Origin of the sequence: Thalassospira sp. MCCC 1A03138 (genome assembly GCF_002115785.1) — a bacterium.
Taxonomy (GTDB): Bacteria; Pseudomonadota; Alphaproteobacteria; order Rhodospirillales; family Thalassospiraceae; genus Thalassospira.
The window spans coordinates 172,176-229,846 of record NZ_JFJY01000003.1 but is presented as its reverse complement, the minus strand read 5'-3'; the positions used below and the strand labels follow the sequence as shown (position 1 = coordinate 229,846).

Below are 57,671 nucleotides of genomic sequence, written 5' to 3'. Positions count from 1 at the left end.
GATTACGACTTTGCAAACGGGGCAGCCATGGCTGCCCCGTCCTGATTTCCGGAATTCTTTCCGACACGCTTCCACGAGGATCTTTTGCGCATGTTCAGTCCGTTCGAACGTCTGGTGGCTTTCCGCTACCTGCGTCCCCGTCGGCAAGAGGGCTTTGTTTCCGTCATCGCCATCTTTTCGCTGCTTGGCATCATGCTGGGCGTTGCGACCCTGATTATCGTCATGTCGGTCATGAACGGTTTCCGGGCCGAATTGCTTGGACGTATTCTGGGACTGAACGGGCATATATCGGTTTACGCGCAAAGCCCCGATGGCCTGCCCAATTATGATGCGATTGAAAAGAAGATCGCGGAAACCGGCAATGTGACCCTTGTGACCCCGGTGGTCGAAGGGCAGGTCCTGGCGTCCAATAACGGCCGGTCAACCGGGGCCATCGTGCGCGGTGTCCGTGCCGAAGACATCGCCAAGCGCAAGACGATTGCCGATAACATCGTTTTCGGGGCGCTTGATGATTTCAAGGGTGACGATAGCGTGATCATGGGCGCGCGTCTTGCCATGAAACTTGGCGTCGGGGTGGGGGATAATGTCAATCTGATCTCGCCCAAGGGCAATGTCACAGCGTTCGGATCCGTACCGCGTGTTCGGGCCTATAAGGTGGTCGGACTGTTTGATATCGGCATGTACGAATATGACAGCGGTTTTATCTTCATGCCTCTTCAGGCCGCACAGGTTTATTTCCGTCTGCCTGAAAAAATCAGCCATTTTGAAGTGATGCTTGAAGACCCGTCGCGGCTGTCATCAAGCATGAATGACCTGCTGTCGAACCTGTCGGGGGAACAGCTTCGGCTGGTGAATTGGCAGCAGTCAAATTCCGGATTTTTCAATGCATTACAGGTCGAACGTAATGTGATGTTCCTGATCCTGACGCTGATTATTCTGGTGGCGGCATTCAACATCATTTCGGGCATGGTGATGCTGGTGAAGGACAAGGGACGCGATATCGCGATCCTGCGGACCATGGGGGCGACCCGGTCGTCGATTATGCGGGTGTTCTTCCTGGCCGGGGCATCGATCGGGGTTGTCGGCACGTTAAGTGGCCTGATCCTTGGTGTTGTATTCTGCCTGAATATCGAAAATATCCGCCAGTTCATCCAGAGCCTGACGGGGACCGACCTGTTTAATGCGGAAATCTATTTCCTGTCGCAGCTTCCGGCCGATATGGATGTCAGCGAAGTGGTTCTGGTCTGTGTGATGTCCCTGACCCTGTCGTTCCTGGCGACGGTTTATCCGGCGTGGCGTGCATCGCGCCTCGATCCGGTGGAGGCCCTTCGTTATGAGTGACATGATCAAGACAACCGCGAAGGAACGGTCGCAGAAAGTCGTGTTGCGGCTTGAAAAAGTTGATCGGGTGTTCAATCAGGGCCCCGATCAGCTTGAAATCCTGAAATCCGTCGATCTGGAAATCCATCAGGGCGAGATCGTGGCCCTTGTCGGGCCGTCGGGGGCGGGTAAATCGACGCTGCTTCAGATTGCCGGCCTGCTTGAAAAGCCTGATCGTGGCATGGTTTCGATTGGCGGGAAACGCAGCACGGATCTTTCCGATCTGGCGCGCACCGAAATGCGCCGCAAGCATATCGGGTTCGTCTATCAGTACCATCATCTGCTGCCGGAATTTTCGGCGATTGAAAATGTCGTCATTCCGCAGATGATCAATGGCCTGAAGCGGTCGGATGCGACCGAACGCGGGCTTGAACTGCTGCGCTGTCTTGGGCTTGAAAAACGGGCCGAACATCGCCCGGCACGGCTTTCGGGCGGGGAACAGCAGCGCGTGGCGATTGCGCGTGCGCTTGCCAATGTACCCGATGTGCTGTTTGCAGACGAGCCGACCGGCAACCTTGACCCGCATACCGCCGAAACCGTGTTCGGGATGCTGATGACGCTGGTTCGGGAAACCGGTCTGGCGTCGCTGATTGCGACCCATAACCCGGAACTGGCGCGCCAGATGGACCGGGTTGTGACCCTGCGTGACGGACATCTGGTCGAACTTGATCCCGATACTCTTTCGTAATCCGTCGAAATTCTTTAAGTTGGCAGAGCACCGCGCCCCGGAGTGATCCGGGGTGGCTGGTTTCCTGCCTTTGCCATTCATCGTCCGGGATTTTCTGCAATGGAAAACGGTTTCGTCCATCTTCGTGTTCACACCAACTATTCGCTTGCCGAAGGTGCCATCACGACGAAGGAACTGGCAAAGCTGTGCGAGGCAGATGGCCAGCCCGCAGTTGCGATGACCGATACCAACAACATGTTCGGCGCGCTCGATTTTTCGGGGGTGATGAGCGGGTCGGGTATCCAGCCGATTCTTGGCGTGCAGATCGGGGTGGAACGGTTTGGCGATCAGCCGGTGATCGGCAAGATTTCACGTGAACCGGACCCGGACAATCTGGTCCTGATTGCGAAGAATGACCGGGGATATTTCAACCTTCTGAAGATCGTTTCGCGCGCGCATATGACCAGTGAAGCGGGCAGTGAGCCCAAGGCGCTTTATGATCATATCGAAAAATACAGTTCCGACATCATCTGCCTGACCGGCGGGCCGACCGGGCCGCTGGCGCGGTTGATTGCCGAGGAACAGCATGAGGCAGCGACCGAATGCCTGAACAAGCTTTCGGGGATATTTGGCAACCGGCTTTATATCGAATTGCAGCGACATGGCGAGCCGATCGAGGAAAAGGTCGAGCCGGGGCTGATCCGGCTGGCCTATGAACATAATATCCCGATGGTCGCGACCAATGACTGCTTTTTCCCCAAGGCGGAAATGTATGAAGCCCATGATGTGTTCATCTGCATCGGGCAGGGCGCGGTTGTGGGGCAGGAAGACCGGTGGCGTTTAACGCCCGAACACCGGTTTAAAACCGCTGCCGAGATGCGTGAGCTTTTTGCCGACATTCCCGAGGCCTGCGACAATACGCTGGCGATTGCCAAGCGGTGTTCGTGGCATGTCGAAAAGATCGACCCGATCCTGCCGCCGTTTGATTGCGGCGAAGGCCGCACCGAGGTCGATGAGCTGCGCCATATGTCCGAGGAGGGCCTTAAGGGCCGCCTTGCGAAATATGTCTTTACCGATGACATGACGGACGCACAGAAGGAAGAAATCGCCAAGCCTTATTGGGAGCGCCTTGAATACGAGCTTGGTATCATCAATCAGATGGGGTTTCCGGGTTACTTCCTGATCGTTGCGGACTTTATCCAGTGGGCGAAGGATCATGAAATCCCGGTGGGGCCGGGGCGTGGTTCTGGGGCGGGGTCGCTTGTTGCCTATGCGCTTCTGATTACCGATCTTGATCCGTTGCATTTCTCGTTGCTGTTTGAACGCTTCCTGAACCCGGAACGTGTTTCCATGCCCGACTTTGACGTCGATTTCTGTCAGGATCGTCGCGGCGAGGTGATTGAATATGTTCAGCGCAAATACGGACATGACCGTGTGGCGCAGATCATTACATTCGGTAAGTTGCAGGCAAAGGCCGCAGTGCGCGACGTTGGCCGTGTGTTGAGCATCCCGTATGGCTATGTCGATAAAATCTGCAAGATGATTCCGGGTGATCCGGCCAAGCCGATCCCGCTTAAGGAAGCCATCGACATGGAGCCGGACCTGCGCCGGATTGCGCGCGAAGATCCGGATATTGACCGGCTGCTTTCCATCGCGATGCAGATCGAGGGGCTTTATCGTAACTCGTCAACCCACGCCGCCGGGGTGGTGATCGGCGACCGTGACCTTGACGAACTTGTGCCGCTTTATCGTGATCCGCGGTCCGATATGCCGGTGACCCAGTTCAACATGAAATATGTTGAAAATGCCGGTCTGGTGAAGTTCGACTTCCTTGGACTTAAGACTTTGACGGTGATTATCGAGGCCGTCAATCTGATGCGTCTTCGTAAAGATGTCCCGCAAGACTTTGATATCAGTGCCATTCCCCTTGATGATCGGGTGGCGTTCAAGCTGCTTTCGGCGGCCGAGACGGTTGGTGTGTTCCAGCTTGAATCCCAGGGCATGCAGGACGTTTTGCGCGGCCTGAAGCCCGATACGATCGAAGATATTATCGCTGTCGTGGCGCTTTATCGTCCGGGGCCGATGGACAATATCCCGCATTACATCGCACGTAAGCATGGTCTGGAAGAACCGGATTACATGCATCCGATGTTGCAGCCGATCCTCGAAGAAACCTATGGCATCATGATCTATCAGGAACAGGTCATGCAGCTTGCCCAGACAATGTCGGGCTATTCGCTTGGCGGTGCTGACCTTTTGCGTCGTGCGATGGGTAAAAAGATCGCCGAGGAAATGGAATTGCAGCGGTCGCTGTTTGTTGATGGGGCGGAAAAGAACGGGGTGCCGCGCGGGCAGGCGTCCGACATCTTTGATCAGGTCGCCAAGTTCGCATCCTATGGCTTTAACAAATCGCACGCGGCGGCCTATGCGCTGGTGGCGTATCAGACAGCGTATCTGAAGGCGAATTATCCGGTCGAATTCATGGCCGCGCTGATGACACTTGATATGCACAACACCGAAAAACTGGCGATTTTCAAGCAGGAGGTCGAACGCCTTGGCATCGAAATCCTGCCACCCTGCATCAATAATTCGCAAGTGGCGTTTTCGGTCGAAAATTATGATGGGGTTCGCAAGATCCGTTATGCGCTGGCAGCGGTGCGTAACGTTGGTGATGCGGCGATGGAAAGCCTTGTTGCGGAGCGTGAGGCCAATGGCCAGTTCCGGGACCTGACCGATTTTGCATCACGCATCGATAGCCGCGCGGTCAATAAACGGTTGCTTGAAAACCTTGTGCGGGCAGGCGCGCTTGATTGCCTGACGACAAACCGCAAGGTCATGTTCGAGCATGTCGACCGGGTGATGGCGGTCGCCCAGCGCGAAATGCAGGCGCGCAACAATGACCAGATTTCGATGTTTGGCGAGGATACCGGATTTGGCAAGGATGCCATCCGGTTGCCCGATGAACGCGACTGGGTGCCGATGGAAAAACTGACCGAGGAATTTTCGGCGATTGGTTTTTACCTGTCGGCGCATCCGCTTGATACCTTTGGCAAAAGCATCCAGCGGATCGGTATTGCGCCGATCAAGGAGCTTCCGGCCCGTATGCGCGCCCAGAACAAGGGATCGATCAAGCTTGCCGGGACGCTGATCAATGCGCGTGAAATGATTTCGAAGAAAAACGGATCGAAATTCGCGTTTGTGATGTTTTCCGATCCGACCGGCAGTTTCGAGGTCGCATTCTGGGCCGAGGCATGGGCGGCCTATAAGGAAATCATTAATGCCGGGCGGCCAGTATTGCTTGTGGTGGCGGCCGAAATGCGCGAAGGGCAGCTTCGCATTCAGGGGCAGAAGGTCGAAGACCTTGAACATGCCGTTTCAGGTGCGGCAGAGGGCATTCGCATTCGCCTGAACCGGCCCGATCCGGTAGTGGAAATCCGAGAACTGCTTGAAAAAGCAGGGAAAGGGCGCGGTCTCGTCAGTCTTTCGACGGTCTGTGCTGATGGCCGTATTGCCGAGGTCGAGCTTGAAGATACCTATAAGGTCGGACCGTCGCTTATCGGGGCGGTCGGGGCCATTCCGGGGGTCGAACTGGCTGAGGAAATCTGATTGGTGCGAGCGCGCGAAAATCGTGAAGCCGTTACGGGTTCACTTTCGCGCGGTTTGAGCGTACTTTAAGGCTTGCATTCTTTGCAGTAGGGGGCTAAAACCCGCCCCGAACATCGCACGCGGGAGCGTGGCGAATAATGCGTTATGCAGAAGTTCGTCCATCCGGTGTTTCACGCAAGATGGCGTGAAATTCCCTTCCGCGGAGGTATTAACCGGAAAAGGGTAGGAATTATCATGGCTTTGCCAACCTTTACCATGCGTCAGCTGATGGAAGCTGGCGTCCACTTTGGTCACCACACCCGCCGTTGGAACCCGAAGATGAAGCAGTTCATCTTTGGCGCACGCAACGACATTCACATCCTGAACCTTCAGGAAACCGTTCCGATGCTGCATCGTGCGATGCAGGCCGTTCGTGACGTCACCGCTGGTGGTGGTCGCGTTCTGTTCGTCGGTACCAAGCGTCAGGCTTCGCCGGTCATCGCAGAAGCTGCAAAGCGTTGCGGTCAGTACTATGTGAACCATCGCTGGCTCGGCGGTATGCTGACCAACTGGAACACCGTTTCCAACTCGATCAAACGCCTGAAAGAACAGGAAGAAATCCTGTCTGCCGGTGCTGAAGGTCTGACCAAAAAAGAAATCCTGAACCTGACCCGTTCGCGCGACAAGCTTGAACGCGCGCTTGGCGGGATCAAGGACATGGGTGGTCTTCCCGACATCATCGTCGTGGTCGATACCAACAAGGAAGCGCTTGCTGTTCACGAAGCCAAGAACCTGAACATTCCGGTTGTTGCTATTCTGGACACCAACTCGGATCCGGCAAACGTTGCATACCCGATCCCGGGTAACGACGATGCGATCCGTGCGATCCAGCTGTATTGCGACCTGTTCGTTGGCGCAGTTCTGGACGGCATCCAGCAGGAAATGACTGCTTCTGGCGCGGACCTCGGTGAATCCGAAGAAGTCCCGGCTGAAGCCGCTGCTGTTGAAGAAGCCGCACAGGAAGCAGCTTCCGCATAAGTTTCACTTTGTACCTGATGAAACGGCGGCTAGCATGCCGCCGTTTCTTTAGGTGTTCACTGATCGCGTAATAGGGGCTTTAAAAATGGCTATTACCGCTGCTCTGGTTAAAGAGCTTCGCGAAACCACCGGCGCTGGCATGATGGATTGCAAAAAGGCGCTGTCCGAAACCGAAGGTAATCTTGAAGCTGCCGTTGACTGGCTTCGTACCAAAGGTCTTGCTGCTGCTGCCAAGAAAGCAGGCCGTGTTGCTGCTGAAGGTCTGGTTGGTGTTGCTGTTAACGGTACTTCCGGTGCCGTTGTCGAACTCAACTCCGAAACCGACTTTGTTTCGCGTAACGAAGACTTCCAGAAATTCGTCGCAGAAATCGCAAACCAGGCCGTTTCGGCCAATGGTGATATCGATGCGCTGAAAGCAACCCCGTTCCCGGGTACGTCGCGCAACGTCGAAGAACAGGTTACCCACATGATCGCCACCATCGGCGAAAACATGAACCTGCGTCGTTCGGCTGGTATCTCTGTCGAGAAGGGCGCTGTTGCTTCCTACATCCATTCCGCGATTGCGCCGAACCTCGGCAAAATTGGCGTTCTGGTTGCACTTGAATCCGAAGCTGATGCGAGCGTTCTTGAAGGCCTTGGCAAACAGATCGCAATGCATATTGCAGCAACCAACCCGGCTTCGGCCACGGTTGACGATCTGGATCCGGAACTGGTCGAGCGCGAGAAATCCGTTCTGACCGAACAGGCCAAAGAATCGGGCCGCCCGATTGAAATCATCGAAAAGATGATCGAAGGTCGTATCCGTAAATATTACGAGCAGGTCGTTCTGGTTGAACAGACCTTCGTGATTGACGGCGAAAGCAAAGTCAAAGACGTGATTGCAAATGCTGCTAAAGACGCTGGCAAGCCGATCACCCTTAAGGGCTTTGTGCGCTTCGAACTCGGTGAAGGCATCGAGCGCGAAGAAAAAGACTTTGCTGCAGAAGTTGCTGAGCAGCTTAAGAAATAAACATCTGATCGAAATGGTGCGTCGAGTGCCATTTCGTGTATGATCCCAGACCGGCGAGGTCGGCAGCGCATAATCGCCCTGTTACTCGCCGGTCTTTTTATATCTGAATTTTGCTGAACCGGGTTTCGGGACAGTTTGAAATATCGGCAGTAAGAGGCAATCCAACATGGCAGAAAACGGCCAACTGAAATTTCGTCGTGTCCTTCTGAAACTTTCGGGTGAGGGGCTTCTGGGAAAACAGCAATACGGGATTGATCCCGAGACGGTTGACCGGATCGCAAGCGAAATCAAAGCCGTTCATGACATGGGTGCCGAGGTTTGCATGGTGATTGGCGGGGGGAACATCTTCCGCGGGGTCAAGGGTGCCTCCCAGGGCATGGAACGTGCCACGGCGGACTATATGGGGATGCTGGCAACCATCATGAACGCACTGGCCGTTCAGAACGCGCTTGAGCGGCATGGGGTCCAGACCCGTGTGCAGTCGGCCATTCCGATGTCATCGGTTTGTGAGCCCTATATCCGCCGTCGTGCGGTGCGCCACATGGAAAAGGGCCGGGTGGTGATTTTTGCGGCCGGGACCGGCAACCCGTTCTTTACCACCGATACGGCAGCAGCACTTCGCGCGGTCGAAATGGGCTGTGACGCGTTGCTTAAGGGGACGCAGGTTGACGGCGTTTACACCGCCGATCCGAAGATCGACCCGACCGCGGAACGTTATGATTCCCTGACCTATATGGACGTTCTTGCCAAAGATTTGCGTGTCATGGATGCATCGGCTATTTCATTGGCACGCGAAAATGATATTCCGGTTATTGTATTTTCTTTGCATAATCCCGGCGCCTTTGCCGATGTGGTTTCTGCAAAAGGTAAGTTTACGATTATTTCGAATGGAGACTAAAGGTGTCTGACGTTGCTGGCCTAAAAAAGGACCTTGCCCGCCGTATGGAAGGGGCTGTTGAAGTTTTGCACAAGGAATTTACCGGACTTCGGACCGGGCGCGCCAGTGCAAGTCTTCTAGAACCGGTCATGGTTGAAGCCTACGGCGTGCCGACCCCGCTTAACCAGGTTGCGTCTGTCAGTGTTCCGGAATCGCGGATGCTTTCGGTACAGGTCTGGGACAAGAGCATGGTTAAATCGGTCGAAAAAGCGATCCGTGACTCGGGCCTTGGCCTGAACCCGGCGGCCGACGGGACGCTTGTTCGGGTGCCGATCCCGGCATTGAACGAGGAACGTCGTGCGGAGCTGTCCAAGGTTGCCGGCAAATATGCCGAGCAGGCCAAGATTTCGGTTCGTAACGTCCGCCGTGACGGTATCGACCAGATCAAAAAATGGGAAAAGGACAGCGTGATCTCGAAAGATGACCTCCATAACGAGGAAAAAGAGATCCAGAAGCTGACCGACAAGGTTATCGGCGAGATCGACGAAGTTCTTGCCCATAAAGAACAGGAAATCATGCAAGTCTGATCATGACGGTGCTGGCATCTCAACCCAACCCTTCAGATCTGCGAGCTGTGCCGCGTCATGTTGCAATCATTATGGATGGCAACGGGCGCTGGGCAAAGTTGCGCGGAAAGCCCCGCACGATGGGTCATCGTTCGGGGGTGGAGGCCGTGCGTCGCACCGTCGAAGCCGCAGCCGAAATCGGTATCGAGTATCTGACACTTTACGGATTTTCGACCGAAAACTGGAAACGGCCGGAAAGTGAAGTCAGCGACCTGATGGGGTTGCTTCGCCTGTTCATCAAGCGTGAACTGGCGACCATGCACAAAAACGGGGTCCGTATCCGTATCATCGGTGATCGGACCCGTTTTGATGATGATATTCGCGTGCTTCTGGGCAATGCGGAGGAACGCACGCAGGGTAATGCCCGTTTGAACCTGACCATTGCGCTAAGCTATGGTGCGCGGGCCGAGATTGCCGATGCCATGCGCCAGATCGCGCAAAAAGTCGCGGTTGGAGAAATTCAGCCCGATGCCATCGATGAAAGCATGGTTGAAGCGCATCTGATGACGGTCGGGATGCCCGATCCGGATCTGCTGATCCGGACCAGTGGTGAGCAGCGCATCAGCAATTTCCTGCTTTGGCAGTCGGCCTATACCGAGTTTGTGTTCGATGACGTCCTTTGGCCGGATTTTGGACGCGAACATCTTGAAAAAGCGATAGAAAACTTTGCCGGACGGGAGCGGCGTTTTGGTGCAGTCATCTGAAGCCCGACGCCAGGAAGATACAAATTCAGGATTGAAACCGCGCGTGATTTCTGCGCTGGTCATGACACCGGTCGCGGTTGCGGCGGTATGGTTCGGTTCCCCGTATTTCGAGATTCTCGTTTTTCTGTTTTCGGTTGGCATGATGTGGGAATGGACGCGGATGTGCGTTCCGGGACATGTCAATTCGGTTTCGGTTGTTGCCGCGGTATCCCTTGCCGTTTCGATGCTGTTCATGACAACCGGAGAATATCTTCTTATCATCCCGGCGGTGTTGGTCGGGGCGGCAACCGCGGCATTGCGGCCGGGCAATGATCGGTTTCTCGCGGCATTTGGCATTATCTATATTTCGCTTGCTGCACTGGCGGCGCACTGGCTGCGCAGCATGCATGGGGATGGTCTGCTGTTGATCATGTGGCTGTTCTTTCTGGTGTGGGCGACCGATACGGGGGCCTATGCCTTTGGCAAGGCGATTGGCGGTCCGAAACTGGCGCCGCGTTTCAGCCCCAAGAAAACCTGGGCCGGGCTTATTGGCGGCATGTTGTGTGCGATGCTGATCGGCGGGCTGATCACCTATTTCAGCGGCAATGCCGTTCAGGTTTCCATCGTGCTGGCAAGCGGGGTTCTGGCGATTGTGGCGCAGATCGGGGATCTTGGAGAATCCGCACTTAAGCGCCATTTCAAGGTCAAGGACAGCAGCCACCTGATCCCGGGGCATGGCGGGGTGCTTGACCGTGCTGATGGGATGTTGTCGGTTTTTCCTGTCGCGTTTGTTATTGTGTATTTCATTGGATTGTCGTTGCGCTAGGGCTAGCTCCCTGGTTGCAGAAATCCGCTAAGCTGGTGTTTGATGACAATTAAGAAATCAGTCTGCGTGCTTGGCGTGACCGGATCGGTCGGCAGCAGCACCGTAGACATCCTGAAAGCACATTCAGACAAATATGCCGTGGATGCCGTTACGGCCCATCGAAATGTTCAAGGGTTGGCCAAGGCCGCCGTTGAACTTGGTGCTGCGATGGCGGTTATCGCCGATGAAAGCCTTTATGAAGACTTGAAATCCGCCCTTTCTGGCACGGACATTCTGGTCGCGGCCGGTGATGAAGCATTGGTCGAGGCGGCATCGCGTCCGTCTGATATCGTCATTGCCGCGATCATTGGTGCAGCAGGCCTAAAGGCGACGCTGGCGGCCATTCGCCGCGGGGCGCGAGTTGGACTTGCCAACAAGGAAACGCTGGTTTGTGCCGGTGATCTGATGATGGCGGAAGTTGCGAAATACAAGGCGACGCTGATCCCGGTGGATTCCGAACATAGTGCGATTTTCCAGGTGCTTGAACAGAAGTCGGTCAACAAGGTTGACCGCATTCTTCTGACCGCATCGGGCGGACCGTTCCGGGAATGGTCGCTTGACGATATGAAGTCGGTGTCACCAAAGCAGGCGCTGGCCCATCCCAATTGGGATATGGGGGCCAAGATTTCGATTGATTCGGCAACCATGATGAACAAGGGCCTTGAATTGATCGAGGCCTGTCGTCTGTTTCCGGTGCCTGAAGAACGCATCGAGGTTGTCGTGCATCCGCAATCCGTCGTGCATAGCATGGTGGAATATTCCGACGGATCGGTACTGGCGCAATTGGGATCGCCCGATATGCGGACCCCGATTGCCTATGCGCTTTCATGGCCGGAAAGAATACGTGTCGATGTAGCGCGTCTTGATTTTGCCACTATCGGACAGTTGAACTTTACCGCGCCGGATATGAAACGGTTCCCGGCTCTTCGTCTGGCGCGGGAAGCGCTGCGTGCGGGGGGGACGGTGCCGACGGTATTGAATGCTGCAAACGAGATTGCCGTGGGGGCGTTTCTGGGTGGAAAGCTTACCTTCCTGCAAATTGCCGAAACGGTCGAGCGCATGATGAACAGGATTGCCGCATCGCCGTTACGCGATCTCGACCAGATGTTTGATCTTGATGATATGATTCGTCGTGAAACGCTGGGCCTGATCAAAACCGGTCTTTGAATACCAAAAATGCGGGGTTCGCCCCGAAAAAGGAACGTCTTTCATGGAAACCCTTCTTGCCTTTCTGTTTGTTCTTTCGGTCCTGGTGTTTGTTCATGAATATGGGCATTACTGGGTTGCGATCCGCAATGGTGTAAAGGTTGAAGCGTTTTCAATCGGATTCGGTCCGGAGCTTTTTGGCTGGTACGACAAAAAGGGCACGCGCTGGAAAGTCAGCCTTTTGCCACTTGGGGGGTATGTCAAAATGTTTGGCGACATGAACCCGGCCAGTGCGGGGCAGCGGGACGACCTTAATGACGAAGAACGCCAGCATGCGTTTCATCACAAAGGCCTGATGGCGCGTGCGGCCATCGTTTTTGCCGGTCCGTTGGCCAATTTCCTGTTTGCGATTGTGGTTTTCACCGTTCTGTTTGCCGCCGTTGGTCAGCAGCGCGCCCTGCCGGTGGTGGGCGAGGCGGTTGACGGCAGCCCGGCGGCGGTTGCCGGATTGCAGCCCCAGGACCGGATCAACGCGATCAATGGACAGCCGATTGCGTGGTTCAGCGAACTTTCGGACGTGATCCGGGGCAATGCCGGTGTGCCGGTTTCGCTTTCGGTGATGCGTGACGGGCAGGAAATCGACATTCAGGTGACGCCGGAAGCCGTAACGACCGGTGAAGGTGACGACGTTCAGACATTCGGTCGTCTGGGCGTGACCGCCGGTGCGTTTGAAACCCAGCGCGATGGAATTATCGATGCGACCGGCAAGGCGTTTTCATCGACCTGGAACCTGATTTCGCAGACATTGTCGGCATTGGGTGAAATGATTTCGGGCGAACGTGACAGTTCCGAACTTGGCGGTCCGATCCGCATCGCGCAGATGTCGGGCGAGGTTGCCGAGGGGGGGATTGGACCGCTTCTGTTCTTTATGGCGTATCTTTCGATCAGCCTTGGGTTGATTAACCTGATGCCTGTTCCGGTTCTGGATGGTGGTCATCTGGTGTTTTATGCGATTGAGGCCATTCGCGGTAAGCCCTTGGGCGCAAAAGCACAAGAATATGGTTTCCGTCTTGGGGCAGGTTTGGTATTCAGCTTAATCATCTTTGCAACTTGGAACGACCTGACGCAGTTGGGCGTCTGGAATTTCTTCAAAGGCTTGGTAGGCTGATGATAGACGGCATCAGGGGGTTGAATTTGCTGCGTAATGTAAAAGCGGCTGCGTTAGCAGCAGTCTTGCTTGGTGGAACCGCGCCAACCATAATTCCGATGGTGGCCTACGCGCAGGGATCAAGCGTTATTCGCGAGATTCGTGTTGACGGCAATAACCGTATCGAAAGCGAGACGGTTAACGCATACCTGTCGGTAAAAGAGGGCGATCCTTACGATCCGCAAAAAATCAACGAATCGCTGAAGTCGCTGTTTTCAACCGGCCTGTTTGCCGATGTGTCGATCGGGTTTGATCAGGGTGTCCTGAAAATCAACGTGGTTGAAAATCCGATCATCAACCGGATTGCTTTTGAGGGTAACACGCGCCTGAAAGACGATGTGCTGGGCACCGAGCTTCAACTGCGTCCGCGTGTTGTCTATACCCGTACCAAGGTTCAGGCGGATGTGCAGCGTATTCTTGAGCTGTATCGTCGTTCTGGGCGGTTTGCCGCGACCGTCGAGCCAAAAGTCATTCAGCTTGAACAGAACCGTGTCGACCTTGTCTTTGAAATTGACGAAGGCGAGGCGACCGGCGTTCGCAAGATCAACTTCGTTGGCAACAAAGCATTTGATGACGGCGAGCTGTCAGAAGTTATCCGGACAACCGAGAGTGCCTGGTGGAAGATTCTGACTTCTGACGATAACTATGACCCGGATCGCGTCACGTTCGACCGCGAACTGCTGCGTCGGTATTATCTTTCGGCCGGTTATGCCGATTTCCAGGTTCTGTCGTCGGTGGCGGAACTGACACCGGACCGGTCAGACTTCTTTATCACTTATACCGTCAGCGAAGGTCAGCGCTACAAGTTCGGTGACATCAATATCGTATCACAGATCGACAAGATTGATCCGGCGACATTGGCGCCCTTGGTCGAGATCGAAAAGGGCGACTGGTATAATGCCGACCTTGTTGATGATGCGATTGATGCGCTGACCACCAGTATTGGTGACCAAGGTTATGCGTTCATCGATATTCGTCCGAATATCCAGCGTGACCGCGAAACCGGTGTTATCAACATCACCTTCACCATTGCCGAAGGTCCGAAGGTTTATGTCGAACGCATCGACGTGGTTGGCAACGTCCGCACGCTTGACGAAGTTGTTCGTCGTGAATTCCGCCTTGTCGAAGGTGACGCGTTCAGCAGTTCGAAACTCAAACGTTCGCGCCAGCGCGTTGAAAACCTGAACTTCTTTAAGACGGTCGACGTCAAGACATTGCCGGGCAGTTCGCCCGACCAGACGGTTCTTGAGGTTGATGTCGAAGAAAAGTCGACCGGCGAGTTTTCGATTGGTGCCGGGTACGGCACGGATGATGGTGCCTTCGGTCAGGCCGGTATCCGCGAACGCAACCTGCTTGGCAAAGGGCAGGACCTGCGTCTTGGCTTTACGATCGGGTCATCCAGCCAGCAGGTCGATCTGTCCTTTACCGAGCCATACTTCCTTGATCGGGACGTCAGTGCGGGCTTTGATATCTATCGCCGTGAAGAAGACAATCAGGACGAAAGTTCATATGACGAAAAGCAGACCGGTATCGGTTTGCGGTCCGGTTTCCGTTATTCCGAAGCATTGTCGCAGTCGGTTCGGTACGGGTTCGAAGTTAACGAATATTCCGACATTGATAGCGATGCATCGCGTCTGCTGCGCGAAGAAGACCCCGAGTTTTCCGAGTCAACGATTGGTCAGACGCTTACCTATGATCAGCGTGACAGTACGATTTCGCCCAAAGAGGGCTATTTCGTTCAGGTTTCCAACGATTTCGCGGGAGTTGGCGGTTCGGAAACCTATCTTCGTACACGTGTGAATGGCGGGTACTACTATCCGCTTGATCGCGAAAAAACGTGGGTGCTGTCGACCAAGGCGTCGACCGGTTACATCTTTGGTATTGGTGACGATACGCGTATTTCGCAGCGCTTCTTTACCGGTGGTGCAAACCTTCGTGGTTTTGAATCGGCCGGTGTCGGGCCGCGCGATATTGCAACGAAAGATGCGGTTGGTGGCAAATTCTTCTATACCGGTACCGTACAGATGGACTTCCCGTTAGGGTTGCCGTCCGAATTTGCACTTACCGGTCGTGTGTTCAGTGATTTCGGTGCTTCCGAGGGGGTTGATGGCGCACGGCCTGGCGAAATCTATGACGAAGGTTCACTCAGGGCGTCTGTTGGTTTTGGGGTAGGCTGGGAATCTCCGTTTGGCCCGATTGGTGTTGACCTTTCGCAGGCTGTTCTCAAAGAAGACTTCGACAAAGAGGAAGTGTTCCGACTGAGTTTCGGAACCAGATTCTGATGAAAATGATGAAATCTATCCAGACCGCCTTACTTGCGATTGTTCTGGCATTCGCATCAGTAACAATGGCGTCGGCGCAGGAAAATGCTGCCGGAAATACAGAGGCCGTTGTGATGATTGTCGATTTTGAAGGCATTATGCGTGAAGCATCTGCCATGCAGGATATGACAAAGCAGATCAAAACCCGTCAGGAAGCCTATCAGCAGGAAATCGAAAAGCGCCAGCAGGGTCTGCGGAAGGAAGAGCAGGAAATCGCCCAGCAGCGAACTCTTCTATCTGCCGATGTCATTCAGCAGAAACAGAAAGAATTTCAGCAGAAAGTTGCTGATTTTCAGAAGTTCGCACAGGGGCGTAACCGTATTCTGGATCAGGCGCTTAATGAATCGCGCGTGAAATTCCAGAAAACGCTGATTGAAGTGATTGCCGATGTTGCCGAGCAGCGCAAGGCAACGCTGGTACTGCACAAAAGTCAGGTGATCCTGCATGCCAATGCCATGGATGCGTCCAAGGAAGTATTTGACCTTGTGAACAAGGCCATGCCGACCCTTACCGTTGAGTTCAAGGAAGCTTCCTGATGGCTGATTCTCGGTTTTTCAAACGCAAGGGACCTTTCAGCGTTCAGGAAATCGCCGAGCTGACCGGTGCGGAACTGGTGAATGCACCCGATCCGTCACGCCGCTTTGACGATGTGTCACCGCTTCAGAATGCGGATGCATCGATCCTGAGCTTCTTTGACAATCGCAAATATCTTGATGCCTTTGTCAGCAGTTCTGCCGGCGGGTGTTTTGTCCGGCCAGAGTTCGTTGATCGTGCGCCTGCAGATATGGTGCAGTTCACGACCAGCGATCCGTATCGGGCATATGCCAGGGCGGCAACGGCATATTATCCGTTTGACGCCGCCAATGGTGTTGTTTCACCGCATGCGATTGTCGCCGATAGCGCCGTGATCGGCAAAGGTGTCCAAATCGACGCCGGGGCCGTGATTGGCGAGAATTGCGAGATTGGCGATGGTTGCGTCATTTCCAGCAATGCGGTGATCGGTGAAGGTGTCGTGATCGGGGCCGGAAGCAGGATCGGTGCCGGGGCGACAATCAGCCATTGCCTGATTGGCAATCTGTGCCTGATTTATCCGGGTGCTCGCATCGGGCAGGATGGTTTCGGATTTGCCATGGGCGCACAGGGGCACCTTAAAGTGCCGCAGCTTGGCCGTGTCGTGATTGGCAATGATGTTGAAGTAGGGGCCAATTCGACAATCGACCGGGGGGCGGGGCCTGATACGGTGATTGGCAATGGTTGCCGTATCGACAACCTTGTTCAGATCGGCCATAACGTCGAACTTGGCATGGGATGTGTTATCGTTTCCCAGGTCGGGATTTCAGGATCGACCAAGCTTGGCAATTTCGTTGTTGCCGCGGGTCAGGCCGGGATTACCGGCCATCTCGAGATCGGTGATGGCGCAAAAATAGCTGCGCAATCCGGTGTCATGAAAAATATCGGCGCGGGCGAAACCGTTGGCGGCAGCCCCGCTGTGCCGGTAATGGAATATCATAAACAGACCGTGGCCTTATCGCGGCTGATACGGAAAAAGAAGTAAGGGCAATACCTATGACCGAATTGGTAAGTGTTGATATTCAGCGCATTCTGGAAATGATTCCGCATCGTTATCCGTTCCTGCTGATCGATAAGGTTGTTGATATTGCTGTCGACGATTCCGCCGTTGGCATCAAAAACGTGACGATGAACGAGCCGCAATTTACCGGCCATTTCCCGGAACAGCCGATCATGCCCGGCGTCCTGATCATCGAAAGCATGGCGCAGACGGCGGCCATTCTTGTGGTTCAGACCCTTGGTGAGGATGCCGAAGGCAAGCTGGTTTATTTCATGAGCATTGATAACGCACGGTTCCGCAAGCCGGTTGTGCCGGGTGACGTCATGCATATTCATGTGAAGAAAAAACAGAGCCGTGGTCCGGTCTGGAAGTTTGAAAGTGAAGTCCGCGTTAACGATCAGGTCGTTGCAGAGGCCACCATCGCCGCGATGATCCGGGGCAACTGATAATGTCAAAAGTGCATCCAACCGCCATTGTCGAAGACGGCGCCCAGATTGGCCAGGATGTAGAAATCGGTCCGTACTGTGTTGTCGGACCGCAGGCGGTTCTGGGTGATCGCGTCAAGCTGCACAGCCATGTCGTGGTCGCCGGAATTACGTCAATCGGTGAAGACAGTACGATCTTTCCTTTTGCGTCGGTTGGTCATGCGCCACAGGATTTGAAATTCAAGAACGAGCCATCGCGTCTGATCATTGGCAAACGCAACAAGATCCGCGAAGGGGCGACACTTAATCCCGGCACAGAAGGCGGCGGGATGGAGACCACGATTGGCGATGACTGCCTGTTTATGGCAGGCGCGCATGTCGGGCATGACTGCCATATTGGCAATCATTGCATTCTGGTCAATAACGGGACGCTTGCTGGCCATGTCATGGTCGACGATTTTGCGATTGTTGGCGGCCTTTCAGCGGTGCATCAGTTCGTCCGCATCGGCAAACATGCGATGATCGGCGGCATGACCGGTGTTGAAAGCGATATCATTCCTTATGGTTCGGTGATTGGTAACCGTGCTTATCTTTCGGGACTTAACCTTGTCGGGTTGAAGCGCCGCGGATTTGATCGCGAGACCATTCATGCGCTTCGCAAGGCGTATCGTCTTTTGTTTGCGCAGGAAGGTACGCTTGCCGAGCGGGTTGAGGAAGTCTCGAAAGACTTCGAGGATGTCGGGCCGGTCATGGAAATCATCACCTTCCTGAAAGCGGAAAGCATGCGTTCCGTATGTACGCCGAAATATGACAGCTCCGCAGGATAACCCCGCAGCAAAGCTTGGTATCATTGCCGGTGGTGGTGCGCTTCCTGCCCGTTTGGCGGCTGCGGCGACGGCTGCCGGGCGGGATGTTTTTATCGTGAAGCTTGATGCCCATGCCGATGATCCGGCATTGGATGCATATCACCATACGTCGCTTCGCATCGGGGCGGCGGCGAAAATCCTTGATCGTCTGAAATCCGAAGAATGCCGTGATGTTGTCCTTGCAGGCAAGGTTGCGCGTCCGTCGTTTGCATCTATCCGGCCCGATTGGCGGGCGGCGAAATTGCTGATGAAAGTCGGGATGAAGTCGCTTGGCGATGATGGTTTGCTGCGTCTGGTGGCGGGTGAACTTGAACGTGACGGTTTTCGTCTGGTCGGCGCACACGAGATTTTGGGCGACCTCGCGGTTGAGGCAGGTGTTCTGGGCAAAGTGAAGCCCGATGCGCAGGCGATGGCCGATGCACAGCACGGTCTGAAGGTTGCCCGGATTTTGGGTGCCGCCGATGTCGGGCAGGGCTGTGTCGTGCAGCAGGGACTTGTTCTGGCACTTGAAGCCATCGAGGGCACGGATGAAATGATCCGGCGGTCTGCCGGCTATCGCCGCGAAGGTGTTGGCGGCGTTCTGGTGAAGTCGGCAAAGCCGCAGCAGGACAGGCGCCTTGACCTGCCAGCGATTGGTGTTTCGACCGTGGAAAACGCGCACAATGCCGGATTACGCGGCATTGCGTTGCTTGCCGGTGGTACGATGATTATTGACCGCGAAAAAACCGTGAAACGTGCCGATGAACTTGGATTGTTCATTGTCGGGATTTCGGTGCAGGATGAATAAACCAAAAATCCAGACCGCGAAAATCATGCTGGTGGCCGGTGAGGCATCCGGGGATCAGTTGGGTGGACAGTTGATGGCGGCCATAAAGGCGCGTCATCCTGAAATCCGTTTCATCGGTGTTGGGGGACCGCGCATGACGGGCGAGGGACTTGAGAGCCTGTTTCCGATGGATGAGATGTCGGTCATGGGCCTTGCCGAGGTCCTGCCGCATATCCCGCATTTGCTGAAACGTATCCGTCAGACGGCGGAATATGCCCTTGAGCAGCAGCCTGATGTGGTGATCACCATTGATGCCCCGGATTTCAGTTTTCGCGTTGGCAAGAAGCTGAAAGGAAGGGGCATTCCGCTGGTGCATTATGTTGCGCCGTCGGTCTGGGCATGGCGGCCGGGGCGGGCAAAGAAGATTGCGGGTTTTCTCGATCATTTGTTGGCGTTGCTGCCGTTCGAGCCGCCCTATTTCGAGCGGGTCGGGCTTCCGACCAGCTTTATCGGGCATTCCGCGGTCGAGGAACGGCATGGTGGCGATGCGGACCGTTTCCGCGAACAGTATGGTATTGCGCCGGATTGCAAAATCCTGACGGTTCTGCCCGGTAGTCGCAATTCGGAAGTCACCCGTCTGTTGCCGGTTTTCCGTGACGTGTGCGAACGGTTGGCTGGGGATTTCCCCGATGCTAGGATTGTTGTGCCGACGGTGAGCAAGGTTGCACAGGTCGTCGGTGATGCAGTTGCCGACTGGCCGCTGCGCCCGATTGTCGTAACCGGGGATCAGGACAGGCGCGATGCATTTGCCGCGTCCCATGCGGCCCTTGCGGCATCCGGGACGGTGTCGCTTGAACTGGCGATCACCGGTGTGCCGCATGTGATCGGCTATAAGTTAAGCCCGATTACGGCATGGATTGCGCGGCGATTGTTGCGGATTGATACGGTGACCATCGTCAATCTGGTGCTTGGCAAAAAGCTTGTGCCGGAATTCCTGCAACAGGATTGCACGCCGAACCATATCGTGCCGGTTCTGAAATCGCTTATGGCCGACGGCGAAGGTCGGGCGGCGCAACTGGACGGGTTTGATAAGGCCACAACCATGCTTGGTTTTGGCGACCGGCCGCCGAGCGAGAAGGCCGCGGACGTCATCCTTGAAATCATAGAGAAAAATTCATCTGCCAAGACTGGCATTAACGGGCAATAACGCATAGTTTGGCGTCATTGAACAATCAATGACGGAGGCATTTCCAATGCGTTATTTGCACACCATGGTGCGTGTCGAGGATGTGGATGCATCCATGCGTTTCTACTGCGATCTGCTTGGCATGAAAGAAACCCGGCGCATTGAGAGCGAGAAGGGGCGTTTCACCCTGATTTATCTTGCGCCGCCTGCCGACGAAGCCAGTGCGAAGGCCAACAAGGCCCCGGAACTTGAACTGACCTATAACTGGGACCCGGAAAGCTATTCGGGCGGGCGCAATTTCGGCCATCTTGCCTATGAGGTTGATGACATTTATGCGCTTTGTCAGAAGCTGATGGATGCCGGTGTTACCATCAACCGCCCGCCGCGCGATGGCCATATGGCGTTTGTTCGTTCGCCGGACGGGATTTCGATTGAATTCCTGCAAAAGGGCGAAAGCCTTGCTCCGGCGGAGCCGTGGGCCAGCATGGAAAATACTGGTTCCTGGTAATGTCGTAACTGGTTGATCAAAAAGCAAAAAGGCCCGGAAAATTCCGGGCCTTTTCTATATCGGTATTGGCGCAGATTAGCGCTTGTTGACCGGAACGAACGGACGTTCGGAAACACCGGTGAACAACTGGCGCGGACGGCCGATTTTCTGCGACGGATCTTCGATCATTTCTTTCCACTGGGCGATCCAGCCGACGGTACGGGCAACTGCGAACAGCACGGTGAACATGCTTTCCGGAATGCCCATCGCCTTGAAGATAATGCCCGAATAGAAATCGACGTTCGGATAGAGTTTCTTCTCGATGAAGTACTCGTCTTCGCGTGCGATGCGTTCGAGTTCCTGTGCAACGTCAAGCAGCGGGTCCTGTACGTTGAGTTCCTTGAGAACTTCGTGACAGGTTTCCTGCATGACCTTGGCGCGCGGATCGTAGTTTTTGTAAACGCGGTGACCAAAGCCCATCAGACGGAACGGATCGTTCTTGTCTTTTGCCTTGTTGACGAATTCAGGAATGTTTTTCACATCGCCGATTTCGTTGAGCATTTTCAGAACGGCTTCGTTCGCACCGCCATGTGCCGGACCCCAGAGGGAGGCAATACCGGCAGCGATACATGCAAACGGATTTGCCCCCGAAGAACCGGCCAGACGGACGGTCGAGGTCGATGCATTCTGTTCGTGGTCGGCATGAAGGATCAGGATACGATCCATTGCGCGCGCAAGGACCGGGTTGACTTCATAGTTTTCGCACGGGTTGCCGAACATCATCTGCAGGAAGTTTTCTGCATAACCGAGTTTGTTGTTCGGGTAACGGAACGGCTGACCGATCGAGTATTTATACGCCATCGCAGCGATGGTCGGCATTTTCGCGATCAGACGATAGGCCGAGATCAGGCGCTGGTTCGGATCGTTGATGTCGGTGCTGTCATGATAGAAAGCAGACATCGCGCCAACCACACCGCACATGATGGCCATCGGGTGGGCGTCGCGGCGGAAACCATTATAGAAATTGCGCATCTGTTCATGCACCATGGTGTGCATGGTGATGTCATTTTCAAATTGCGCCTTGTCTTTTGCATTCGGCAGATCGCCGTAAATCAGCAAATAGCAAACTTCGAGGAAATCGGATTGTTCGGCAAGCTCGTCAATGGCATAGCCGCGGTGACGCAGGATGCCAACGTCACCATCAATATAGGTCAGCTCGGACTGGCAGGAGCCGGTCGAGGTGAAGCCCGGGTCATAGGTGAAATATCCGGTATCGGCGTAGAGTTTCCGAATGTCGATTACAGACGGACCAACGCTACCCTCGATCACCGGTAATTCGATCGACTTGCCAGTGGCATTGTCGGTCAGTGTCACGGTGTGGGAAGTCTTGGAATTCTGAGCCATGACTATTTTTCCTTCCCTGTTTGAACGAACACGGTTTTCAAGTTGTGTGCAGCATAGTGCTGCGGCGCACAAAGCGCAAATTCAGTGTTTAAGTTTTTTATTTTACGCTGTTATTGGGCATCGAATTTGCGGATGCGTTTCAGCGTTTGGGATTTGCCAAGCACGATCATTACTTCGAAGATGCCAGGCGATGAGTTGGAACCGGTGAGCACGGCCCGCAAGGGCTGCGCGACTTTGCCGAGTTTCTGATCGAGTTTTTCGGCAATGTTGCGAACGCTTGCGTCAACGTTCTCTTCGGTCCAGCTTTCAAGCGCGTCGAGTTCCTTTGCCAGTTCGGCAAACAGGCCTTCGGGGGCGCTATCAATCAGGGACTGAGCTTTCTCGTTAAACGACGTGACGCCGTCCGTAACATAGAAGGCCGAAGAGTCGGCGAGCTCGATGAGTGTCTTGGCTCTTTCTTTAAGCCCTGACATGCCTTTGATCAAGATTTCTTTTTGCGCTGCGTCAATTGCATCGACGCCAATCTGTTTTGCGATCAGCGGTGCAATGTCGTTTGCAAGGCGGGTATCATCCGCCTGACGCAGATAAACGCCATTCAGGTTGGTCAGCTTGGCAAAGTCGAAACGCGCCGCACCCTTGCCAACATCTTTGATGTCAAACCATTCGATGGCCTGTTCTTGGGAAATGATTTCCTCGTCACCGTGACCCCAGCCAAGACGCAGCAGGTAGTTGTTCACGGCTTCGGGCAGGAAGCCCATTTCATCGCGATAGGCGTCAACACCGAGCGCACCATGGCGTTTGGACAGCTTGGCACCATCCGGCCCGTGGATCAGCGGAATATGGGCGAATGTCGGGACATCCCAACCCATAGCGTCGTAAAGCGCCTTCTGGCGGAATGCGTTGGTCAGGTGGTCATCACCGCGGATCACATGGGTAATACCCATGTCGTGGTCATCCACCACGACCGACAGCATATAGGTCGGGGTGCCATCGCCACGCAGAATAACGTAATCGTCAAGCTGTTCATTGGCAACGCGGACATCGCCCTGTACCTGATCGGAAATCACGGCATCGCCGTCCTGCGGTGCCTTCAGACGCACGACGGGCTTGACGCCAGCCGGGGCGTCGGATGCATCGCGGTCGCGCCAGGTGCCGTCATATTTCATCGGGCGGCCTTCGGCGCGGGCCTTTTCGCGCATTTCCTGAAGTTCTTGCTGCGAGCAATAGCAATAATAGGCTTTTCCGGCCTTGATCAGTTCATGGGCGACTTCGGCGTGGCGGTCGCGACGGGCGAACTGGAAGGTCGGTTCTTCGTCTGCGGTCAGGCCAAGCCAGCTTAGCCCATCGAAAATGGCTTCGACGGCCTCGGGGGTGGACCGTTCCCGGTCGGTGTCTTCGATGCGCAGCAGGAATTTGCCGCCGGTGTGTTTGGCATAAAGCCAGTTATAAAGGGCGGTGCGTGCGCCGCCGATATGCAGAAACCCGGTCGGAGACGGGGCAAAACGGGTAACAACCGTCATTCACTCTATCCGTTGGCTGGATGTTGTTGCTTGTCGTAATGACTTTTGGCGTGCACGCTATAACACATATGCGGCGGTGTTGCACCACAGCCGATGATAGATAGAAACTGTGCGCCGGGCAGGCTATTGTACATTCGTCGAATAAGTCGTGATGGAATTAATAAAAATCAATATGTTGCGAGAATATTTTCGCAAACAGGATTGTTGTTGGCCGCGCGCAGAAATTCCTGGATCCTGTGCACGGTTATATTCTTCGGGTTGGGATGTGCGGCGTATTTTTCACTTCCTGCGCGCCTGACGGTACAGCAAACCGGCCTTGCGGTGATTCTTTTGCTGTCCGGATTGTGGATTTCGCGACGCTGGGTTTTACCATTCTTTGGCATTCTGCTGCTGGCAGGTTTTTGTGGTGGGTTGCTGATTGCATCCATCCATCTTGAAAGGGAGCCATCCGGGCTTCTGACCAAGACGCTTTACATGACCGAGATCGAAGGCGACATCACGCTTCTGGAGCCGCGCGGCGGGCGGATGCGCATGACCGTGGCGCCGATCCGGATCGCGGGGCTTGAGGACCGGGCATTTGACTGGAAGGTGCGATTGAGCCTTCCGGGTGGCAATGAGCTTTCCGTCGGGGATCATATCGTGGCAACGGCGCGGCTGTTTCCGTTGCGCGCGGCGTCCGTGCCGGGCGACCCGGATTTTTCACGCGGATTATATCTGGACGGGATCGGGGCGACCGGGTTTGTTTTCGGCCATAAATATACTGTGACCAAGAAGGCCGAAACAGGAATGATGCAGCCGGTTTCGGACCGGATCGAAAGTCTGCGCCTGACGATCATGACGGCAATCGATCAGAGCCTTACCGGCGCAGAGGCCGGGATTGCCAAGGCATTGATTGTCGGCGAACGCGGCGATGTCAGTGCGGAAATTGCCGATGATCTTCGAAAATCGGGATTGGCGCATCTTCTGGCGATTTCCGGGCTGCATATGGGGCTTTTAAGCGGGACGGTTTTCTTTTTCCTGCGGTTTGGCATGGCGGCCATTCCTGCCCTTGCGCTGTGGTTTCCGATCAAGAAATGGGCGGCTATCGGGGCGATGGTGTCAGCGGTGATCTATCTTGGCCTGTCAGGGGCCAGTGTGCCGACGCAGCGTGCCTTTGTGACGTTGACGATTGTCTGGGTTGCGTTGCTGCTGGATCGGCGGGCGATATCGTTGCGGTTGGTGGCGTTTGCGGCGCTGGTTGTTCTGATCCTGCGGCCCGATGCGGTATTGGGGCCAAGCTTTCAGCTTTCCTTTGCGGCGGTGTCGGTTCTGGTGGCGTTTTATGATGGTCCGGGCAGGCGATGGTTTGACAAGTCGGGGGATCGGTCATGGCTATTCCGGCTTTGGCTGTTTTTTGCCGGGCTGGTGATGACCGGGTTGCTGGTTACGGCGGTGACCGCGCCGATCATCGGGTTTCATTTCGGGCGGATTTCGATGATCGGGATCGTGTCCAACCTGATCGCCATTCCGGTGATGGCGTTTTGGGTGATGCCGCTGATTGTGGCGACGCTTGTTCTGATGCCGTTCGGGGCCGGGGGGCTGGCATTGTGGTTGATGAAGCCGGGACTGACATTGTTGATTGAAACCGCAAGCCTTGCCGCCGATCAGAACTGGGGGCTTTGGCATGTCGAGCAGTTTAGTGCCGTATTTGCCATCGGCATCATGATGGCGATGGCCTGGTGGCTGGTCTGGCGGGGGAACGCGATTTCCCGGTTGGCTGTCATTCCGCTATGCGTGGCGATTGCGGCGCAAATCCTGTATCGCCCGGCGGATATTCTGGTTTCGGGGGATCAGGAAAGTTGGGCAATTCGCGATAGGGTGCGCGACAAACTTGTCCTGCCCGAAGGCATCTCGGATTTTCAGCAGTCGGTGTGGATGGCGCGATTTGGTATCGCCGATCATGATGCCAGCAATGTCATCGAAAAATGCGACGCAACGGTTTGTTCCGTCAGGGTCGACGGACGGCAGGTGATCATTGCCAATGATCTTGCCAATCCGTTCTATGCATGCCGCCATGGCGATATGATCGTCAGCCTGAAACGCGATATGCCGCGTGATATCTGTGCGCCGGATGTGACTGTCATCGATGATGACCTGTTGTGGTGGCAGGGGGGCGTATCGGTTGCGTTGCGGCCCGATGCCGCCCCGGTGATCGAAACCGTGCGTGAAACGTCCGGCACCTGGCCGTGGATCATCATCGGGGGCAGGGTGGTCAAATAAAAAACGCCGTCAGGCAAGGCCGACGGCGTTTCTTTCGGTTTGTTCGGTTTATTCGGGATTCTATCAGTATTGGCGGAGCAAACCGATCAGACGTCCCTGAATGCGGACACGATCAGGCGACAGCGCGCGCGTTTCATAACGCGCATTGGCCGGTTCAAGCAGAACTTCGCCACGGCCACGTTTCAGGCGTTTCAGAGTGGCTTCGGCGTCGTCGACCAGTGCGACAACGATGGAGCCATCATTGGCCTGCTCGCAACGCTGGATCAGGACGGTGTCGCCATCGAGAATACCGGCATCGATCATTGAATCACCGGAAACTTCAAGCGCATAGTGATCGCCTGTTCCCAGAAGGGCGGCAGGGACCTGCACCATTGTGGTCTGATCGCGAAGGGCTTCGATTGGGGTACCCGCCGCGATCCGGCCAAATAGCGGCAGGGAAACGGATTCACCCGATTCCGAAAAGGCCGAAGGCACGGTTGCGGGCCGGTGGGCGGCCTTTCGCGCGGTTGCGATGGATGTCACATTGGCGGGTGTTTCAGCCGCATCGTCATCATTATTATCGGGAAGACGCAGGACTTCGAGCGCGCGGGCCCGATGGGCGAGGCGGCGGATAAAGCCGCGTTCCTCAAGCCCTGTAATCAGGCGATGAATGCCGGATTTAGATTTAAGGTTCAGGGCTTCTTTCATCTCGTCAAAAGAGGGCGAGATGCCATGATCGCGAAGGTAATTATCGATATAAACCAGCAATTCGTATTGCTTGCGCGTCAGCATGATTTTTCCCGAACCAGTAATAAGAACAAACCGAATACATAAATGTTCTACTTTGGTTCTGCTTGTTCGTCAAGCATCACAACCCGAAAAATCGCTGTTTAAGGGCATTCTTTCGGCCAAGAAACGAAATTCAGGTACTTTTGGGGGTTAGTCAGCGGTGAAAAGACCCGATTTTCCGCCTTCCTTATGGACGACGCGGATATCAGTAATCCGTATGGATTTATCTACCGCTTTGCACATATCGAACACGGTAAGTGCGGTAACGGAAACGGCGGTCAGGGCTTCCATTTCCACCCCGGTTTTGCCTGTGGTTTTGCAGGTCGCGACAATATCTACCGCATCGGTGTTGGTTGCGAGTTCCAGCGTGACTTCGACCGAGGTCAGAGGCAGGGGATGGCAAAGCGGGATCAGGTCGGCGGTTTTCTTGGCCCCCATAATCCCGGCAAGCTGGGCGATGCCAAGAACGTCGCCCTTTTTATGGCCGCGTTCGGCAATCAGCCGGGCCGTTTCCGCCGACATCAGGACACGGCCCTTTGCGATGGCGACGCGCGCGGTATCGGTCTTGGCCGAAATATCGACCATGACGGCGTTACCAGCAGCGTCGATATGTGAAAGTTTGTCTGCCATGCCTGTATCTTGTTCCGGTATCAGGCCGCGAGGCCAAGGATATTACGGGTTGCGGCGGTGACATCATCCTGACGCATCAGGCTTTCGCCGATCAGGAAGCATTGTGCGCCGACCTTTGCCATGCGGTCGAGGTCATCGTGCGTGAACAGGCCGCTTTCGGCGACCAGCATCCGGCTGTCATCGACCATACCAGCGAGTTCTTCGGTCGTGGTCAGGGAGACTTCGAGCGTTTTCAGATTGCGGTTGTTGACCCCGAGAAGCTTTGATTTCAGTTTCAGGGCGCGTTCGAGTTCCGGGGCGTTGTGCACCTCGATCAGGACATCCATACCAAGGCTGTTTGCGGCGTCTTCCAGTTCGGCGGCCTGGGCGTCTTCGAGGGCTGCCATGATCAGAAGGATGCAATCGGCACCAAGGGCCCGGGCTTCGGTCACCTGATAGGGGTCAAGCATGAAATCCTTGCGCAATACCGGCAGGTCAACCGCTGCACGCGCGGCAACCAGATAGCTGTCATCGCCCTGGAAATAGGGAATGTCGGTCAGGACCGACAGGCAGCTTGCGCCACCGGCCTTGTAGGCCTGTGCCAGAACGGGCGGATTGAAGTCCGGGCGGATCAGGCCCTTGGACGGGGAGGCCTTTTTAATCTCGGCAATCAGGCCGTAACGACCATCTGCAACCGACGTTTCAAGCGCCTCGATGAAGCCGCGCGGTGCGGATTGTGATCTGGCTGCGGTTTCGAGGTCGGCAAGTGATTTGCGCGCCTTGCAGGCGGCAATGTGGTCACGTTTGTCATTACAGATACGTTCGAGTACGTCGCTCACGCTGCGGTCCCCTGATTGGAAATGCGGACAAGTGCCTGCAGGGTTTCTGCGGCTTTGCCGGAATCGATTGCGGCTCGGGCTTTTTCGATGCCATCGGCAAGATCGGTTGCGATGTCGGTCACCACAAGGGCGGCCGCGGCATTCAGCAGAACGATATCGCGATAGGCACTTTTTTTACCGGCAAGAAGATCAAGAATGGCCTGCGCATTGGTTTGAGCATCGCCGCCTTTAAGCGCATCAAGGGTGACGATTTCAAGGCCATAATCTTCGGGATTGATTTCAAAGGTCGTAACCGTGCCGTTTTTGACTTCGGCGACAAAGGTCGGGCCGGTCGTCGAAATTTCATCAAGACCGCTATGACCATAGACAACCCATGCATGTTCCGAGCCCAGACGGTTTAGCACATTGGCAATCGGTTCGACCCATTCACGGGCGAAAACGCCCATAACCTGGCGTTTAGTTTTGGCCGGGTTGGCAAGTGGGCCGAGCAGGTTGAATATCGTGCGCGTACCCATTTCAACGCGGGTCGGCATCACGTGACGCACCGCCGAATGATGACGCGTTGCCATCATGAAGCACAGATTGATTTCCTTTAGCGCCTTTTCAAGAAGCGCCATATCGGCATCAAGATTGACGCCAAGTGCCATCAGGACATCGGCTGATCCAGATTTTGACGACGCCGCGCGGTTGCCGTGCTTGGCAACGATGGCACCGCAGGCCGCCGCAACGATTGCCGCCCCGGTCGAGATATTGAAGGTGCCGCTGCCATCGCCACCGGTACCACAGGTATCAACCGCATTGGGCGGCGCGATAATGCCGGTCGCCTTGGAGCGCATGACGCGGGCCGCCCCGGTGATTTCATCGACCGTTTCCCCGCGCAGCCGCAGCGCCATCAGGAAAGCCCCCATCTGCGACGGCGTTGCCTGACCGGACATCAGAACGTCGAAGGCCTGCTCGGCCTGTTCTTCGTTCAGTTTTTCGCCATTTGCGACTTTGGCCAGGATCGGCTTCAGGTCATATTCAGTCGACATGCGGGTTTCCTCGGTTAGCGGTCCGGTGCGGTTTCATGCGCCGGGGAAGTCTATAAAATTCTTCAAAAGGGCATGGCCATGTTCGGATGCGATGCTTTCGGGATGGAACTGCACACCATGAATTTGATGCTGTTTGTGACGCAGTCCCATGATCAGACCATCACCGTTTTCCGCCGTGATTTCAAGGCAATCGGGCAGGGTTCCGCGATCAACAACCAATGAATGGTAACGGGTCGCTTCAAACGGGCTTGGCAGGCCGTTAAACACGCTTTTACCTTCGTGCACCATCGCATCGGTTTTGCCATGCATGCATTCGGGTGCGCGCACGACATTGCCGCCAAAGGCCTGACCGATGCCCTGATGGCCAAGGCAGACGCCAAGCAGCTTGACCTTTCCCGCGGATGCCTTGATCAGATCAAGACAGATACCCGCGCGATCCGGATCGCAGGGACCGGGAGAAATCACGATGCCTTCGGGCTTTAAAGCCAGCGCATCATCAACCGAGATTTCATCATTGCGGCGGACGTCGACCTCGGGACCGAGTTCGCGCAGATAGTGCCACAGATTGAATGTGAAGCTGTCGTAATTATCGATGAGGAGATACATCGTGGCGCCGGGCTGTGAATATCAGATCGGGCAGAGAATAAACGGCATTGCCGCTACGTCAAGCGATTGCAAAAACCATTTTCCTGCCATTGTTTGCGGTCTTTGTTTGCGGCTTTAACAGGGTGCTAACCTGATCGGGTTTAAAAGCTTCCAAACACAAGCCGCGATAATTGGCGTATAATCACCATATGGGTAACACGACCCAGCAAACGAGACTGGAGACCAGAGCGTGGCACGCCGGGCACAACCCGCCAAAAAGAAAAAAGCGGCACCGCGAAAAACAGGCCGTAGCAAGGCTGCACCGAAGAGGAAATCGGGCGGCATTGGCCGTTTCATGCTGGGCGGTGCGATTGTTGCGGGGACCATTTCGGCATTCATCGCAGCAGGCAGCATGCTTGAGCTTGATCGCGCATCACGTGATCTGGGCGAACGGGCGGCAAATTCCGAACCCGATTATAAACCCGCCCCGGGCCCCGTGCCAGAAAGCCGCAATTATGATTTCAGCGAAAGCAACGGTAATCGCGACCGGACCGGATATATGGTCGGCGAACGTGTGCCGGGTGAAAAGCCCGTGCCTGAGCGCAAAGAACCGCAAAAGTCACCGGTCACAAAATCGCCTGATCCTGCCTTGTCGCCCGATACCGGCGGGATCAGTGGGGGCGCGCATAGTGATGGTCCGCCGCCATGGCAGAAATTCGCAGCCCTTACCCCCGATACAGGAACCGCACCGGTTATCGCGATTGTGATTGATGATGCGGGCCTTGATCAGCCGCGCACCGCACGCACCATCGAGTTGCCCGGACCGGTGACGATTTCGTATCTGCCCTATGCACGTGATCTTCAGCGTCAGGTGAATGCGGCGCGCGGGCGCGGGCATGAAGTGATGCTTCATATGCCGATGGAGCCATCATCGGCGTCGGTCGATCCCGGCCCACATGCGCTGCGCACGGGATTTGACCGTGACAAGATACTGGGCGAGATGACCTGGATGCTAGATCGGTTTGATGGCTATGTCGGTGTGAATAATCACATGGGCAGCAAATTCACATCTGATCCGGAACGCATGCAGGTGGTGATGGAGGTGATGAAATCACGTGGACTTTTGTTCCTTGATTCCAAAACCAGTGCCAAGTCCGTCGGATTTTCGATGGCACGCCAATATGATGTCCCGGCGCTTGAACGTGACGTGTTTATTGATGACGCCGATGATGCCACCAAAATTGCCGAAATGCTGGCACGGACCGAAAAGGTTGCCACCAATCAGGGATTTGCGATTGCGATTGGCCATCCACGTGATTTGACGCTGGAGGCCCTGCAAAAATGGATTCCGGCGATTCAGGCCAAGGGATTTGTTCTGGTGCCGGTCACAGATATCCTGCGACGCGAAAGTCCGAGTGCGACAGGTTGATCAAGCAAAAGGCCCGCATCATCTGCGGGCCTTTTTGTTGGGCTGTGAATGCGGAAAATCAGGCAAACCGATGGGCTTCGCGGGCGGCGGCCATAAGCGCGCCTGCCTTGTTCTGGCATTCCTTATGTTCGAGTTCCGGTTTGCTGTCGACGACGATCCCGGCACCTGCCTGAATATGGATCTGTTCGTCCTTGATGACGGCTGTCCGAAGCGCGATGCATGTATCCATCGATCCGTCGGCGGAGATATAGCCGATACAACCAGCATAAATACCACGTCGGACCGATTCCAGTTCATCAATGATTTCCATGGCGCGGACCTTGGGTGCGCCCGAAACCGTTCCGGCGGGGAAACCGGCCTTGAGCGCATCCATCGCATCATATTTTTCGTCGATCTGACCGACGACATTGGAAACGATATGCATGACGTGGGAATAGTATTCGATCTGTTCGCGGTCGGTGACACGCACGGTGCCCGGCTTGGCGACACGGCCGACATCGTTGCGGCCAAGGTCAAGCAGCATCAGATGTTCGGAGCGTTCCTTTGGATCATCAAGCAGGTCCTGGGCCATGACCTTGTCGTCATCGGGGGTCTTGCCGCGCCGACGTGTTCCGGCAATCGGGCGAATGGTGACTTCGCCGTCGCGCAGACGCACAAGGATTTCCGGGCTGGCACCGACCACCTGAAACCCGCCGATATCCAGATAGAACATGAAAGGTGACGGATTGATCCGGCGAAGGGCGCGGTAAAAGGCGAAAGGCGGCAATTGATATGGCAGGGTATAACGCTGCGAAAGGACAACCTGAAAGATATCGCCCGCACGGATATATTCCTTGGCCTGATCGACCATCCTGCGAAAACCGGCCTCGTCGACGCTGACCTTCGGGTCGGGCAGGGTATCGGGGGCGGATTTGGACCGGCGATCAAGGAACAGGTTGCGCTGGAACTGCTGCACGACATCATTCAGGCGCGCACAGGCCAGATCATAGGCCGCATCCGCATCAATGCCTTTTTCGGGGCGGACCGGGGTTACGACGGTGACGGTATCGGCGATGGTATCGAAGCTTGCGGTGACTGTCGGGCGGATAAAGATGCCATCAGGGACGCCGAGTTCATCCGGGTTGCTATCGGGCAGTTTTTCCATCAGGCGCACGGTGTCATAACCCATATAGCCGACAAGACCGGCGCTCATGGGCGGCAGATTGTCGGGCAGGGCGATGTGACTTTCGGCGATCAGCTTTTTGAGGCTTTCAAGCGGTGCATCGGGTTCGTCTTCGAACGCATCGGCATCGGCAAGAGCGCGGCGGTTCAGTTCGGCCTTTTGGCCAAAGCAGCGCCAGATCAGATCGGGGCGCAGGCCAAGGAATGAATAGCGTCCGCGCACGGCACCGCCTTCGACAGATTCAAGCAGATAGGTGTTGGGCATACCTTCGGCGATCTTGAGAAATGCCGAGACGGGCGTATCAAGATCGGCGGTCAGCGAGGTCCAGAGAACCTGTGAAATGCCGTTATTGTAGTTCTGCTTGAAACTGTTGAAATCCGGTTTGATTTCCATGGTCTGTCCAATTTTGGTCGCTTAGGGGTGGGCGGTATGAGGCAACGCGGAGTTTAACGAAAAAGGGCGGCCCGATGAAAGGCCGCCCCATTTCTGATCGGGATCAGTTGGCCGCAGTTTGCGGATAAAGACCGTTGATCACGCTGTTATTGACGCTGACCGAAATCTCGTCCTGCAGGTAATCAAGATATTCTGCAAGGATGTCTTCGTTCAGGCCCTGTTTGAGTTCGGTCACGACCGGGTCGGCAGCGCCTTCGGCAACGGTGCCAGCTTTGATCTGATCAAGTTTCAGAACCAGAACATTATCGCCGGACTGAACGGCCTTTGCCTTGCCTTCTTCAAGGGTGAAGAGGGCTGCGGCAACCGCCGGGCTGACATTGCCTTGGAGGCCCTGACCGGTACGTTTGGTCAGGCCGCTTTGTTCGAGTTCGGCGTTGTCGCTGGTGGCGAGCGTTGCGATATCAGCATTCTGGTCATTGATCGACGCGGCAAGCTGATCGGCTTTTTCAAGCATCAGACGGTTGCGTTCATCGGTTTTCCATGCGGTGACAACGTCATCACGCACGTCTTCGAACGGACGCAGGGCGGACGGGGTGACTTCATCAACGCGTGCGACGTAACGAACACCGGTGGAGGTTTCTTCAAGGAAGCTTTCCTCGCCCTTGCCCAGTTCGAAAATCTTGGCATTGATCTCACCGCTGTCGGTGATTTCAGTACCCAGACCTTCGCCACGCACAACGTCGTTCAGTTTATAGGTTTTTGCGCCAACCGCGTTTGCGGCTTCTTCAAGCGGGGTACCGGCACCAAGTTCATCATCAAGCTTGGCGGCAAGATCATAGATCGCGTCTTCGGCCTTGAACTGCCGGACACCGGCTTCGACATCGTCGCGAACCTGATCAAGGGTTTCGGTCTGTTCCGGGGTAATGCCGGTCACGCGGATGATATGCCAGCCAAGGGCTGTTTCGACCGGTTCGGAAAACGCGCCTTCTTCAAGGCCAAACGTCGCATCGCGCAGATCGGGAAGGATGTTGTCGGCGGTGAATTCACCAAGTTTGACAATCGACGGATCCATACCGGCATCGTCGGTTGCGACCTGCATGAAATCGGCACCACCCTGAAGCGCCTTATAGGCCTCCTGGGCACTTTCCTTTTCATTGGGTGCAAACAGGATCTGTTCGACAACGCGTTTTTCCGGAGTCTGGAATTCCGGCAGGCGATGGTTATATGCCTCAAGAATTTCTTCTTCGGTGACATCCATATTTGCCGCCAGATCCTTCGCAGAAAGGGTGACCAGGGTCACATCGCGGCTTTCGGGGGCGGTGAATTGCGGTGCGTTGTCTTCGTGATATTTACGAAGGGTCGCGTCATCGGGCGTTTCGACCGTGTCGAATTCCGAAGCATTCAGGGCAAAGAAGCTGCCGCTGCGCTGTTCGTTGCGGTAGGCGGCAATCTGCCGTGCCATGACGTCAGGGACGCTGACGGCACCGGCGAGGCTGCCGACAACCTGCTGGCCCATCATGTCGCCACGAACACCTTCGATGAATTCCGGTTCGGTATATCCGCTGGAATACAGCGCCTGAAGGAAACGTTCGCGGTCGAACTGGCCGGTGGTTTCATTCTGGAAGCCCGGAGAGGCGAAAATCGTCTCGCGCACTTTTTCGTTGCTGATGCCGATGCCCATTTCCTTGGCGTTTTCACGCAGGATTTTCTGGGAAACCAGATTTTGAACCGTATTGTTCAAAAGGCCCATCTGGATGGCTTGCTGACGGTCAAAATTCGGACCGAAAACGCTGCGCATGTTCTGGATGCTGCGCTGGAAGGCGCGATCCAGTTCGGCGGGGCTGATATTTTGGCTGCCGATTTCAGCAACCTGACGCGATGTTCCAAGATCGAGCATCGACGCATTCAGGCCCCATCCGACGAAGCTGATTGCAATCACGCCGAGGATGATCTTGGCAAAGATTGATTTCGAAAAAGAGCGAATGCCAGCAAGCATATGATAAGCCTAACAATTCGTGGTTGGTGCCGATGACAATGCAGATGACAATGTACCGGCAGCGTTTCTTTTATCTGCCGGAACATAACGAAAATCCCGGCGCAATTGCCGCGCATCTTAATGGCGAGAGGTAAGGGCGGCAACATCCGATTGCATTGACCGTACCCGAAGTTCGGTTGACAGTGTTTTCCGGGGCTTGGCCGGGGCCTGAGCGCGTGCTAAAACCCGCATCGAACCGTGTTTGTAACAATACTTATCGGATCGGTTCCCACATGGCCCCGCCATTGCCGGATCCACAACCCGTCGCAGCAAGAGGTAGATATACATATGTCACAGCGCCGTCCCCTTATCGCCGGAAACTGGAAAATGAACTGCCTGCGTACCGACGGGCTTGCACTTGCGCGTGGATTGTCTGACCGCGCGAAAGCAAAGGGTGATCTGGCATGTGATATTCTGATCTGCCCGCCGGCAACCCTGATTTCCGATGTTGCCGGTGTGACGGCCGGTGGTGCCGTCAAGGTTGGCGGGCAGGATTGCCATGTTGCCGTTTCAGGCGCACATACCGGGGATATCGCCGCCCCGATGCTGGCCGATATCGGCGCAAGTTATGTTCTTGTCGGGCATTCCGAACGTCGGGCCGACCACGGTGAAAGTTCGACCGTTATTCGCCAGAAAACAATGGCAGCCCATGAAGCCGGCCTGATTGCGGTGGTCTGTGTTGGCGAGACCGAGCAGGAGCGCGACCTTGGTGCGACGCTTGCTGTGGTCAATGGACAGATTGCGGTCTCGGTTCCCGATGATGCGACACCAGAAAATACCGTGATTGCCTATGAGCCGGTTTGGGCGATTGGCACGGGGCGCACGGCAAGCGTTGATGAAGTTGCCGAAGTTCATGCTGCAATTCGTGCAGAGCTGACGGCACGATTTGATGATGGTGACAAATTCAGAATTCTGTATGGTGGTTCGGTAAAGCCGTCCAATGCGGCTGAATTGCTGTCTGTGCCCGATGTTGACGGTGCACTGGTTGGCGGGGCGAGCCTCAAGGTTGACGATTTTTGGAAAATTATTGAAAGTTGCGCCTAGCCAACTGTCATAAAACACGTTAAATACGCATCAAATTTTTGCCCGATCCGGCCATAATAATGTTCGGATCGGAAGTTTTAGGACAAGAGTTTCGAGACCATGCAAACTGTCATTCTGGTAATTCACCTTCTTCTTGCGCTTGGCATGATTGCCGTCATTCTCGTACAGCGCAGCGAGGGCGGTGGGCTTGGTATCGGCGGAAGCGGCGGCGGTGGCGGCGGCGGTAATTTCGGCGTCATGAGCTCGCGCAGCGCAGCAAACCTTCTGACACGTACGACCGCTATTCTTGCCGGGGCATTCATGATTACAAGCCTTGCCTTGGCATTGTTGTCCAACACTCATACCCAGCCGACATCCATACTGGATCAGGCTCCGGCCCCGGCAGCTGAACAACAGCCCGCCGAGGACACCGGACCGGCGGCTCCGACCCGCTAAAAAACAAACCGACGACCAGAGGCGGCAAACTTGCCGCCTCAATTTTTGATTGTTGTATTCCCCGGTTCGTGATGCACTGAGCGGCATCGAACTGCGGCGTTTTGCTTTGAGATGAGGCAAAGACATGACCCGTTATATCTTTATCACCGGTGGCGTTGTTTCTTCGCTGGGCAAGGGCCTGGCATCTGCTGCTTTGGGTGCCTCGCTTCAGGCACGTGGTTTCACTGTTCGCCTGCGCAAGCTTGATCCGTATATCAACGTCGATCCGGGCACCATGAGCCCGTATCAGCATGGCGAATGCTATGTAACCGAAGACGGTGCAGAAACCGATCTTGATCTTGGTCACTATGAACGTTTTACCGGTGTTTCGTCGCGTCGTTCTGACAACGTGACCACCGGTCGCATCTATTCCAGCGTGATTGCGCGTGAACGTCGCGGGGATTATCTGGGCGGGACCGTTCAGGTGATCCCGCACATCACGGATGCCATCAAGGAATTCGTCCAGTCCGACGCGACCGAGGATTTTGTCCTTGTCGAGATTGGCGGTACGGTTGGCGATATCGAAAGTCTGCCGTTCCTTGAAGCGATCCGTCAGATGGGAAACGAGCTTGGCGATGGCCGCACGCTGTTCATGCATCTGACACTGGTGCCCTATATTTCGTCGGCGGGCGAGCTTAAGACCAAACCGACCCAGCATTCCGTCAAGGAACTGCAAAGCGTTGGTATTCAGCCCGATATCCTGTTGTGCCGTTGCGACCGTGAAATCCCGGTCAATGAGCGCCGCAAGATTGCGCGCTTCTGTAACGTGCGCGAAGCCGCTGTTATTCCGGCCTATGACGTCGACAATATCTATCAGGTGCCGATCAGCTATCACCAGTATGGTCTTGATAACGAAGTGCTTCATCACTTCGGCTTGCAGGCACAGGACCCGGATCTGGGGCCGTGGGAAGAAATCTGCAACATCATCCGTAATCCGGAAGGTGAGGTTACCATCGGGATCGTTGGCAAATACATTCAGCTGCCCGATGCCTATAAGTCGCTCACCGAAGCACTGACCCATGGCGGTATCGCCAACAAGGTCCGTGTCAAACTGGAATGGATTGCGTCTGACGCGCTTGAAAAAGAAGGCGATGTTAGCGAAATCCTGTCCAAACTGGACGCGATCATGGTGCCGGGCGGATTTGGCGAGCGTGGCACGGAAGGCAAGATTGCCGCTGCGCGCTATGCCCGTGAAAACAAGGTGCCGTATTTCGGTATCTGCTTTGGCATGCAGATGGCGGTTCTTGAAGCCGCACGCAATCTTGCGGGCCTTAAGGATGCGTCTTCATCTGAATTCGGTCCGACGAAAACCCCGCTTGTGGGCCTGATGACCGAATGGGCCAAAGATGGTGGCTCGGTTGAGCGTCGCAGCGGCGAAGATGATCTTGGTGGCACCATGCGCCTTGGCAATTACGAGTGCAAACTGGTCGACGGTACGCGTGCGCGTGATATCTATGGCAGTGAGACCGTTCTTGAGCGCCATCGCCATCGTTACGAAGTTAACGTAAACTTCATGGCGCAGCTTGAGGAAAAAGGGCTTAAATTCTCGGGTCTGTCGCCGGACGGGCGTTTGCCGGAAATCGTCGAATACCCGGATCACCCGTGGTTCATCGGCGTTCAGTTCCACCCGGAACTGCGTTCGCGTCCGCTTGATCCGCATCCGCTGTTTGTGTCCTATATCAAGGCCGCCAAAGAGCGCAGCCGTCTGGTTTGATCACACAGCCTGAATGAAAGACTTCGAAATGACGGAAATCAAAACTGTCAAAGTCGGCAACATCGAATTCGCCAATGACAGGCCCTTTGCGCTTCTGGCAGGGCCGTGCGCGATCGAAAGCCGTCAGCACGCACTGGAAATGTCCGCAGCGCTTAAGGAATTGTCTGAAGGGATAGGGATCGGGCTTGTTTACAAAAGCTCGTTTGACAAGGCAAACCGCACGAGCAGCACGTCGAGGCGCGGGGTTGGTCTGGTCGAAGGTCTCGACATTCTGGCTGAGGTCAAGGAAAAGACCGGCCTTCCGATTGTCACCGACGTTCATCTGCCAGATCAGTGTGTGGCGGTCGCGGAAGTTGCCGATATTCTACAAATTCCGGCGTTCCTGTGCCGTCAGGCCGATCTTTTGCAGGCCGCGGGTAAAACCGGGCGCGCAGTGAATGTCAAAAAGGGCCAGTTCCTGGCACCCTGGGACATGGCGAATGTTGCGAACAACATTGCGTCAACCGGCAACGAAAACATCATGCTTTGTGATCGCGGGACCAGCTTTGGCTATAACACGCTGGTAACCGATTTCCGTGGACTTCCCACCATGGCCCGTCAGGGCTATCCGGTCGTATTTGATGCGACCCATTCTGTTCAGCAGCCGGGTGGGCAGGGGACAACGTCGGGTGGACAGCGCGAATTTGCTCCGGTATTGGCGCGTGCGGCTGTATCTGTCGGCATTGCCGCCCTGTTTATCGAAACCCACGATAACCCGGATGCGGCCATCAGCGATGGTCCGAACCAGATTCCCTTGAACAAGCTTCCGGAAGTTTTGTCGGTTCTGATGGAACTGGACAAAGTGGCAAAAGCCAATCCGGTTCGTCTGGACATGTTCAAGGATTGATATGCAAATGCCGCCATCAGACATGATGGCGGCATTTCTTTTATGCTGTAACCAAAGTACCCCGCAGGGGTGCAGATAATCTCAGTGAGGAGAATGTTTCCGTCATGACCGCTATTATCGATATCCGCGGCCGCGAAATCCTCGATAGCCGTGGCAACCCGACTGTCGAAGTTGATGTAACTCTGGAAAGTGGCGCCTTTGGTCGTGCAGCCGTTCCGTCGGGTGCATCCACCGGTGCGCATGAAGCCGTCGAGCTGCGTGACAAGGAAGACCGTTATCTTGGCAAGGGCGTGACCAAAGCGGTTGCCGCCGTCAATGGCGAGATTTTTGAAGCCCTGGCCGGTATGGATGCCGAAGACCAGGTCGAGGTCGATGGCATCATGATCGATCTTGACGGGACGCCGAACAAGAGCCGTCTTGGTGCGAACGCCATTCTGGGCGTGTCGCTGGCGGTTGCCAAGGCCGCGGCTGAAGAAGCAGGCCTTCCGCTTTATCGTTATGTTGGTGGGGCTTTCGCCCGCACACTGCCGGTGCCGATGATGAACATCATCAATGGCGGCGAACATGCCGACAACGCGATTGACGTTCAGGAATTCATGGTGATGCCGGTTTCGGCAGAAACCGGATCGGACGCAATCCGCATGGGGGCGGAAATCTTCCATAACCTGAAAAAGGCCCTGTCGGCAGATGGCCTGAGCACTTCTGTTGGTGACGAAGGTGGTTTTGCCCCGAATATCGGGTCGAGCGAAGAAGCCATCAGCTACATCATGAAGTCGATCGAAGCTGCCGGTTATCGCCCGGAAGAAGACGTTGTCCTTGCCCTTGATGCGGCATCGACCGAATTCTACAAAGGTGGCAAATACGTTCTGGCGGGCGAGAACAAGACCCTTGATGCAGACGGCATGGTCAAATACTGGGCCGATCTGGTCAGCAAGTATCCGATTTTCTCGATCGAAGACGGCATGTCTGAAGATGACTGGGACGGTTGGGCGGCATTGACGTCGGAAATCGGTAAAAAGGTTCAACTGGTTGGCGACGATCTGTTCGTAACCAATCCGAAGCGCCTTGCCGATGGCATCAAGAAGGGCGTTGCTAACTCGATCCTCGTGAAGGTCAACCAGATCGGTTCGCTGACCGAAACGCTTGAGGCCGTCGAAATGGCCCATCGTGCTGGCTATACTGCGGTTATGTCGCACCGTTCGGGCGAAACCGAAGATTCGACCATCGCCGATCTTGCGGTTGCCACCAATTGCGGGCAGATCAAAACCGGTTCGCTGTCACGTTCTGACCGTCTGGCGAAATACAACCAGCTGATCCGCATCGAAGAGATGCTGGGGGCGGGTGCCTATTATCCGGGGCGTTCGATCCTGAAATAAGGTTCGATTGCAGGACTGAATTTGAAAAACCGTCCCGTTATTCCGGGACGGTTTTTTGTTGTTCAGGATCAGCTAATTGAGCGTAACTGCCGTGGATTAGCATTGCTGTTTTAAGCTTATTTTTACCCTGTTGTGTTTATATTGGACGGTATTCTTACGGGGATTTTCAGTATTGCTGTGTTTATGCCTTTGCGATCAAAGGGAAATAACGCACGCAGTTTTTCCATTTCGAATCCGGAATGGTGATTTTCCTGTTGATTCTTTTCTTGCGCGTACGGGGCAGGGGTAAATGTCGTCAACATCGCCGGTTATTCGCCGACTAGGTCAGGCTATTGCTCCGGTCATTGCATTTACCATTATGGTCTATTTCATCTTCCACAGTGTCGAAGGTAATCGTGGTTTGCTGGCTTATTGGTCGATGCAGGACCGTGTGGCCGATATCGCAAAAGTGCGCGATGAAATCATCGACAAGCGCAAGCATCTGGAGCAGCGCGTGATTGCGATGCGCCCGAAGCATCTTGATCCTGATCTGCTCGATGAACGTGCGCGCGCGATGCTGAATGCCGCGCACCCGGATGATCTGATTATCTTCCATCACAATGGCTACCCGGCCGACGAAACGGTTGCTGCCAGCCAGTAATCGGTCGCGGCAGATTTATGCTTAGAATCCGGAAGGGTTTTTATGCGCGAGATCAACTTCCAAAATTGAAAATGCGCGCGGCCGAGGCTGTATTTCCCGTGATTTTACAGCCCGGGCTGCTTGGCGGGAATTTGACATCCTCTCTTACAGCGTTGTTTCAACTGTCTTTTGGTTGATTTGTGACCTGCAATAGTTTGTGATCATGGCAACACAACCTTTTGTTTCTTCTGGCAGTTGCGAAATAAACGTGTCGGATCTGTGATATTCTTTTCAGGAAAGCATAGCATTTGTGACCTGATGGAATGAACGGGAATGAAGCCGGTTCCTCAAGTCACTGGAAACGCTTGAATTATGTATATATGCAAAAAAACATAAATTAACCATTATTTGGTTTATTTGTGATTGTGCGTTGCAAAACAACAGTTTACGGGTGGTTAGATTGCTTGCTTCGACACGTAGTTTTGGGTAGTCATTTCGGTGGTCCAGTACCGAATTAAGCGCTCATACATGATGCTTAAGCGACAGCCATCCACCGGGAGGAAACATGGCGACCACAAAACGCAAACGCGCCACGACGCGCGCCGACAATCAGGCGAGCAGTGACGATCTCCTCAAATATTACCGTGAAATGCTGCTGATCCGTCGCTTTGAAGAAAAAGCCGGTCAGCTTTATGGCATGGGGCTTATTGGTGGCTTCTGCCATCTTTACATCGGGCAGGAAGCTGTCGTTGTCGGCATGCAGGCTGCCATTACCGGCGATGATGGTGTGATTACCAGTTACCGCGACCACGGCCACATGCTGGCCTGTGGCATGGACCCAGCAGGGGTCATGGCAGAGCTGACCGGCCGTGAAGGCGGTTATTCGCACGGCAAGGGCGGCTCGATGCACATGTTCTCCAAGGAAAAGAATTTCTATGGCGGGCATGGTATCGTCGGCGGGCAGGTTTCGCTCGGCACCGGTATTGCCTTCAATTACAAATATCGCGGTCAGGACCGTGTCTGCCTGACCTATCTTGGGGACGGCGCCGTCAACCAGGGGCAGGTATACGAATCCTTCAACATGGCAGCGCTCTGGAAGCTTCCGGTGATCTATTGCATCGAAAACAACCAGTATGCCATGGGAACGTCGGCACAGCGCCATTCGGCCAGCCCGGACCTTTACGAGCGCGGTTCTGCCTATGGTATCCCGGGCGAACAGGTTGATGGCATGGACGTTCTGGCGGTCAAGGACGCCGGTGAACGTGCCGTTGCGCATTGCCGCGAAGGCAAAGGGCCCTATATCCTTGAGCTCAAGACCTATCGCTATCGCGGGCATTCCATGTCCGACCCGGCGAAATATCGTACCAAGGACGAGCTCGATAAAATGCGTAAAGAGCACGATCCGATCGATATGGTCAAAAAGCTGCTGATCGATGGCGATATCATCGACGAGGCTGGTCTCAAGGACATCGACAAGGATGTGAAAGCGGAAGTCGCCAAAGCGGCCGAGTTTGCGCAAAACAGCCCGGAACCGGATGTTTCCGAACTGTTCACAGATATTCTGATCGACGCGTGATCGCGACACCCGCGAACCGCTTTTGACCGATATTTCCCGGGAGAGAGGGAACAATGCCGATTGAAGTTTTGATGCCGGCGCTGTCGCCGACCATGACAGAAGGCACGCTTGCCAAATGGACCGTCAAGGAAGGCGACACTGTTGCCTCCGGTGACGTGATTGCAGAAATTGAAACCGACAAAGCCACGATGGAAGTCGAGGCCGTTGACGAAGGGACCATCGGCAAGATCGTGATTGCCGAAGGGACTGAAAACGTCGCGGTGAATGCTGTGATCGCCTATATCCTCGAAGAAGACGAGGATGCTTCCGCCCTTGATAATGTTTCGGCGTCTTCTGCACCGAAAGCCGACGCCGCACCGGCCGAAGCCAAGGAAGAAGAAAAGGCCCCGGCCAGTTCGTCCAATGCAGCACCGGTTGCTGCAAGCGGTGCGATTGAACGGGCCGAACAGGACCCGCGTGCCATGAGCGTCATGAACGCGACCCAGGACGAGAAAACCTATACGTCGTTCAAGACCCAGACCGTTCGTGAAGCCCTGCGCGATGCCATGGCCGAAGAAATGCGAGCCGATGAAAACGTTTATGTCATGGGGGAAGAAGTCGCGCAGTATCAGGGGGCTTATAAAGTCACCCAGGGCTTGCTCGATGAATTCGGTGACAAGCGTGTTGTCGACACCCCGATTACCGAGCATGGCTTTACCGGCCTTGCAACCGGTTCGGCATTCATGGGCCTGAAACCGGTTCTTGAGTTCATGACCTTTAACTTCGCCATGCAGGCGATTGACCAGATCATCAACTCTGCTGCGAAAACCCTGTATATGTCCGGTGGCCAGCTTGGTTGCCCGATCGTGTTCCGTGGCCCGAACGGTGCTGCGTCGCGTGTGGGCGCACAGCATTCGCAGTGCTATGCATCCTGGTATGCTCATTGCCCGGGGCTCAAGGTTGTCGCACCTTGGTCGGCGGCCGATGCGAAGGGTCTGCTCAAGGCTGCTATTCGTGATCCGAACCCGATTGTCTTCCTTGAAAACGAAATCCTTTACGGACAAAGCTTCGAAGTGCCGGACGACGAAGATTTCGTTCTTCCGATCGGTCAGGCAAAGATCGAACGCGAAGGAACGGACGTTACCATCGTTGCGTTTTCAATCATGGTCGGCAAGGCGCTGAAAGCGGCAGAGCAGCTTGCAGAGCAGGGCATTTCCGCCGAGGTCATCAACCTTCGGACCATCCGTCCGCTTGATGTGAACACCATCGTTCGCTCGGTCATGAAAACCAACCGTCTCGTGACCTGCGAAGAAGGCTGGCACTTTGCCGGTATCGGTGCCGAGATCGCATCGGTCATCATGGAACATGCGTTTGATTACCTGGATGCGCCGGTCGCGCGCGTTACCGGTGAAGATGTTCCGATGCCATATGCTGCTAACCTCGAAGTGCTTGCACTTCCGCAGGAGCAACACATCGTCGATGCGGCCAAGGCCGTTTGCTATCGCTAAGTAAAACGGACAGGGGCAGGGCGCGGCAAACCCGCGCCGCCCCGTTACCGGGAGATTGCGTTCATGCCTGTTAAGATATTGATGCCGGCCCTGTCGCCGACCATGACCGAAGGCACCTTGGCGAAATGGCTTGTCAAGGAAGGCGACACCGTTGAGTCAGGTGACGTCATTGCCGAAATCGAAACCGATAAAGCCACGATGGAAGTTGAAGCCGTCGATGAAGGCAAAATCGGCAAAATCCTTGTTTCCGAAGGCAGCGAAGGCGTTGCTGTGAACGAGGTTATAGCACTTCTTCTGGAAGAAGGCGAAGATGCCAGCGCGCTTGATGGTGCAGATACGTCTGCAGCGTCTACTGGCGGCGCTGCACCGGCTGCGGAAGCGCCGAAACAGGAAGAATCGAAGTCAGAGTCTGCACCGGCAAAAGGTCAGGCACCTGCCGCACCGGTTTCCGGTGGGGATCGCGTCAAGGCAAGCCCGCTTGCGCGTCGCATTGCTGCGAACGAAGGCGTTGATCTTGGCAAGGTCGAAGGTTCAGGCCCGCGTGGTCGTGTTGTGAAACGCGATGTCGAGGCCGCAATGTCGTCCAAACCGGCCGATAAAGCTGCTTCTGCTGCTACTTCTTCGGCTCCTGCTGCCGAGAAACCTGCAGCAGCCCCGCAGGCACCGGCGGCGTCTGGCTGGAACCCGGATTTGACCGGTTTGCCGGAATACGAAGAAATCCCGAACAGCTCGATGCGCAAGGTTATTGCCCGTCGTCTGACCCAGTCCAAACAGCAGGTTCCGCATTTCTACCTGACGGTCGATTGCGAACTCGACAATCTGCTTGCTACCCGCAAGCAGCTTAATGAGAAAGCCGGCGAGGGGGTCAAGGTTTCGGTCAACGATTTCGTCATTCGTGCAGCATCCATCGCGCTGAAGCGTGTTCCGGCGGCCAATGCTGTCTGGACCGATGCAGCCATCCTGCAGTGCAAGCAGCAGGACATTTCGGTTGCGGTTGCCATTGATGGCGGACTGATCACCCCGGTTATCCGCAATGCGGGTGGCAAGGGGCTTGCCGAAATCTCGACCGAGATGAAGGCTCTGGCTGGCAAGGCACGCGAAGGTAAGCTCAAACCGGAAGAATTCCAGGGAGGGACTTTCTCTGTCTCTAACCTTGGCATGTTTGGCATCAAGGAATTCTCTGCCATCATCAACCCGCCGCAGGGCTGCATTCTGGCCGTTGGTGCCGGTGAACAGCGCGCGGTTGTCAAGGACGGTGCCTTGGCTATTGCCACCGTCATGAGCTGCACGCTGTCGGTCGACCATCGTGTGGTCGATGGTGCGGTCGGTGCTGAATTCATGGCTGAATTCAAAAAGCTGATCGAAGATCCGCTGAGCATGTTGCTCTGAGGTTCGGAAATTGCGCGGGGACTTTAAACAGTCCCCGCAAGCATTTGAATTTCAAGACCTGTGACCGGTGACGGGCAGGCGAAGGAGATCTTACGATGGCGGATAACAATTTCGACTTAATCGTTGTTGGCGCGGGCCCCGGTGGCTATGTCACGGCCATTCGTGCCGCACAGCTTGGCCTGAAAACCGCGGTTGTTGAACGCGAACATCTTGGCGGCATCTGCCTGAACTGGGGCTGTATTCCGACCAAGGCGCTGCTGCGTTCGGCGGAAGTCTATCGCAACATGCAGCATGCCAAGTCATTCGGTCTGTCATGTGAAAAGCCTTCCTTTGATCTGGATGCAGTCATTCAGCGTTCGCGCGGCGTTTCCAAGCAGCTTTCGGGCGGTGTCGGCCATCTTCTGAAGAAGAACAAGGTCACCGTGATCAACGGCGAAGCCAAATTCGACGGTCCCAAAAAGATCAAGGTCGAAGGCAAGGATGCCGGTACCTATACCGCGAAGAATTACATTATCGCGACAGGTGCACGGGCACGGTCCCTGCCGGGGCTGGAAGCCGATGGCAAGGTGGTCTGGGACTATAAAAAGGCGATGACGCCTGACAAGATGCCCAAAAGCCTTGTGGTTGTCGGTTCAGGCGCGATTGGTATCGAATTTGCCAGCTTCTACCACACTATGGGTGCGGAAGTGACGGTGGTCGAAATCATGTCGCAGATCATGCCGGTCGAAGACAAGGAAGTGGCCGCCCTTGCGCAGAAGATGATGACCAAGGACGGGATGAAAATCCTGACGGAAGCCAAGGTCGCGAACCTTAAGCGCAACGCCGACAATGTTGTCGTCACGATTGAAACCAAGGACGGCAAGAAACAGGAATTGACCGTTGATCGCGTGATTTCCGCGGTTGGTGTGATCGGCAATACCGAAAATCTCGGTCTGGAAACCACCAAGGTCAAGGTTGATCGCAACGTCATTGATACGAACGAGTATTCGGCAACGGCAGAGCCGGGCATTTATGCCATTGGTGACGTCGCAGGACCGCCGATGCTGGCGCACAAGGCCGAGCATGAAGGCGTCATCTGCGTTGAAAAGATTGCCGGTGTCAAAGGGGTTCACCCGCTTGATCCGCGCAAGATTCCGGGTTGCACCTATTGCCATCCGCAGGTGGCAAGTGTCGGTCTGACCGAAGCCAAAGCCAAGGAAGCCGGTTACGACGTCAAGGTCGGCAAATTCCCGTTCATCGGGAACGGCAAGGCGGTTGCACTGGGCGAGGCCGAAGGTCTGGTCAAAACGGTGTTTGATGCCAAGACCGGTGAATTGCTTGGTGCGCACATGGTTGGTGCCGAAGTGACCGAGCTGATCCAGGGCTTTGTCGTGGCCATGGGTCTTGAAACGACCGAAGAAGATCTGATGCATACGGTCTTCCCGCATCCGACCCTTTCGGAAATGATGCATGAGTCGGTCCTTGACGCCTATGGGCGTGCGATCCACTTCTAGAATACGGCGTTGTACCGGGCGAACATGCCCGGTATGACCGTTTTGGACGATTGTCGGTTTGACAAATGCGTGACGTGGCGGCACATTGCCGCCCGTCCAATCCTTCGGAGGTAACTCTATGTCGACGGCGCGCAACGAAGCACAGGCACTTCGTCACCCGGAAAAGCAGAAACGCCCGGATCGTCCGTCCGGACGCAAACCCGAATGGATTCGCGTCAAGGCGCCAACCTCGAAGGGGTATCAGGAAACGCGCGAACTTGCGCGCGGCCTCAATTTGCATACCGTCTGCGAAGAAGCGGCGTGCCCGAACATTGGTGAATGCTGGCAGAAGAAACACGCATCCTTCATGATCATGGGGGACACCTGCACGCGTGCCTGTTCGTTCTGTAACGTCAAGACCGGCATGCCCGGTGCGCTTGATCCGTTCGAGCCGGAAAACCTTGCGATGGCGGTTGCCGACATGGCGCTTAAACATGTCGTGATCACCTCGGTCGACCGTGATGATCTGGCCGATGGTGGAGCCGCACATTTTGCCCGCGTGATCGAGGCGATCCGCCATAAATCGCCGGAAACCACGATTGAAATTCTGACCCCCGATTTCCGCGATAAGCCAGGTGCCGTTGAAATCGTTGCCCGTGCACGTCCGGACGTTTTCAACCATAACCTTGAAACCGTTCCCAGGCTTTATACCTCGATCCGGCCGGGTGCGCGCTATTACCAGTCGCTGCGCATTCTTGATCGCGTCAAACAGATTGATCCGACGATCTTTACCAAATCGGGCCTGATGGTTGGGTTTGGTGAAGAGCGTCATGAACTGGCACAGGTCATGGACGATCTGCGGGTTGCGGATGTCGACTTCCTGACGATTGGCCAGTATTTGCAGCCGACGCTTAAGCACGAACCGGTTAACCGGTTCGTGACGCCGGATGAGTTCAAGGATTACGCCTCGATGGCACGCGGCAAGGGCTTCCTGATGGTGTCGGCAACGCCGCTGACGCGTTCAAGCTATCATGCGGACCGTGACTTCGAGGAACTGCGCAAGGCACGCGAAAGAAAGCTTGCGGCTGCTGACGAAGCCAAAGCCAGAATGCAGGCAACAACAGCGGCGCAGTAAGTGCGCCGCATTTCAAACCGATAAACGCGACGACAAAGGAGATCAGGGTGCCGACGCATGCGGAGCGCAGGAAACTGCCCTATACGCCGGAACAGCTGTTTGACCTCGTCGCGGATATCGATTCCTATTCGGAATTTCTGCCATGGTGTGTGGCATCTCGTGTGCGCAAGCGCGATGGCGATGTCTTGCATGCCGATCTGGTGATCGGTTTCAAAATGTTTCGCGAGAAATACACATCAAAAGTCACGCTACAGCGCCCGGATCGGGTCGATGTCGAATATCTGCAGGGGCCGTTCAAGTACCTTAACAATCACTGGGTGTTTGAACCGGCGGAAGACGGTGGAACGTGGCTCGACTTCTTTGTCGATTTTGAATTCCGTTCTGCCCTGTTGCAGAAGATGATCGGGGTCGTGTTCAACGAGGCCGTCAAATTGATGGTTGGTGCATTTGAAACCCGCGCCCATCAGGTTTATGGCGAGCCGGACGAGGCCCTGTCAGATCGGTGAGTACATGTTGCATTCACGCTGCATGGGCGATGATGCGCCAATCTGATTAACCGGTTTTGCCGACCATTTTCGAAAGCATGTCATAGGCGTCGATGATGGTTGCCTTGCGTACCGAATGGCGATCACCGTCATAGACCCGGCGACGGTGCAGGGTAGGCCGACCTTTTCCAGCGCAAGCAAGATGGACAAGTCCAACCGGTTTTTCATCTGATCCGCCGCCCGGACCGGCGATGCCGGTAACCGCGACAGCCAGTGTTGCCAGTGGAGCGCGGATCAGTGCGCCTTCGGCCATTGCGCGCGCGACCGGTTCTGAGACGGCACCATAGGTATCAAGCAATTCCTGCGGTACGCCGATCAGGCCGTGTTTTGCTTCGTTGGAATACGTCACAAAGCCGCAATCGACAACGGACGAACTGCCATCAACGGCCGTCAGCCCGCCAGCTATAAGCCCGCCGGTACAGGATTCTGCGGTTGCGATCATTTCGCCTTTGGATTTGCATAGGGCAATCAGGTTTTCTGCGCGCGCAAGAATATCCGGTTCGATGTTCATGGGCGGTCAAACTCCTGCAAAGTAGCGGGCGGCGATCAATACAAACATGCCAAATATGCCCGCAAGGATGTCATCAAGCATGATGCCAAAACCACCGCTGATCCGGCGGTCGATCCAGCGGATCGGCCAGGGTTTCAGAATATCGAAAAACCGGAACATGACAAATGCCGCCGCCAGCCAGCCGAGATCGGCAAGCTCGTTGCCCAGCGGAACGACAAGTATGCAAAGCCATTGCCCTGCAACTTCGTCGATGACGATTTCACCGGGATCGTGAACCCCGATCATCTCGCTGTATTTATGGGAAATCGGAATTCCTACAAGGAATACGATGACAATTCCGGCCAACAGAGCCGGGTATCCCAGCAAAACGGCAATTGCCCAGCCCACAGGAACAGCGGCCAGCGATCCCATCGTGCCAGGTGCCTTGGTGGTTCGTCCGCTGTAAAACCATGTTGCAGCACAGGTCAGCATGAATTGGGATAAACGCATGTTTTGAACGCTGTTGAATTCATCGGGAGATCATTGAGTAACATATTGAAGTGCAAAGCAGATGATTTTTTTACCCTTAAGGATGTGTTAACGTGCTTGCCTGTCTTCGCGCTAACAGGTAGCGTAAAGAAAATAGATATTCAGCCGGGGTCTGAAAAAAAACGGTTGTGCGTCGATTTCGTATCGAACGGGCAATGTTGGGTAAATAGGGGTTAGACACTGAGTATGTCGGCGTTCGAACGTGGCCGTCGCCTGATTGAAAAATGGTTTCCGGACCGGCACATTCTTGTGCGGTCCAATGATTCCGTTTCTCAAGTGCGGATTGGCAAATACGCTCAACTGACATTGGCATCGGTCGGGGTCCTTGCGATCACTTGGACGGTCGGGGTATCGGGTTATTCCTGGTATCTTGATCAACGGCTTGCCACGCGTGAAGAACAGCTGTTTCGCAGCGAGCTTTCCTACAATCAGTTGATCGCACGTGTCACCGAAAGCCAGCGCCGTTTTGGTGAAATCACATCACAGATGGAAGATACCCACCGTAATCTTCTGTCGATGGCTGAAAAGAATTTGATGCTGCAGGCCCGGGTTCAGGATTACACCTCGAAACTGGCGGTCAGTGAAAAGGAAAAAGTCCAGATTTCCGCCTTGCGGACATCAATGGATAATCAGATGAACGCGCTCCAGACCCAGATTGACGGGATTACCAACCGAAATCTTGCCTTGCGCGACGAACTGGAAACTGTCGAAACCGTCATGTCGCGGGTTATGCGTGAGCGTGATCAGGCCATGCAGCGTTCGAAAAAACTGCAATCGGAACTTGGTGAAGCACGTCAGCGCATTGCCGATCTGCATACCATCCAGAAGCAGGCGATGCAGCGCGTGGCGGAAACCGCTGACAGTACCATTCTGGAACTGGAATCGGTTCTTGAGATGACTGGTCTTACGGTTGACGAGATCATTACACCGCCGATGAAGCCTCAGGCACCGGGAGGTGGCGAGGTTGCCGGTGGTGTGGGTGGACCGTTCGTGGCGTTCGAGCCCGAGCACCCCGAGGACGAACAGTTTGTAAGTGTGGCACTTGCAGTGGGTGATCGTATGGATCAGCTGGTAAGTCTGCATGATAGAATAAAAAGAACCCCGTTGGGGGAGCCTGCGGATTCCTATTACCTTTCCAGTTCTTTCGGGAAGCGCAAGGACCCTATCAACGGTAAATGGGCTTTTCATTCCGGCGTTGATCTTGCCGGGCCCATGAAAACACCAATCTATGCGACGGCCCCCGGAAAGGTGGTGTTCGCCGGATGGAGCGGAAAATACGGGAAGATGGTCGAAATTGACCATGGTAACGGCCTTCGAACCCGTTTCGGACATCTATACAAGGTCCTCGTCAAGAAGGGCGACGAAGTGAATTTAAAGGGCAAAATCGCATTGATGGGAAGTACCGGCCGTAGCACCGGCAGCCACGTGCACTATGAAGTTCTGGTTCACGACAAGCAGGTAGACCCCATCAAGTTTATTGAGGCGGGACATTATGTTTTCAAAAACGAGCAAGAGACAGCAGACAACGACTAATTCCCATAATTCGGTGACCGAGAAAAGAGGCGGTCTGTCGATTATCAATTCCGATCTTCGGGTTACCGGTGATCTGATCTCTGAATCAGATGTTCAGGTGGACGGTTTTGTGAATGGCGACATTCGCACGCGTACCCTGACAATTGGTCAGAACGGCGAAGTCCGCGGCGAGATTGTCGCCGAAAAGGTTCGCATTTGTGGTTCTGTCACCGGTCAGGTTCGCGCCCGTGACGTTTCACTCGCAGAAACGGCCCGTATGCTGGGCGATATCCTTCATGAAAGCCTGTCGATCGAACCGGGTGCCCATATCGAAGGCCATTGCCGTCGCATTGAAGGTGCCGTCGAAGAGGGCGGTCTTACCGTCATTCAGGCCGGTCAGATCGTTGCCGCGAACGTGAAGAAAGAACACAAACAATAAAAGGTTTGTGTTGGCAATCTTTCCCGCAGGCCAGCAAAGAATATAAAACCCGGAAAAGCTGCAAATCGCTTTTCCGGGTTTTCTTTATTCGGTCTGATCGGAATTGGCGTACTTCGCGGGCCCGGTTTTCAGGCTTTTTCCGGCTGTGCGACTAGCGGCAGCAGCTCGTCCAGGCCTTTTAAAACCACGTCTGCGCTATGAGACAGGCGTTCTGTTGGCTGCTGCGTCCGGTTGATCCAGGCCGTGCGGAACCCGAAATGCCCGGCACCGGCAATATCCCATCCGTTAGACGACTGGAATGATATTTCGGCGGGCGTCAATTCGAGCTGGTCGACCGCAAGCTGATAGACCTCGGGGTGCGGTTTATACGTTTTGATATCATCCACACAGATGATCTGGTCAAACAGTGATAGAATCCCGGATGCCTTTGCTGCTGAAATCAGCATATGTTTGGCGCCGTTCGACAGGATCGCCAGCTTGTGCCCTTGGGATTTAAGTGTTTTCAGGGTTTCAACAACTTCGGGGAAAGTATCAAGCGACAGATAGGTTTCCATAAGTTTTGCGCGAAGGGCGGGGTCTTTTTTTCCGGTTGCTGCCATGGCGTAATCAAGAGCGTCACCGGTGACATTCCAGAAATCCGTGAAGTCGCCCATCAGACTGCGCAGCCATGTATATTCAAGCTGCTTTTGGCGCCAGATACTTGAAAGCCGGTCTGCTTCATCCCCGATGGTTTCCTTGAACCGGTCAACGGCCGATCCAACGTCGAACAGGGTACCATAGGCATCGAAAACGAATGCGCGGCAGGAAGTAAGTGCATTTTCTGACATTTGCTCTGGCCTCATCTGTCGAACTGGGTTTGATCGAATATGGTGTTCGCTTTGGCAAACCGCAAACGGTTCAACTGTCCGTAACGGATCGCTGTTGCTGGATCAAATCACTGGGAATTTGAGGGTGTTTCATCCTGCTGACCCATTGCGATTTCGTCGCGTGCGAAGCGGCGGCGATAGACATAGGTGCCTTCCATAACGCGCTGGACGTAATTGCGTGTCTCGCTATAGGGGATCATTTCGATCCAGTCGACCGGGTCAACATCGGCGTCTCGTGGATCACCATATTCTGCAATCCACTGTCTTACGCGGCTTGGACCGGCGTTATAGCTTGCGATGGTCAGTATTTCTTCACCATCCCAACGATCCAGAAGTTTCGAGAGATATTCGCGCCCCAGCGAGATATTGAAGCCCGGATCTGCGGTCAGACGTGCAGTTTCATATTCAAGGTCAAGATCCTTGGCCATGCGTTCGGCGGTTGCAGGCATCAACTGCATCAGGCCGCGTGCACCGGCCGACGAAACGGCTTCGGGGTTAAACAGGCTTTCCTGGCGCATGATTGCATGGACCAGTGCGGGGTCGGGATTGTGACCAAGCGGTACCTGTTCATGAACGGGATAGGCCGCATCCAGATATCCGCTACCGGTCCGGATGCTGCGCTTGGCGGCAATAATTGCAAGGTCGGCACGGCCATATTCGCGCGCAAGATCGGTTGCCATGGCGAGATATTCCGGTTCGTCATGCGCATAAACAAGCGCCATGACAAACGGACGAATGATGTTGCCAAGGCCCATCTCACCAAGTTTGCGGGTAACCTGTGTCAGTTCCTGCGATTCGAAATCGGCGCGTTGCTGTTCCGTCGGGACGGGTTGTTCAACAGAGTAGGTGGGCTTGGCACCCAGTGCATCAATGGCAAGCTGGCCATAGAAGGTATGGGCGTGATCGGCTGCCAGCCTGTACCATTCGCGCGCCTTTTCCTTGTCCCCAATCGCATCGTTGGCCCGGCCGGCCCAATAGGCCCCGCGCGCACGGCTGATCGGGTATTGCACGACGTCATACTGGTTCTGGAAATGGGTCAGCGCGATGCGGGCATCGCCCAGGAATTCAAGGGCGATCCATCCGGCAAACCATTCTGCCTCGGCGATATCGCCTGCATCACTTTGGCCATGATTGGCAACCAGACGATAGGCATCGGTAATATGCCCCTTCTGAAGGGCGCGGCGCGCAAGAATCGCCTTTTCAATCCACCAGTATTGCGGCCGGATTGAAATATAGGCGAGGTCATTGGCCTGCGAGAGAAGCAGGTCACGCGCTTCCTGATCGCGGTCCTTTATCCGGCGCCAGCGAACGCGTTCATAGATGAGGCCCGGATCGTTCTGGTATTTCTTGGGGACACGGTTGATTGCGCCGTCAACACCGGGGTCGAGCGACCGCAAGGCTGCGCGTGCCTTGGCCAGCAAAAGATAATCTTTGCTGACATATTTTTCAGTGCGGCTTGCCGGTCCAAGACGACCTTCCCACAGAAGACGGTCAAGGCGCTGTTGATGGGTTTCCTGATCGATATATTTGCCGTATCGATCCAGAAAACGTTTTTCCTGACCGGTGCCGAAATTTTCATTCACCCAGCTGTTGCGTATGAGGGTGGTTGCGGCTTCGATTTCGCCAGTCACCAGAAGCGCCTTTATCTGGCGGGTGGCACCGTCTGCTGTAACCGGGGCGGACCGCTTGAACCATGCCAGAACGACATCGTCTGGAACGGCATCGGTCATGGCTTCTTCGGCGCGCTGACGCAGCAGTGACTGACTGGGCCATTTCGGATTGGCATCAATGAAATTTGTGATTTCTTCGAAACTGCGACCGGAATTCGGGCTGATCAGCCACATCCACTCGCTGGCTTTCTGAAGCAGCGGGTCGTCAAAGTTTGGAAGAAGTTTTTCGAATGTTTTTGTGCGGCCGTCTTCCAGCGCATCAAGAAAAACATTCAGCCGCGCACGGCTAACCGACGAAAACGCCGGTGATGGCGGCAGTTCGGTCAGGATATTTTTATCCTGACTTGCGGCCAATGCCTTATCGCCAATCGGCGTCAGCAAAGTGAACATACCGAGTGCCAATGCGCAGATCGAAACACCGCGGAAAGACGCATGCGCCATTTAAAATTCCCCTTTTGCCTTACGGCAGGTAATGCGCTCCAGACACCCTTATTATGGCAGTGAAACAGCCAATTGCCAATCGGTCGTAAGAGGAAAGAGTAACCTTGATCAAACAAGGCGCGCTTTAATGTATACAGACGCTTGCCGGATGCCTTAACAGCCGCTATTTTCGCGTCGCTTTCAATCCACGATAAGATTTGGAGATATCGATGTTTAAGGGTTCGATTACCGCTTTGATTACACCGTTCACGCAGGATGGTGCAATCGATGAGAAAGCGTTCCAGTCGTTTGTGGATTGGCAGCTTAAACAGGGCACGACCGGTGTTGTGCCGGTCGGAACCACAGGTGAATCGCCGACTTTGAGCCATGCGGAACACCACCGCGTTGTCGAACTGGCACTTGAAGTTGCCAAGGGCCGCGGCCCGGTTATTGCCGGAACGGGCTCAAATTCGACCGCCGAAGCGATTTCGCTGACCCGTCATGCCCAGAATGCCGGGGCCGATGCGGCACTTGTTGTAACACCGTATTACAATAAACCCGGTCAGCGTGGCCTGTATGCGCATTACAAGGCTATTCATGACGCGACCGATATTCCGATCGTGATCTACAACATTCCGGGCCGGTCGGTCGTGGACATGTCGGTTGATACGATGGCGCAGCTTTCGAAATTGCCGCGTATCGTCGGTGTGAAGGACGCGACCAGCGATCTGGAACGTCCGGCATTGACGCGTTTGGCGGCAGGGACGGATTTCTGCCAGTTGTCGGGCGAAGACGGCACCATTGTTCCGTTCCTGGCGCAGGGCGGGCATGGCTGCATTTCGGTCACGTCCAACATCGCACCGAAGCTTTGCGCGGAATTGCATACCGCATGGGCAGCCGGGAACATCGCCAAGGTTCAGGAGTTGAATTATCGACTTCTGCCGGTTCACAAGGCGATGTTCTGCGAAACCAGCCCGGGACCGGTCAAATATGCAGCCGAGCTTCTTGGCCTTTGCGGCAGCCACATGCGTTTGCCGATGGTCGAGATTACCGAAGAATCCAAGCAGCGCGTTGAATCCGCGCTGCGCACTGCCGGAATTTTGTCCTAAGGGATTAATTTCGGCCTACAAGTTGTTGTAATGGCACCCAAAAAAGAAGACAGCAATAATAAGGTCGTCGCGCAAAACAGGCGGGCCCGGTTTGATTTTTTCCTGACGGAAACTTTTGAAGCCGGGGTCGCCCTGCGCGGGACCGAGGTCAAGTCGCTTCGTGACGGCAAGGGGAACATTCAGGAATCCTATGCCGAAGAAAAGAACGGCGAGATCTGGCTGATTAATGCCTATATTCCGGAATATCAAAGCAAGATGCCGTTCGGCCATGAAGAACGCCGTCCGCGCAAGTTGCTTCTGCATAAACGCGAAATCACGAAAATGAGCGATGCCCTGAACAAGAAGGGGTTCACCCTTGTTCCGGTGAAGCTTTATTTCAATGACCGTGGCATCGCCAAGCTTGAACTGGCGATCGCGGAAGGCAAGAAAAAGGCTGATAAGCGCGAGGCGGTCAAGGAACGTGACTGGCAGCGTGACAAGGCCCGGATCATGCGGGATTTCGGATAATAGTCCTGCCTCGCAAGCATGTGTATTGCTTGCCAATGGCGATAGAATGCATAAATGGCGCAGACATGGTGAACATGACTGCGCCATTTTTCGTATGATGTGGTCAGGGAGGATGATGAATGGCTGATGGTTTCAGTGGCAAGATCAAGGAAAAGCTGATCGAAGCGAAACAGAAATGGGCGGAAAACGGGCGCCTTTTGACGGGACAGGCCGATCATGCCCATGAAAATCGCCTGCCGCCCGGCCAGCGCGAGGTCAAGGACTGGCCGGTGCTTGATCTCGGCATTACGCCGCATGTCGGGACGGATGATTTTCGCCTGACGATTGACGGCGAGGTTGAAAACCCGGTCACGCTTGATTTCGGCCAGTTGCTTGATCTGCCGCCCTTTATGGCCAAGAACGATATTCATTGTGTTACCAGTTGGTCGCGTTACGACAATCACTGGCAGGGTGTGTCTGCCTTGTCGCTTGCCGATCTGGTAAAGCCGACATCAGACGCCCGCCACGTGCTCTTCACCGCCCATGACGGTTATACGACCAATGTTCGGATTGATCAGTTTATCGATGATGATGTGTTGCTGGCCCATCATTGGGAAGATGAGCCATTGACCGAGGAACATGGTGGCCCGGTTCGCGTGATCATCCCCAAGCTCTATTTCTGGAAAAGTGCCAAATGGGTTCGCCAGATTACATTTTCCAAAATCGACAAGCCCGGATTTTGGGAAGTACGCGGTTATCACAATAATGCCGATCCATGGACGGAAGAGCGATATGGCTAGGAAAATCAGAACTTTCGAAAACGGAATGCGGAATCTGTTGAAGTCCGGTTTATGCGGACTGATTTGCCTGATAATTGGAAATTCTGCCATAGCCAGCGATAAAGAGATGAATGCTCACGATTTTTCATTCCCATCAATTGACGGGGGCGAAATCGACCTTGCCGATTATCGCGGCAAGGCGGTTCTGGTCGTCAATACGGCGTCGATGTGTGGTTACACCCCGCAATATACCGGGCTTCAGGCGCTATGGTCGGATTATCGGGCCGATGGACTTGTTGTTCTGGGGGTTCCTTCGGGCGATTTCGGTGGGCAGGAATATGCCGATGACAGCGAAATCAAGGATTTCTGCACCGTCAATTTTGATGTCGATTTCCCGATGGCCACCAAACAGTCGGTTCGCGGAGACGATGCGCATCCGTTCTTTAAATGGGCGGAGGCGGAACTTGGCAGCGATCAGGCCCCGAAATGGAATTTCCACAAATATCTGGTCGATCCGAACGGCAATCTGGTTGCCAGTTTTTCCACCCGGATCAAGCCGGAAGATGATCAGGTGATTTCCGCCATCCGGCAGGCATTGGCCGGATCATAGAACCGATTTAGCGCCGACCGTCCATCACATCAAGAAACACCAGCCCGTACTGGTCGAGCTTCTTGACGCCAACCCCGTTGATTGATGCCATATCCTGCAATGTCCGTGGTTTGAAGCGGACCATTTCCCAAAGCGTTCTGTCACTGAAAATGACATAAGGCGGAACATTCTGGCTGGTGGCAAGTTCGCGCCGCAGGGTGCGCAGGCGTTCCCACAGATCACGATCTTCCTCGTTCTCGAACTCGGTATCGAAATCGCGCAGGCGCTTGGTCATGGTGCGCTTGCT

Annotated in this window: 54 protein-coding genes (2 of these 54 cut by a window edge); 40 read left to right on the top strand and 14 right to left on the bottom strand. The window is 55.0% G+C overall.

What is annotated here, in order from left to right; all coding sequences use genetic code 11:
- The 20 genes from proS to TH468_RS08795 all read left to right on the top strand — a co-directional run.
- Positions 1–2, top strand: partial view of a proline--tRNA ligase gene (gene proS / locus TH468_RS08890; RefSeq protein WP_085643370.1) — a 2-nt sliver only. It extends 1,318 nt beyond the left edge of the window; a 2-nt sliver of its 1,320-nt coding sequence is all that appears in the window; the start codon falls outside the window, past its left edge; only part of the stop codon is in view: it crosses the left edge, with 2 bases visible at positions 1–2.
- Between the two features lie 88 nt (positions 3–90).
- Positions 91–1,341, top strand: a complete 1,251-nt coding sequence (locus TH468_RS08885; RefSeq protein ID WP_085643368.1) for a lipoprotein-releasing ABC transporter permease subunit — start codon at positions 91–93, stop codon at positions 1,339–1,341.
- Positions 1,334–2,068, top strand: coding sequence for an ABC transporter ATP-binding protein (locus tag TH468_RS08880; protein WP_085643366.1), 735 nt, complete (start codon positions 1,334–1,336; stop codon positions 2,066–2,068). The genes TH468_RS08885 and TH468_RS08880 overlap by 8 nt, the downstream gene beginning before the upstream one ends.
- A 99-nt stretch (positions 2,069–2,167) precedes the next feature.
- The gene (gene dnaE, locus TH468_RS08875; RefSeq protein ID WP_085643647.1) at positions 2,168–5,653 is read left to right on the top strand and encodes a DNA polymerase III subunit alpha; all 3,486 of its coding nucleotides are present in this window, start codon (positions 2,168–2,170) and stop codon (positions 5,651–5,653) included.
- 234 nt (positions 5,654–5,887) lie between these two features.
- Positions 5,888–6,670, top strand: coding sequence for a 30S ribosomal protein S2 (rpsB, locus tag TH468_RS08870; protein WP_007089431.1), 783 nt, complete (start codon positions 5,888–5,890; stop codon positions 6,668–6,670).
- Between the two features lie 85 nt (positions 6,671–6,755).
- Complete coding sequence (tsf, locus tag TH468_RS08865) at positions 6,756–7,679, top strand: translation elongation factor Ts (protein ID WP_007089432.1); 924 nt, start codon at positions 6,756–6,758, stop codon at positions 7,677–7,679.
- A gap of 166 nt (positions 7,680–7,845) precedes the next feature.
- Positions 7,846–8,577, top strand: coding sequence for a UMP kinase (pyrH, locus tag TH468_RS08860; protein ID WP_085643364.1), 732 nt, complete (start codon positions 7,846–7,848; stop codon positions 8,575–8,577).
- A gap of 44 nt (positions 8,578–8,621) precedes the next feature.
- Positions 8,622–9,143 carry a ribosome recycling factor gene (gene frr, locus TH468_RS08855; RefSeq protein ID WP_371268741.1) on the top strand — a complete coding sequence of 174 codons (522 nt, stop codon included), beginning with the start codon at positions 8,622–8,624 and terminating at the stop codon, positions 9,141–9,143.
- A gap of 2 nt (positions 9,144–9,145) precedes the next feature.
- On the top strand, positions 9,146–9,886 hold the full coding sequence (locus TH468_RS08850; RefSeq protein ID WP_085643360.1) for an isoprenyl transferase: 741 nt from the start codon (positions 9,146–9,148) through the stop codon (positions 9,884–9,886).
- Positions 9,873–10,691: a phosphatidate cytidylyltransferase gene (locus TH468_RS08845; protein WP_246832271.1), complete on the top strand. Its 819-nt coding sequence runs from the start codon at positions 9,873–9,875 to the stop codon at positions 10,689–10,691. The genes TH468_RS08850 and TH468_RS08845 overlap by 14 nt, the downstream gene beginning before the upstream one ends.
- A gap of 42 nt (positions 10,692–10,733) precedes the next feature.
- Positions 10,734–11,897, top strand: coding sequence for a 1-deoxy-D-xylulose-5-phosphate reductoisomerase (locus TH468_RS08840; protein WP_085643356.1), 1,164 nt, complete (start codon positions 10,734–10,736; stop codon positions 11,895–11,897).
- Between the two features lie 43 nt (positions 11,898–11,940).
- Positions 11,941–13,044, top strand: coding sequence for an RIP metalloprotease RseP (gene rseP, locus TH468_RS08835; protein ID WP_085643354.1), 1,104 nt, complete (start codon positions 11,941–11,943; stop codon positions 13,042–13,044).
- Positions 13,045–13,142: 98 nt separating this feature from the next.
- Positions 13,143–15,365 carry an outer membrane protein assembly factor BamA gene (gene bamA / locus TH468_RS08830; protein ID WP_085643352.1) on the top strand — a complete coding sequence of 741 codons (2,223 nt, stop codon included), beginning with the start codon at positions 13,143–13,145 and terminating at the stop codon, positions 15,363–15,365.
- On the top strand, positions 15,365–15,940 hold the full coding sequence (locus TH468_RS08825) for an OmpH family outer membrane protein (RefSeq protein ID WP_007089440.1): 576 nt from the start codon (positions 15,365–15,367) through the stop codon (positions 15,938–15,940). Before bamA ends, TH468_RS08825 begins: the two co-directional genes overlap by 1 nt.
- Positions 15,940–16,959 carry a UDP-3-O-(3-hydroxymyristoyl)glucosamine N-acyltransferase gene (gene lpxD / locus TH468_RS08820; protein WP_085643351.1) on the top strand — a complete coding sequence of 340 codons (1,020 nt, stop codon included), beginning with the start codon at positions 15,940–15,942 and terminating at the stop codon, positions 16,957–16,959. Before TH468_RS08825 ends, lpxD begins: the two co-directional genes overlap by 1 nt.
- Positions 16,960–16,970: 11 nt before the next feature.
- Entirely contained in the window at positions 16,971–17,420 is a 450-nt protein-coding gene (gene fabZ, locus TH468_RS08815; protein WP_007089442.1) for a 3-hydroxyacyl-ACP dehydratase FabZ, read from the top strand.
- Positions 17,421–17,422: 2 nt separating this feature from the next.
- A complete protein-coding gene (gene lpxA / locus TH468_RS08810) occupies positions 17,423–18,226 on the top strand; it encodes an acyl-ACP--UDP-N-acetylglucosamine O-acyltransferase (RefSeq protein ID WP_007089443.1) in 804 nt (267 codons plus the stop codon).
- Positions 18,207–19,052 (top strand): LpxI family protein, encoded by an 846-nt coding sequence (locus TH468_RS08805; protein WP_085643349.1) that lies wholly within the window; start codon positions 18,207–18,209, stop codon positions 19,050–19,052. The genes lpxA and TH468_RS08805 overlap by 20 nt, the downstream gene beginning before the upstream one ends.
- Positions 19,045–20,238 (top strand): lipid-A-disaccharide synthase, encoded by a 1,194-nt coding sequence (gene lpxB / locus TH468_RS08800; RefSeq protein WP_085643347.1) that lies wholly within the window; start codon positions 19,045–19,047, stop codon positions 20,236–20,238. The genes TH468_RS08805 and lpxB overlap by 8 nt, the downstream gene beginning before the upstream one ends.
- Positions 20,239–20,284: 46 nt before the next feature.
- Complete coding sequence (locus TH468_RS08795) at positions 20,285–20,725, top strand: VOC family protein (protein ID WP_062948623.1); 441 nt, start codon at positions 20,285–20,287, stop codon at positions 20,723–20,725.
- A 75-nt stretch (positions 20,726–20,800) separates the two neighbouring features.
- Here the strand turns inward: TH468_RS08795 and TH468_RS08790 are convergent, their stop codons facing one another.
- Both TH468_RS08790 and gltX read right to left on the bottom strand, forming a co-directional pair.
- Positions 20,801–22,108 (bottom strand): citrate synthase, encoded by a 1,308-nt coding sequence (locus tag TH468_RS08790; protein WP_085643345.1) that lies wholly within the window; start codon positions 22,106–22,108, stop codon positions 20,801–20,803.
- A 110-nt stretch (positions 22,109–22,218) separates the two neighbouring features.
- Positions 22,219–23,628, bottom strand: a complete 1,410-nt coding sequence (gene gltX, locus TH468_RS08785) for a glutamate--tRNA ligase (protein WP_085643343.1) — start codon at positions 23,626–23,628, stop codon at positions 22,219–22,221.
- A 207-nt stretch (positions 23,629–23,835) separates the two neighbouring features.
- Here gltX and TH468_RS08780 point away from each other — a divergent pair, with 207 nt between their 5' ends.
- A complete protein-coding gene (locus tag TH468_RS08780; protein ID WP_085643341.1) occupies positions 23,836–25,887 on the top strand; it encodes a ComEC/Rec2 family competence protein in 2,052 nt (683 codons plus the stop codon).
- Positions 25,888–25,950: 63 nt separating this feature from the next.
- Here TH468_RS08780 and lexA read toward each other — a convergent pair whose 3' ends face one another.
- From lexA to TH468_RS08755, 5 genes are all read right to left on the bottom strand, one after another.
- The gene (gene lexA / locus TH468_RS08775; protein WP_085643339.1) at positions 25,951–26,658 is read right to left on the bottom strand and encodes a transcriptional repressor LexA; all 708 of its coding nucleotides are present in this window, start codon (positions 26,656–26,658) and stop codon (positions 25,951–25,953) included.
- Positions 26,659–26,805: 147 nt separating this feature from the next.
- Complete coding sequence (gene moaC, locus TH468_RS08770; RefSeq protein ID WP_371268740.1) at positions 26,806–27,306, bottom strand: cyclic pyranopterin monophosphate synthase MoaC; 501 nt, start codon at positions 27,304–27,306, stop codon at positions 26,806–26,808.
- Complete coding sequence (trpC, locus tag TH468_RS08765; RefSeq protein WP_085643335.1) at positions 27,306–28,103, bottom strand: indole-3-glycerol phosphate synthase TrpC; 798 nt, start codon at positions 28,101–28,103, stop codon at positions 27,306–27,308. Before trpC ends, moaC begins: the two co-directional genes overlap by 1 nt.
- Positions 28,100–29,134 (bottom strand): anthranilate phosphoribosyltransferase, encoded by a 1,035-nt coding sequence (trpD, locus tag TH468_RS08760; protein WP_085643333.1) that lies wholly within the window; start codon positions 29,132–29,134, stop codon positions 28,100–28,102. Before trpD ends, trpC begins: the two co-directional genes overlap by 4 nt.
- A gap of 33 nt (positions 29,135–29,167) precedes the next feature.
- A complete protein-coding gene (locus TH468_RS08755) occupies positions 29,168–29,740 on the bottom strand; it encodes an aminodeoxychorismate/anthranilate synthase component II (protein WP_085643332.1) in 573 nt (190 codons plus the stop codon).
- A 229-nt stretch (positions 29,741–29,969) separates the two neighbouring features.
- On the opposite strand from TH468_RS08755, the gene TH468_RS08750 reads away from it, so the two are divergent.
- The gene (locus TH468_RS08750; RefSeq protein WP_085643330.1) at positions 29,970–31,148 is read left to right on the top strand and encodes a divergent polysaccharide deacetylase family protein; all 1,179 of its coding nucleotides are present in this window, start codon (positions 29,970–29,972) and stop codon (positions 31,146–31,148) included.
- Positions 31,149–31,206: 58 nt separating this feature from the next.
- Here the strand turns inward: TH468_RS08750 and trpE are convergent, their stop codons facing one another.
- Positions 31,207–32,703 (bottom strand): anthranilate synthase component I, encoded by a 1,497-nt coding sequence (trpE, locus tag TH468_RS08745; RefSeq protein WP_085643328.1) that lies wholly within the window; start codon positions 32,701–32,703, stop codon positions 31,207–31,209.
- 103 nt (positions 32,704–32,806) lie between these two features.
- Positions 32,807–34,699 carry a peptidyl-prolyl cis-trans isomerase gene (locus TH468_RS08740; protein WP_085643327.1) on the bottom strand — a complete coding sequence of 631 codons (1,893 nt, stop codon included), beginning with the start codon at positions 34,697–34,699 and terminating at the stop codon, positions 32,807–32,809.
- Between the two features lie 327 nt (positions 34,700–35,026).
- Between TH468_RS08740 and tpiA the strand changes: the two genes are divergently transcribed.
- From tpiA to TH468_RS08680, 12 genes are all read left to right on the top strand, one after another.
- Positions 35,027–35,782, top strand: coding sequence for a triose-phosphate isomerase (tpiA, locus tag TH468_RS08735; protein WP_085643325.1), 756 nt, complete (start codon positions 35,027–35,029; stop codon positions 35,780–35,782).
- Positions 35,783–35,881: 99 nt separating this feature from the next.
- A complete protein-coding gene (secG, locus tag TH468_RS08730) occupies positions 35,882–36,217 on the top strand; it encodes a preprotein translocase subunit SecG (protein ID WP_007089463.1) in 336 nt (111 codons plus the stop codon).
- Between the two features lie 124 nt (positions 36,218–36,341).
- On the top strand, positions 36,342–37,970 hold the full coding sequence (locus TH468_RS08725) for a CTP synthase (protein WP_085643323.1): 1,629 nt from the start codon (positions 36,342–36,344) through the stop codon (positions 37,968–37,970).
- A 28-nt stretch (positions 37,971–37,998) separates the two neighbouring features.
- On the top strand, positions 37,999–38,856 hold the full coding sequence (gene kdsA, locus TH468_RS08720; RefSeq protein ID WP_085643645.1) for a 3-deoxy-8-phosphooctulonate synthase: 858 nt from the start codon (positions 37,999–38,001) through the stop codon (positions 38,854–38,856).
- 104 nt (positions 38,857–38,960) lie between these two features.
- Positions 38,961–40,232, top strand: coding sequence for a phosphopyruvate hydratase (eno, locus tag TH468_RS08715; protein WP_007089466.1), 1,272 nt, complete (start codon positions 38,961–38,963; stop codon positions 40,230–40,232).
- A gap of 289 nt (positions 40,233–40,521) precedes the next feature.
- Positions 40,522–40,872: a septum formation initiator family protein gene (locus TH468_RS08710; protein WP_051682326.1), complete on the top strand. Its 351-nt coding sequence runs from the start codon at positions 40,522–40,524 to the stop codon at positions 40,870–40,872.
- Between the two features lie 544 nt (positions 40,873–41,416).
- Positions 41,417–42,427: a pyruvate dehydrogenase (acetyl-transferring) E1 component subunit alpha gene (gene pdhA, locus TH468_RS08705; RefSeq protein WP_037991264.1), complete on the top strand. Its 1,011-nt coding sequence runs from the start codon at positions 41,417–41,419 to the stop codon at positions 42,425–42,427.
- Between the two features lie 53 nt (positions 42,428–42,480).
- A complete protein-coding gene (locus TH468_RS08700) occupies positions 42,481–43,914 on the top strand; it encodes a pyruvate dehydrogenase complex E1 component subunit beta (RefSeq protein ID WP_085643321.1) in 1,434 nt (477 codons plus the stop codon).
- 63 nt (positions 43,915–43,977) lie between these two features.
- Positions 43,978–45,303: a pyruvate dehydrogenase complex dihydrolipoamide acetyltransferase gene (locus TH468_RS08695; RefSeq protein ID WP_085643319.1), complete on the top strand. Its 1,326-nt coding sequence runs from the start codon at positions 43,978–43,980 to the stop codon at positions 45,301–45,303.
- A gap of 95 nt (positions 45,304–45,398) precedes the next feature.
- On the top strand, positions 45,399–46,796 hold the full coding sequence (lpdA, locus tag TH468_RS08690) for a dihydrolipoyl dehydrogenase (RefSeq protein ID WP_037991253.1): 1,398 nt from the start codon (positions 45,399–45,401) through the stop codon (positions 46,794–46,796).
- A 118-nt stretch (positions 46,797–46,914) separates the two neighbouring features.
- Complete coding sequence (gene lipA / locus TH468_RS08685) at positions 46,915–47,910, top strand: lipoyl synthase (RefSeq protein WP_007089472.1); 996 nt, start codon at positions 46,915–46,917, stop codon at positions 47,908–47,910.
- Between the two features lie 47 nt (positions 47,911–47,957).
- Positions 47,958–48,416, top strand: coding sequence for a type II toxin-antitoxin system RatA family toxin (locus TH468_RS08680; protein ID WP_085643317.1), 459 nt, complete (start codon positions 47,958–47,960; stop codon positions 48,414–48,416).
- 46 nt (positions 48,417–48,462) lie between these two features.
- Here the strand turns inward: TH468_RS08680 and TH468_RS08675 are convergent, their stop codons facing one another.
- The gene (locus TH468_RS08675; RefSeq protein WP_085643315.1) at positions 48,463–48,966 is read right to left on the bottom strand and encodes a CinA family protein; all 504 of its coding nucleotides are present in this window, start codon (positions 48,964–48,966) and stop codon (positions 48,463–48,465) included.
- 6 nt (positions 48,967–48,972) lie between these two features.
- On the bottom strand, positions 48,973–49,455 hold the full coding sequence (locus TH468_RS08670; RefSeq protein ID WP_085643313.1) for a phosphatidylglycerophosphatase A: 483 nt from the start codon (positions 49,453–49,455) through the stop codon (positions 48,973–48,975).
- Positions 49,456–49,680: 225 nt separating this feature from the next.
- Between TH468_RS08670 and TH468_RS08665 the strand changes: the two genes are divergently transcribed.
- Both TH468_RS08665 and TH468_RS08660 read left to right on the top strand, forming a co-directional pair.
- Positions 49,681–51,027, top strand: coding sequence for a M23 family metallopeptidase (locus TH468_RS08665; RefSeq protein ID WP_085643311.1), 1,347 nt, complete (start codon positions 49,681–49,683; stop codon positions 51,025–51,027).
- A gap of 13 nt (positions 51,028–51,040) precedes the next feature.
- On the top strand, positions 51,041–51,445 hold the full coding sequence (locus TH468_RS08660) for a polymer-forming cytoskeletal protein (protein ID WP_246832270.1): 405 nt from the start codon (positions 51,041–51,043) through the stop codon (positions 51,443–51,445).
- A gap of 128 nt (positions 51,446–51,573) precedes the next feature.
- Here TH468_RS08660 and TH468_RS08655 read toward each other — a convergent pair whose 3' ends face one another.
- Entirely contained in the window at positions 51,574–52,272 is a 699-nt protein-coding gene (locus tag TH468_RS08655) for a haloacid dehalogenase type II (protein WP_085643307.1), read from the bottom strand.
- Between the two features lie 107 nt (positions 52,273–52,379).
- Entirely contained in the window at positions 52,380–54,422 is a 2,043-nt protein-coding gene (locus tag TH468_RS08650; protein ID WP_085643305.1) for a lytic transglycosylase domain-containing protein, read from the bottom strand.
- Between the two features lie 209 nt (positions 54,423–54,631).
- On the opposite strand from TH468_RS08650, the gene dapA reads away from it, so the two are divergent.
- From dapA to TH468_RS08630, 4 genes are all read left to right on the top strand, one after another.
- The gene (gene dapA, locus TH468_RS08645) at positions 54,632–55,510 is read left to right on the top strand and encodes a 4-hydroxy-tetrahydrodipicolinate synthase (protein ID WP_085643303.1); all 879 of its coding nucleotides are present in this window, start codon (positions 54,632–54,634) and stop codon (positions 55,508–55,510) included.
- Positions 55,511–55,540: 30 nt separating this feature from the next.
- The gene (smpB, locus tag TH468_RS08640) at positions 55,541–56,017 is read left to right on the top strand and encodes an SsrA-binding protein SmpB (protein WP_007089481.1); all 477 of its coding nucleotides are present in this window, start codon (positions 55,541–55,543) and stop codon (positions 56,015–56,017) included.
- Between the two features lie 119 nt (positions 56,018–56,136).
- Entirely contained in the window at positions 56,137–56,796 is a 660-nt protein-coding gene (locus TH468_RS08635; RefSeq protein WP_085643301.1) for a sulfite oxidase-like oxidoreductase, read from the top strand.
- A 106-nt stretch (positions 56,797–56,902) separates the two neighbouring features.
- On the top strand, positions 56,903–57,385 hold the full coding sequence (locus TH468_RS08630; protein ID WP_246832269.1) for a glutathione peroxidase: 483 nt from the start codon (positions 56,903–56,905) through the stop codon (positions 57,383–57,385).
- A 7-nt stretch (positions 57,386–57,392) separates the two neighbouring features.
- Here TH468_RS08630 and recQ read toward each other — a convergent pair whose 3' ends face one another.
- Positions 57,393–57,671: the 3' end of a DNA helicase RecQ gene (recQ, locus tag TH468_RS08625; RefSeq protein WP_085643297.1), read on the bottom strand. The gene runs 1,572 nt beyond the window's last position; 279 of the gene's 1,851 nt are visible here — the last part of the coding sequence; the start codon falls outside the window, past its right edge; the stop codon is at positions 57,393–57,395.

Excerpts from the sequence above, each read along its gene's own strand:
- TH468_RS08885 (WP_085643368.1), top strand. The coding sequence starts at position 91 with ATGTTCAGTCCGTTCGAACGTCTGGTGGCTTTCCGCTACCTGCGTCCC.
- TH468_RS08880 (WP_085643366.1), top strand. The coding sequence starts at position 1,334 with ATGAGTGACATGATCAAGACAACCGCGAAGGAACGGTCGCAGAAAGTC.
- dnaE (WP_085643647.1), top strand. The coding sequence starts at position 2,168 with ATGGAAAACGGTTTCGTCCATCTTCGTGTTCACACCAACTATTCGCTT.
- rpsB (WP_007089431.1), top strand. The coding sequence starts at position 5,888 with ATGGCTTTGCCAACCTTTACCATGCGTCAGCTGATGGAAGCTGGCGTC.
- tsf (WP_007089432.1), top strand. The coding sequence starts at position 6,756 with ATGGCTATTACCGCTGCTCTGGTTAAAGAGCTTCGCGAAACCACCGGC.
- pyrH (WP_085643364.1), top strand. The coding sequence starts at position 7,846 with ATGGCAGAAAACGGCCAACTGAAATTTCGTCGTGTCCTTCTGAAACTT.
- frr (WP_371268741.1), top strand. The coding sequence starts at position 8,622 with ATGGAAGGGGCTGTTGAAGTTTTGCACAAGGAATTTACCGGACTTCGG.
- TH468_RS08850 (WP_085643360.1), top strand. The coding sequence starts at position 9,146 with ATGACGGTGCTGGCATCTCAACCCAACCCTTCAGATCTGCGAGCTGTG.
- TH468_RS08840 (WP_085643356.1), top strand. The coding sequence starts at position 10,734 with ATGACAATTAAGAAATCAGTCTGCGTGCTTGGCGTGACCGGATCGGTC.
- rseP (WP_085643354.1), top strand. The coding sequence starts at position 11,941 with ATGGAAACCCTTCTTGCCTTTCTGTTTGTTCTTTCGGTCCTGGTGTTT.
- bamA (WP_085643352.1), top strand. The coding sequence starts at position 13,143 with ATGGTGGCCTACGCGCAGGGATCAAGCGTTATTCGCGAGATTCGTGTT.
- TH468_RS08825 (WP_007089440.1), top strand. The coding sequence starts at position 15,365 with ATGAAAATGATGAAATCTATCCAGACCGCCTTACTTGCGATTGTTCTG.
- lpxD (WP_085643351.1), top strand. The coding sequence starts at position 15,940 with ATGGCTGATTCTCGGTTTTTCAAACGCAAGGGACCTTTCAGCGTTCAG.
- fabZ (WP_007089442.1), top strand. The coding sequence starts at position 16,971 with ATGACCGAATTGGTAAGTGTTGATATTCAGCGCATTCTGGAAATGATT.
- lpxA (WP_007089443.1), top strand. The coding sequence starts at position 17,423 with ATGTCAAAAGTGCATCCAACCGCCATTGTCGAAGACGGCGCCCAGATT.
- TH468_RS08805 (WP_085643349.1), top strand. The coding sequence starts at position 18,207 with ATGACAGCTCCGCAGGATAACCCCGCAGCAAAGCTTGGTATCATTGCC.
- lpxB (WP_085643347.1), top strand. The coding sequence starts at position 19,045 with ATGAATAAACCAAAAATCCAGACCGCGAAAATCATGCTGGTGGCCGGT.
- TH468_RS08795 (WP_062948623.1), top strand. The coding sequence starts at position 20,285 with ATGCGTTATTTGCACACCATGGTGCGTGTCGAGGATGTGGATGCATCC.
- TH468_RS08790 (WP_085643345.1), bottom strand. The coding sequence starts at position 22,108 with ATGGCTCAGAATTCCAAGACTTCCCACACCGTGACACTGACCGACAAT.
- gltX (WP_085643343.1), bottom strand. The coding sequence starts at position 23,628 with ATGACGGTTGTTACCCGTTTTGCCCCGTCTCCGACCGGGTTTCTGCAT.
- lexA (WP_085643339.1), bottom strand. The coding sequence starts at position 26,658 with ATGCTGACGCGCAAGCAATACGAATTGCTGGTTTATATCGATAATTAC.
- trpD (WP_085643333.1), bottom strand. The coding sequence starts at position 29,134 with ATGTCGACTGAATATGACCTGAAGCCGATCCTGGCCAAAGTCGCAAAT.
- TH468_RS08755 (WP_085643332.1), bottom strand. The coding sequence starts at position 29,740 with ATGTATCTCCTCATCGATAATTACGACAGCTTCACATTCAATCTGTGG.
- trpE (WP_085643328.1), bottom strand. The coding sequence starts at position 32,703 with ATGGAAATCAAACCGGATTTCAACAGTTTCAAGCAGAACTACAATAAC.
- TH468_RS08740 (WP_085643327.1), bottom strand. The coding sequence starts at position 34,699 with ATGCTTGCTGGCATTCGCTCTTTTTCGAAATCAATCTTTGCCAAGATC.
- tpiA (WP_085643325.1), top strand. The coding sequence starts at position 35,027 with ATGTCACAGCGCCGTCCCCTTATCGCCGGAAACTGGAAAATGAACTGC.
- secG (WP_007089463.1), top strand. The coding sequence starts at position 35,882 with ATGCAAACTGTCATTCTGGTAATTCACCTTCTTCTTGCGCTTGGCATG.
- TH468_RS08725 (WP_085643323.1), top strand. The coding sequence starts at position 36,342 with ATGACCCGTTATATCTTTATCACCGGTGGCGTTGTTTCTTCGCTGGGC.
- kdsA (WP_085643645.1), top strand. The coding sequence starts at position 37,999 with ATGACGGAAATCAAAACTGTCAAAGTCGGCAACATCGAATTCGCCAAT.
- eno (WP_007089466.1), top strand. The coding sequence starts at position 38,961 with ATGACCGCTATTATCGATATCCGCGGCCGCGAAATCCTCGATAGCCGT.
- TH468_RS08710 (WP_051682326.1), top strand. The coding sequence starts at position 40,522 with ATGTCGTCAACATCGCCGGTTATTCGCCGACTAGGTCAGGCTATTGCT.
- pdhA (WP_037991264.1), top strand. The coding sequence starts at position 41,417 with ATGGCGACCACAAAACGCAAACGCGCCACGACGCGCGCCGACAATCAG.
- TH468_RS08700 (WP_085643321.1), top strand. The coding sequence starts at position 42,481 with ATGCCGATTGAAGTTTTGATGCCGGCGCTGTCGCCGACCATGACAGAA.
- TH468_RS08695 (WP_085643319.1), top strand. The coding sequence starts at position 43,978 with ATGCCTGTTAAGATATTGATGCCGGCCCTGTCGCCGACCATGACCGAA.
- lpdA (WP_037991253.1), top strand. The coding sequence starts at position 45,399 with ATGGCGGATAACAATTTCGACTTAATCGTTGTTGGCGCGGGCCCCGGT.
- lipA (WP_007089472.1), top strand. The coding sequence starts at position 46,915 with ATGTCGACGGCGCGCAACGAAGCACAGGCACTTCGTCACCCGGAAAAG.
- TH468_RS08675 (WP_085643315.1), bottom strand. The coding sequence starts at position 48,966 with ATGAACATCGAACCGGATATTCTTGCGCGCGCAGAAAACCTGATTGCC.
- TH468_RS08670 (WP_085643313.1), bottom strand. The coding sequence starts at position 49,455 with ATGCGTTTATCCCAATTCATGCTGACCTGTGCTGCAACATGGTTTTAC.
- TH468_RS08665 (WP_085643311.1), top strand. The coding sequence starts at position 49,681 with ATGTCGGCGTTCGAACGTGGCCGTCGCCTGATTGAAAAATGGTTTCCG.
- TH468_RS08655 (WP_085643307.1), bottom strand. The coding sequence starts at position 52,272 with ATGTCAGAAAATGCACTTACTTCCTGCCGCGCATTCGTTTTCGATGCC.
- TH468_RS08650 (WP_085643305.1), bottom strand. The coding sequence starts at position 54,422 with ATGGCGCATGCGTCTTTCCGCGGTGTTTCGATCTGCGCATTGGCACTC.
- dapA (WP_085643303.1), top strand. The coding sequence starts at position 54,632 with ATGTTTAAGGGTTCGATTACCGCTTTGATTACACCGTTCACGCAGGAT.
- smpB (WP_007089481.1), top strand. The coding sequence starts at position 55,541 with ATGGCACCCAAAAAAGAAGACAGCAATAATAAGGTCGTCGCGCAAAAC.
- TH468_RS08635 (WP_085643301.1), top strand. The coding sequence starts at position 56,137 with ATGGCTGATGGTTTCAGTGGCAAGATCAAGGAAAAGCTGATCGAAGCG.
- TH468_RS08630 (WP_246832269.1), top strand. The coding sequence starts at position 56,903 with ATGAATGCTCACGATTTTTCATTCCCATCAATTGACGGGGGCGAAATC.